The sequence below is a fragment of the Sphingomonas colocasiae genome (assembly GCF_019880585.1).
Classification (GTDB): domain Bacteria; phylum Pseudomonadota; class Alphaproteobacteria; order Sphingomonadales; family Sphingomonadaceae; genus Sphingobium_A; species Sphingobium_A colocasiae.
The window spans coordinates 395376-452091 of sequence record NZ_JAINVV010000011.1 but is presented as its reverse complement, the minus strand read 5'-3'; the positions used below and the strand labels follow the sequence as shown (position 1 = coordinate 452091).

Sequence of the window (56716 nt, the reverse complement as noted above, 5' to 3'; positions counted from 1 at the left end):
GGTGCGCGCCAGGCGGCGAAGCGCATCCGCGCACCGGCCATGCAGGCGCCGCGCAGATTGGCGAAGGCGCGGACCGGATCGTCGAAGAACATCACCCCGAAACGCGAGATGATCCGCGCATGGCTGCCGGGTTCGAAGCGATGCGTTTCGGCGTCGGCCCGGATGAAATCGGCGGCGATCCCCTGTTCGCGCGCACGTTCCCGCGCCCGCGCCAGCATCGGTTCCGAAATGTCGATGCCGGTGCAGCGGCGCGTGCCGCGCGCCGCCGCCAGCGTCAGCGCGCCGGTGCCGCAGCCGATATCGAGCAGCGGGCCGTCGGGGTCGCCGGGCAGGATCCCGGTCAACAGATCCTCGAACGGCGCGAACATCGCGTCGAGCACCGCCTGCGCCTCGGTCCAGCCCTTTCCGGCGACGCCGTTCCAGAGCTGTTGCTGGTCGGCCGGCACGCTCACCTGATCACCCATTTGTCCGCATCCTTTCGATTGCCATTGCGAGTCGTGCGATGCAGTCTGCCACTTCAAGTCAACTTGAGGTCAAGCATGGAAGCGATCGATATCGCCGAGGTTGCCAGGCGTTCGGGCGTGCCGGCCTCCACCTTGCGCTATTATGAGGAACAGGGGCTGATCGCATCAATCGGACGACGGGGCCTGCGGCGGTTGTTCGATGCTGCCGTGCTGCAGCGCCTGGTGCTGATCGCGCTCGGCCGTTCGGGCGGGTTTTCGCTCGCGGAGATCGGGCAATTGTTCGGGCCGGACGGCAATCCGCAAATCGATCGCGGCCTGCTCTCCGCCAAGGCGGGCGAACTGAACCGCACGATCCGCCGCCTTTCCGCGATGCGCGACGGCCTGCGCCACATCGCGGCGTGCCGGGCGCCGAGCCATATGGAATGCCCGAATTTCAGACGGTTGCTGGATGGGGCTCTGGCGAAGCGGGGGCGGGAGAAAGACAACCGTTCGGGCTGAGCCTGTCGAAGCCCTTGTTCTTCTTCAACCGCGATGCAGCAAGGAAAGGACAAGGTCTTCGACAGGCTCAGCCCAAACGGTTGAGGGAGCGCTCAGCCCGAACGGGTCTATAAGACGATTTGCCCTTACCGATCCTGATCCGGATCGGGATAGGCGAAGGGATCGGTCACGTTGGGCTGGGTGGGCACGGGGCCGCGCGGCAGCGGGGTGTCCGCATTGGCGGCGTTGAGCAGGAAGGATGCGAGGATGATCGCGCCCTGGCGCATATCCTCCGCTTTCAGGTGATCGAAGGTGTCGATCTGGCTGTGATGGACGCGGCTGCCGTAATCGAGCGGATCCTGGATGAACTGGAAGGCGGGGATGCCCACCGATTGCATGAACTGGTGATCGGTGCCCTCGGTTTTCTGGATGACGACCTTCGATGCGCCCATCGGGCCGAAGGGTTCCAGCCATTGGCGGAAGATCGGCACCACCGCCTGGTTGTTCTCCGCATAGATGCCGCGGATCTTGCCCGATCCATTGTCGAGATTGAAATAGGCCGCCAGATTCTTGTGCCCGGGCAAGGTCGTGATCGGGTAGCGCGTCGCCCAGCTGTAATAGAGTTCGCCGGCATCCAGCTTGCGATCGGGCGCGGGGCGATTCGCCAGATGCTGTTCGACATAGGCGATGCTGCCGTAAAGGCTCTGTTCCTCGCCGGACCACAGCGCGAAGCGGATCGTGCGCTTCGGCTTCACGCCCATGGCGGAGAGGATGCGCGCGGCCTCCATGATCATGGCCGATCCCGCCGCATTGTCGGCGGCGCCGTCGCCCGCGGCCCAGCTGTCCAGATGCGCGCCCGCCATCACATAGGCGCCGCTGGCATCGCTGCCCGGAATATCCGCGATGATGTTGTAGCCCTGGGGGTCGCTGTCGTCGAAATGGACCTGGCTGTCGATCTCCAGCGTCGGCGCGTCGCCGACCAGCGCGAGCCGGGCGAGGCGGCGATAATCCTCCGCCGCGATCTCGACGCCGGGGAGCGCGGGCGTCTCGCCGGTGCGATGCAGATAGCCCTCGCCATGCAGCAGCTTGCCGTCGCGCCGCGAACGCGTGGCGTAGGCGACCGCGCCTTCGCGCGCGAGGAAATCGGCGAGTTCACGCTCGAAACGCGCCTGCTTCATCCATTCGGCCAGCTTGTCGGGATTCCAATCGGGCTGTTCATAGCTGTCGAGCTTGCCGAGTTCCTCGTCGCTCAGCCGCTGGAAGGCCGGCTTGCCCGGCTCCGATCCCTCGCCGGGCATCGAGACGAGCACGATCTTGCCCGCCAGCTTGCCGCGCCATTTCTCGAAATGCTGCGGCTTGCTCATCGGCGCGACGATGATCGGGGCGCTGAGCGCGCCCTTCGTCGCGGGCGTCCAGGCGATGGGGATGGCGGTCAGCTGGATCGGGCGCGGCGTGACCATGCGCACGCTCGACTTCTCGATCCACCAGCCCCGGCCGAAGGCGAAGCCTTCCTTGTGGATATTGGCCAGCTTCCATTCGCGGAATTTCTCCTGCGTCCAGGCCTCCGCCTTCCGCATGCCCGGCGAATTGGTCATGCGCGGGCCGATCACGTCGGTCAGGTGCTGCGCGGTCTGCATCACCTGCGACCGGTTGGTGCCTTCATCGATGATGCGCAGCACCTGGGCATTGTCGTCGGGCTTGTCCGCCGGCTTGGCCGAAAGCGGCGTGGTGCTGAGCAGAAGGGCGGCGAGGGTGATCGGCAGGGTGCGCATGACGTTCCATCGTTGGGCGTGAAGGATGGCGATTGCTATGGCGGCGGCGGGGGAGTGGCAAGCGCATAACGCGGATGCGCTTCATTCCGGATATTGTTCGGCCCGAACGATGCGATCGCGGCCGATCGGCCGACCCCGGTGACCCTGCCGCAAGAGGCCGGATTGACATCCCCCCGGCTCAAGATAGGTGATGTTATAATATTACATTGATTCGTGTCAGTGTTTCATCGGGGGTTTTCTTGAGCAAACTGGTTTTCCGGGCGCTGTCGGCGCTTTCGCTTGTCGGCGCCTGCGCCGTTCCCGCCGCCGCGCAGCAGGCGGCCGGGGATCCCGCCGGCGAAAACGGCGCGGGGCGGCGCGCGGGCGAGGAAGCGGATGCGCGTGGGGCGGATAGCGGGGATATCGTCGTCACCGGATCTCTGATCCGCGGCCTGCCGCGGGAATATGTCGCGAGCCCGGTCTATACGCATGACCGGATGGATATGGTGCGATCGGGATCGGGCGCGGTTTCCGAATATATGCTGACCATCCCGCAGAATTTCACGGGCGACCTCAGCGAATTCGCGACGACGGGCGCGGGCATCGGCAGCCCGCTGGGCGATGCGACCAGCTTCAACCAGTTCGACGGTTTCGCCGGCTTCGCGCTGCGCGGCCTCGCTTCGGATGCGACGCTGACCTTGCTCAACGGCCGGCGCATGCCGTCTGTGGGCCTGACCGAGGCACCGACCGTCTCCGTCATCCCGGCGATGCTGATCGAGCGGATCGACATCATTCCCGACGGCGCATCCGCCACCTATGGCGCCGATGCGGTGGCGGGCGTCGTCAACATCGTGACGCGCCGGCCGAGCGAGGGCGTGGAGATGCAGGTGCGCGGCGCGATCGCGACGCAGACGGGCAAGGCGGACCTTCAGGCCAGCCTGCTCGCCGGCCATTCCTGGGGCAGCGGCAGCGTCTATGGCATGGCGATGTACCAGAAACGATCGCCCTTTGTCGGCGATCCCGTGGATGTGGCGGGTGAGGGGCTGCAGATCACCCAGCTTCCCGACGAGCGGCTGACCGGCCTGTATGGCGGGGTGCGGCAGGAGGCGGGCGACTTCACCTTCTCCGTCGATGCCTCACGCTTCCAGCGCGACCGCAGTTCGCGCCAGCTCTACCTCGACGAGCCCGCCTATAACCGGCTGTTCAGGACGCGGACGACGGGCGTGTCGATCTATGGCGGCGCGCATTGGCAGGGGCAGGGCGCGACCGCGCTGGACCTGACGGTGGATTATCACCGCACCCATACCGACAGCAGCTCCAGCCGGGTGGGGCGCCCGCCCAGCACGCGCGAGTCCACGAACCGGCTGTTCGTCGCCGAACTGCGCGGCCAGACCGAGCTGATGCCCCTGCCGGGCGGGCCGGTGCTGGCGGCGGGCGGGCTCCAGTATCGGGAGGAGACGTTGCGCACCGATGCGACGATCTTCTTCAACCGCAGCGGCGGCACGCGCAAGGTGAAGTCGATCTTCGGCGAGCTGAACGTGCCGGTCGTCGGGCCCGAACAGGCCGTGCCGCTGATGCGATCGCTGACATTGTCGGCAGCGGCCCGTTATGAGGATCTGCGCTTCGACACCGCGCTTTCGCCCAAGCTGGGGCTGCGCTGGCAGATCGATCGCGCGATCGCGTTGCGCGGCACCTTTGCCCGATCCTTCCTGGTGCCGCGTTTCCGCAGCACGATCGGCATCGCCGAACAGGTCTCTTTCGGGCTGTATGACTATCGATTCCTCGATCCGAAATATCAGGATCCGGCGCTGGCGCCCGGGCAGGCGCTGGTGATGTTCCGCGCGGGCGCGAACCCCGATCTCAAGACGCAGAATGCCGATACCTTCACGCTGGGCATGGACCTGACCCCCGCATTCGCGCCCGGCCTGACGATCAAGGCCGGCTATTACCGGATCAGGATATCCGGGCGGGTCGGAACGCCGTCACCCGACGACAGCCTGTCCGTTCAGGATCTGCAGATCTTCAACATCGCCCAGCCCGGCCTGAACGCGGTGCGCGAGGTGCTGGACAATCCCGATGTCTTCCGCCGTTTCGCGGAGGTGCCATGGGTGAATGGCGGCGAACTGACCATGTTCGATTCCGCCGGCCAGGTGCCCGCCGACCTGCTTTCGCGCGTGCAACTGATCGCGGACATCCGCGCGCAGAATTTCGCGGTGGAGGCGACCGACGGCATCGATCTCGATCTCGCCTGGCGTGGGCCGCTGCTGGGCGGCAGCGCGATGGTGAAGCTGAGCGGGCAGTATATCCTGAACCTGTCGCTGAAGGCCGGCGGATCGACCGCGATTTCGCGGCTGGACGGCTATGCCAAGCCGGCCGACCTGCGGCTGAACGGCACCATCGCCTGGGCGCGCGGCGGCGTCTCGATCGGATCGGTGATCAACTACATCGACGGCTTCACCGACGACCGGCCGGGCCGGCCGGTGCGCAGCATCGGATCCTTCACCACGGCATCGTTGTTTCTGGGCCTCGATCTCGGCCGCCTGACATCGGCGCGCTGGCTGAAGGACAGCGAGGCGCAGATCGTCGTCGCCAACCTGTTCGATCGCCAGCCGCCGCGCATCGTGGACGGCGTGCTGGGCTATGATCCCTATAACAACCCGCCCAATCCGCGCACGATCGGGCTGGTGCTGACGCGGCGGTTCTAGGGGCGGCGGAGTGGGAGACTGTCCTGCACTAGCGGAACAAAATCAACTCCTCGCCGTCGAACCAAATTCGACGTGGAGGGCCAATCGGGGCAAAATTGACTGCTGTGCGATGATCGCTTTTTGCGCTGGGCGATAGAATGAGGGAGGTTTTCTCAACGGCGACATGAGTGCCGTAGGGTTTATATTGCCCAATATAACGACCGGAGCTCATGATGATAATTCTCTGCCCTCCGTGGATCGCACATTCCGGGCAGGCTGGGGCGAGGCGATATCGATAGTCGTAAATCTGGAAGACATGGCGATCGGCGATGATTTCGCCCACTTTGCTGATCTTCAGATCGTCCCGGCGGCAGTCCAAAGATCCGGAGAAATTGCCGGCCGCCAGAGCGGGTAAAATGCCGCTGCGACAATCGGCATCGTTGGCGGATCGTGCCTGCCCATGACTGGACAGGCAGGCAAGCGCAACGGCAAGCACGGTGAGCGCGACAGGCTTCATTGTGCCGGCATATCATGATCGTGTTTTCGAAACGCCGGCTTTTTGGACTGCCTTTCCAGGAAGCGGGCGACCGGAACTGGGGCGCTTGCTGACTGGCAGGATTCGGAGGTCGTCCACTGCACGCCGAGGGCCGACATTGGGTGGGAAGCGGACGGCCGGCTCGCGGACAAGATCGATCCATAGCGGACCTCGGGCCTATAGCGCGGGGCAGCGCGGCGCCGGAGTGAGGGTGATGTTTTTGTAAGTCAGAGGACGTTGCACGTCGCCGTCGTCGGTATTGATAGTTGCGATTCCTTTGAAGGTGGCCGGGATTCCATTGTCAGGTGAGCCGATGTCTTCCTTTTGCACCGGTCCGTACAGCGTAACGAGTACGAATGCCTGAAGCTCTTTCGGGCTGCTTTGATTGAACCAAGTCGCTCCCTGGCTCCCTCCGCCGGACAATTCACCGCCGGGAGTTGCGCTGCTGCCGGCTTTGATTCTCCATCCGCTGGGTATTCGACATATCGACTGGAAATGGACCCCCCAGGTTTCGAAGTGGAACGCCTCGATACTCTCGGTTTCCTTCAAGGGTATGGAGCCGATAGACAAAAGGTAAGTGCGTGGCTGATCTTCGTGAGAAGGTGCGGTAGCCAGGAGAATCAGCGGAGCAAGCGATTTCATGACCTTATCATTCAACGGCAAGGGCCCGACCGCAACCGAGTTCAGCAGGGCCTAACTTGAACGGCTAAGATTGGCGCACTTCCTGCCCGACCGCTTCCTGGGACGCTTTTCCGATCACGAACGGCGAAGAATGGATGGTTAACAGTCATTGGACAAGGGGCCCATGAACACCTTTCGTTCGGGCTCTCCTTCGCTTCTGAGAAGCATCCACAGCGCTGTTTCAGGGAGCAAGCCCAGCTCTGAGACACGAAGCGGAACAATTGCATCGTCAGCGTGCACCCGATCGGGCCAGTTCCCCCAAACAACCTTTGCCGAGAACTTACGCCCCCTGCATTCGACTTCTACGATGTCGCCAACAATGGGGGCTGGACCATCGAACCGATTTTGATCTTCGCGAAGTTCTCTTTCCGTCACGACCTCGCCCGACTTCAAGGCGATACGTTTAATCCAGTAAACCATGTGCACACGCTAGCATCAGCGACGCAATCGTTCAATGTCCGCAATTTGGGGCGCTTCCTGCCCGACCGCTTCCTGGGACACTTTCCCGATCACGAACGGCGAGGATTGGGTGGTTAGCTGCTGCTTAGCCTCATAGCCTCAAGCTGCTGCACTGCGGCGTCTAATGCTTTGATCTCGCTCGCCGCTTCACGAACCATTTTGTAGAATTTTCTGTACATTACTTTAGGGCAATCATAATATTCAAGTAAAAGTATGTCACCGGCCACATATCTGGACATCAACGTATTGTATCGATCTACAATTTTATTAATCGAATGAGAAATATTATCTAAAATTATCTTGCGAGATGCATTTTCACAAACGCCAGAGGATATATAATATATTTTTTCGTCGAGCAATTTCAGTCTCTCTTCGATATGAACTTGTTCGGACGTAATTTTATATTTTTGCCTCTGAAAATCTACGTCGATATCATTATAATTTTCTGCGGCGAAATAAGGGGTTAGGAGCGCTATCCAGAACAAAAACAGCCGCACGTCAGCCCCCTTTTTGAATCAGACTACGTCATGAGCCAAACGTCCGCAACTGGGCGCTTCCTGCCCGACCGCTTCCAGCAGCGCTTTCCGATCACGAACGGCGAAGAATGGGGTGGGAACCGATCGTTCGCTAATGAGCGAGAACAAAGACCATCAATGCGGTAAAGAACAGCCCCATTATCATGTTCATAAAATAAGCACCGAAGCCTAGCCAAAATCTGATGGGCTGTTCCGCTCTGTCTGCAGACCAGGCGATGCCAATCAGTTTGCCAAACCGCAATGCGTGCTGAACCAGCCACCCGAAGCCAAAGGTGAACATCAGGCAGAAGGTGGCGGTGAAGTAGATCATGCTCCAATCCTAGTAGCATGGTCGCTTCTCGCCAAACCGCTTCCGGTGGTGCATTTCTGATCACGAACGGCGAAGATTGCGGGATTACGGTGACAGGTACAAAAATCCATAATTCTCTCTGGTGATCAACCAGCTAGCAAATATTTAGGGGTTTTTGCACGGGTCACCGTAATCACGCTGCCGGTATCCCTGTCGCATCCGGCTGATGGCGCTGTGGCGATCAGCTCTCGGCTTCGCCGGCCCGCAGGAAGGATGCGATTTCGCGTCCTTCGTCTTCGGTCGTTCCGGCAGAGGCGGGGCGCCCCGCTCTGCGGTACCAATAATCGGCGTTCCCGAGATCGCCTTCGATCCGATGGAGCCAGGCATGAACCCATGCTCCGGGGGCCGTCATGTCGTCCTGAGCGATCGCGTGCGCTTCGTTCCATTCTCCCCGAAGCGCATGTTGAACCGCCCGAAGAAGCGGCGGCTCCTTGCGTGGCGCGTTGTCGTCCGTCATCGCGGCAAGGGGGCGGGCCTATCGCCCGAGAAGCAGGAAATAATCATAGGCCGCGCGGGAGATTTCGGCGATGACGCGTTCCTGGGTCTGGGGTCCCTTGGTGTCGCCCTTCACGAATACCGCGATCGCGAACTGATTGCCGTCCGGCAGCGTCACGAAACCCACATCATTGGCAACGTCCCGCAGGGTGCCCGTCTTGTGCGCGACCATCGTGCCCGGCGGCAACAGCCCCTTCAGGCGCGCCTCGCCGGTGTGGCAGCGCTCCATGATCTCGATCAGCGCCTTTGTGCTCGTCGCGCTCACCGCCTTGCCCGCCCGGATGGCGAGCAGCAGGTTCAGCATCGCTTCGGGCGTGCTGTTGTTGCTCGTGACAAGGTCGAACGGGGTTCCATCGGGGCGGATGCGCCGCGTATCGCGATCGACCTGCATGCCGGTGATCCCGATCGAGCGCAGCCATGCGGTCACTGCCGCCGGGCCGCCGACGGTTTCGGAGAGCACGTTGGTCGCGGTGTTGTCGCTGCGCGTCAGCATCAGTTCGAGCAGATTGTGGACAGACAGCGATACGCCCCGATGCGGCAACTGATCGGCGATCCCGTCGGACGGGACGACCAGCGCGGGATCGACCGTGATCATATGGTCGAGCGTCAGCTTGCCGCTGTCGATCAGCGAGAAGATCGCGCCCGCCACGGAGATCTTGAAGGTGCTCGCCATCGGAAAGCGCGTGCCCGCGTTCAGCGTGATCACGTCGCCCCCGCCGATCCGCTGGATGGCAACGCCGGTGGTGCCGTCGGTCTGCTGCGCAAGGCGCGCGAAACTCTCGACCAGCCGCTGCTTCGCCTGCGCCACATCGATGCTCTTGGAAGCGGCCGGCGCCGCCGCAGCGGCCGGAGATGCGATGGCCAGCATCGCAGCCATGGCGACAAGTGCCGAATTATACCTCATCGAAGCCCCCAGAGTATCGTGACGGACGCCGTGGATCGGTGGCTCGAGTCATCGAGCCGCGACCAACGGCATGGGTACAGTGCCAAAGACGGCGGCGGCTGTCATCCATTCGCGATGCGGCGGGATCGGTGGCGACCGTGCGGAGGGAAGTGAAGGTTATAGCCCGTCGCGGCAGCCGATCTGCTGCCGATGTTGCGGCGACAGGTGCAACCCTAATTTTATCTGGCGATCAACCGGTTGGCGGATTGTATTTAGGGGTTTCTGCGCCTGATACCGTAATCTTCTTCAATTTATCAATTTCGTCGAAAATATATTCGACGATTCCAATAAATCATTCGTTTTTGATTTTTCCATGAGATCGAAAATTTCGCTGCAATCGATAATTCTTGACCATCCAAGAATCAAACTATCATCAACAACCGAAGACTTGACATATTTCGCCATCTGAATTGCAGTAAATACCATTAAAAACTTTGATTCGCTCGTTCTCACAAAAACAGACACGTCTGCCCAACATCCACCGTCGTAGTCATCTTCATATCCTTCAACTACTGGAACATGGATAAACATAACTCTCGCGGCACAATCATTATTTACATGTATATCAAAATAATCTCCGTGCCTTACAACATTGTCACAATCGCACGAATCATGAAATTCAAAAGTCGGTACCCCAAAATACTCGCTGAACCCAGACCAACATTCTACCATTCTATCTGCAAAAGACCCTATGCTGAATTCAGCACAAGGCATTTTCACACCCAGCTCTATTGTCATAAGCCATAGGTCCATCTCTATTCGGCCATCCATCAACGTAACACATATGCTTCGGATCACCGCTGGAATTGTAACCTCTGATAGTGCCCCATTTTCCGCAGGGTCAAGGATAACGCCGCAGGCAATTCACCCCTCATCAGCCTGCCGCCACATGTGCGCGGCCTTGCAGTTACGGTGACAGGTGCAAAAAATCCCTAATTTTTCCGGTGATAGACCGGCTAGTGGATTGAATATTCAAGGGTTTTTGTACATACTGCCGTAATTCTGAACACAAGTGGAAAAGCGGCAAGCTGGTGCGGGATCTCGTAACGCCGTCGCAGCAGCGGGCATTGCTCCAGGCGGCGGAACCGTTCCCCTGGCCTTGACGAGTTCGGCTGCCCATCGTTCGGCATGAGGATTGGGCAGGAGCAGAGGGGGCGGTGTCAGCGTGCGGCCCAACGGGCATTCCTGTTGATCAGCACCGGGCGTTATTCAGCGGATGCGGCGTCCGTCGGAAGGAGATATTCAAGCTCCGTCGCTTCGCGGACGCTTTCGACGCGATTGCCCTCGAACACGACCAGCCAGGTGCATGGCAGATCCACGAAGAGCGGGGCGGGGGCTGCATGTTTCAGCCAGAGGGTGCGGGTGCCTGAAACGAGATAGGCCGGGTGGGCATTGAGCCGGCGGTCGCCCAGTGCATGAATGGCCGTTATCCGGACCGGTTGCCTGTCCTTGCGGCCGTCATTCTCCGTAAAGGACGTGCCGTCTGTGCAATTGCCGCTCTCATAACGGAATGTTGCGTCGTCCCTCCATGCATCCGTAAGCGTTTTCCGGATGACGTCCGGACCCTGTTCGAAATCGTGGAATTCGACGACGGCTTGCGGGGTTTCGCCGTGCGCGGCGGTGGAGATCGCGATCGATGCCGGAATCGCCAGTCGTCCGATCAGCTTCATCGTCGCTGTCCATTTTGCCGCCTGGTGCCGGATCAGATTGCGCAACCTCACCGAAGTTCACCCCCCTCCGCCCGCCATGTCGCGACGAACACGTCGCGGCAGGCCGGCATGGTCGCGTCGATCGGGCGGATCGGCGTCACGCCGTGCATCACCCGGTGATCGTCGAGTAGCACGGCGTCGCCCGGCGCCGCCAGGGTGAAGCGGTCGATCTCCGGCCGGCCGTCGATCTGGATCTCGGTCACGCCCTCAGCGGCGTTCTGCCGATCGATCAGCATCACCAGCACCCAATCGACGCCGTCGCGGTGCATGCCCTCCGGCGTGGGGCGGCCCGGTTCCCGCGCCGTGGCCTCGATCCGGAACTGGTGCAGCTCGACATGCCAATGCACAGCCCCGGCCCTGGCTTCGGCGGCTTCGAAGACGGCTGTCGCGCCGCGCAGCAGCCGCCGCATCATCGGGCTTTCGACGATGGCGTCGTCCATCGGTTCGAACCAGCGCTGAATGTCTCCATTGAGCCGGTTATAGTCGCGGCTCTGGAAATGGGGCTGGTGCGGCTTGCGCATGATCGCGTCGGGCGCGATCGCCAGGGCGGCGTGCCGACGCCGGCGATAGCGGCCGCCATCGGCCATGTAGCGATCGAGGCCGAGCCGATCCCATGAGCCCGCAAAGTCCGTCCAGTCCGGATCCGGGCCGGGCGCGGGCAGCCAATCGATCGTGCCGGGCGCCGGACGGACGAAGCCCCGCGCGGCAAGCTCCGGGGCGAGGGAAGGGGTGGCGACCCCAATGTTCATCGATGGCCGAGACACGGCATGATCCTCAAATCGACAGCGGCTCCGATATCGAAGCGGCGCGCCATCATACAGGAACGCGCGCGGCCGGATCATGGCCGGTCGTCGCAACTTGGACTTGAGGGGCGGGGCGGCGCCTGGTTGGCCGATCATCTTGCCTGATGGCTGAAGCGGCGGCTGACCGCGAGACATTGTGCCGGTATCGGATCGCCGTGCCCCGGCAATGACGCTTCGATTTTGCCGGCGACGGCGTTAAGGGGGGCTCTCCAGGCTTGGAGGGTTGATCAGATCAACCCTCCAGCTTCTTGTTTTATCGTGATTTCCGAGTCGTCAGATGATGTCATCTGACTGGAAATCTCTCCAATCGCCGAAAGTTCCGCATGACCTCTCCCGCCGATCTCGCCGTCCGCATGCGCCGCGCCGCGTTCAATCGCGCGCTGGCGGATGGCGATCTGGCGGCGATCGGGCCGATCCTGGCGCCGGATGCGGTGCTCGTCACCGGCACAGACAGCGCCGTCCTGTCCGGCCGCAAGGGGCAGTTGCAGGCGTGGAAGCGCGAATTCGCTGCTTCCGCGCGGGCGATCTACACGCGCACGCCCGAGAGCATCCTGGTCTCCCCGGTCGAGCCCATCGCGATGGAACATGGCCAATGGCAGGGCGTGTCCGCCGCCGACGGCCGGATGCTGGCATCCGGCGCCTATAGCGCCAAATGGCGCGAGAGCCGGGGGGAATGGGTGCTGGAGGCCGAAATCTTCCTCACGCTCGCCTGAATCCGGTCCGGTCGCGTATCGTGCGATGGGCCGGGCATCGTCGCAAGGATCGTCACCGTCATGAAACTCCGCCCCGTCCTGTCCATCCTGCCGCTGGCCCTGTTCGCGGCGGCGCCCGTATCCGCCGCGCAGGACGAGGAGGAGGCCGTCGATCCCGCCAGCCACACGCTGGCGGAGATCATCGCCTGCGAATTGCCCGATGTGCCGACATGGAACGGCTTCGCGCTCTGGTTCTATGACAATGCGGAGGCGCGGCGGCATTACGGCATGACGCCGGTGAAGGGCGACAATCCCTTCCTCTCCGAATATCGGCTCGCCACGCCGATCGCGATATTCGGCCGCACGACCGATCGGGTGGCGTTCAGCAGTTCGGGGCTGATGGCGGTGCTGTCCGGCGTGACGCCGCAGGCGCTGGCGAAGGAACTGGATGTGCCCCCGGTGATCGACGCGCCCGGCAAGTTCATGGGCGAACGCATGGTGACGGAAGCGGCGTTCGACGGCGGATCGGAGGCGTTCCAGGGCACCACGCGCATCTCGCTCAACGTCTCCACCGTCACCACGCATCCGGGCAAGGTGCTGGCGGGATGCAGCTACAGGATCGACATGAAGGAATAAGAGTCGGTTTGGGAAATGTGCGGAAGAGCACATTTCCATGACCGCACCGCCCTACACACGCATTCCAACGATGCTTCGCATCGCCGGAACCTTGGCCTGTTGCGCCCGCTCCCCCACCCGGCCTCCCCGAAGATACTGCCGTTGGGAGGCCGGGTGGGGGCGGGGGCCCCCCCCCCCCCCCCCCCCCCCCCCCCGCCCCCGGGGGGGGGGGGGGGGGGGGGGGGGCGCGGCCGCAACAGGCCTCAGGGCCCGCATCGCCGGCACGAGCAGGAGAAATAATGAGGGTGAGACTCCCCCGGTCTCGCCCTTGTGCAGCTTATTTTCGCCGAAGCCGCGCGGGTGATTGCAACAGTGTAACATCGCGTCTTATGGAGGGCGCCATGAAAAAGGCATGGCTCCTCGCACCGCTTGCGCTGCTGCTTCTCGGCAATGGCGCACCCTCCACCGATTACAGCGCGCGCGTCGCGGCGATCCTGAAGAAGACGCCGCTGATCGACGGCCATAACGACTGGCCGGAAACGATGCGCGAGCGCGAGGGCGATGCCCGCTGGACGCTCGACCTGCGCGAGGGCTGGGACAAGAAGCCGGTTCCCTACAACACCGATATCTCGCTGCTGCGCAAGGGCATGGTGGGCGGCCAGTTCTGGTCGGTCTATGTTTCCGCGAACCTGCCCGGGCTGGAACAGGTGATGGAAACGCTCCAGCAGATCGATCTCGTCAAGAACATCGTCGCGCGTTACCCCAATGATTTCGCGCTGGCGCGCACCGCCGCCGACGTTCGCCGCATCCACGCATCGGGGCGCATCGCATCGATGATCGGCGTCGAGGGCGGCGGCCAGATCAACGGCGATCTCTCGATCCTGCGCACCTATGCGGAACTGGGCGCGGGCTATCTGACGCTCAGCCATTCGCGCACCATCGAATGGGCGGATTCCGCCACCGACAATCCCAAGCATGGCGGGCTCACCCCGTTCGGCGAAGCCGTGGTGCACGAACTCAATCGCCTGGGCATGCTGGTCGACCTGAGCCATGTCAGCGAAGAGACGATGCAGGACGCGCTGCGTATCTCGAAGGCGCCGGTCATCTATTCGCATTCGGGCGCGCGCGCGCTTTCGGATCATCCGCGCAACGTGTCCGACGAGACGTTGCGCCTGGTCGCGAAGAATGGCGGCGTGGTGATGGTGAACTATGCGCCATTCTATGTCACCGAGGCGTTCCGCCGCTGGGATGCCGAGCGTGGTGCCGAGCGGGCGCGGCTGAACATGCCGCCGTTCGGCGGGCTGTTCATCGGCCAGCCCGAAAAGGCCAAGGCCGCGATGGACGAATGGATGCGGAAGAATCCGCCGCCCAAGGTGACGCTGAACGACGTCGCCGACCATATCGATCATATCGCCAAGGTGGCGGGCGTCGATCATGTCGGGCTTGGGTCCGATTTCGACGGCACCGGCAACGAACTGCCCGAAGGGCTGGGGGACGCCAGCACCTATCCCGCGCTGATGGCCGAACTGCTCCGCCGCGGCTGGAAGGATGCGGATGTCGCCAAGGTCGCGGGCGGCAATGTGCTGCGCGCGATGGAAGGCGCCGAAAAGGCGGCGGCGGCGATGAAGAACGAACTGCCGGTAACCACCCAGCTCAAATAGGGCGCGGGGCTTTGCCGGGGTGCGATGAGCGGCGCTCGTCGCACGCCGGCATGATCCGGGCTATGATCCGGCGGGTGGTTCCGCCCCGGCCCGGGCGGCGGCGTGATGCTTCGCCGCCGCGTCCAGCCCGGCCATCGCGAACCGGTGGAGGTGATCCGCCAGCAATTCGGGCGCCAGCGGCGGCATGCCTTCGGGAATGAGCGCGCCGCGCGTCATGATCAGCATCGCGCAGGGGGCGGCGGTGCTGAGGAAGCAATGGAACAGCGCCGGCTCGCCCATCGGAATGCCGGTGATCTCGCTGATCAGCGACAGGACGATGCCGAGCTTGGGCAGCACCTCGTTCTGGCGCAGCACCACGAAATGCGATGATGGCGACGCCAGTTCGCGCAGCAGCACCCGGCTGCTCCAATGTTCGGTGCGCACGACGACGGAAACGAGCATGTCGAGCAGCATGCGCAGCTTGCGCGGCGCGGGCAGGTCCAGCGCGGCGATCTCCTCCAGCGCGTCGCGGCTGACGATCCGGCGGTGCGCCTCGATCAGGACGGCGCGGTACAGAGCGTCGCGGCCGCCGAAATGATAGTTGATCGATGCGAGATCGGCGGCGGCGTGCGCGGCGATCGCCTTTCCCGTGGTTTCCCCATATCCGTTGGCGGCGAACAATTCGCCCGCGCTCTCCAGCAGGCGCGCGCGCGTTTCCTCTCCATCGGAGCGGAGTGCGCGCCTTGGCCTGGCCATGATCCTCCCTCCCTCGAACGTGCCCGGGCCACCCGTCGGGCACCGGCGCCTGCCCGTTTCAAAAACCGCTCTGGACGTTAAATCATATTTAGACTAAATGCAATTTGAACTTGCCGCGGCGGCATGCCGGGCGCGGGCTGCGGAGTGCCGGAATGAGCAGGTTTCAAGCATCGCGCGGAAAAGTGGGAACCGGTTTTCCGCAAGAGCGATGCGACGACGGATCAGCATCGCGCGGAAAAGTGGAATCCGGTTTTCCGCAAAAGCGATGCGATGAGTTCAGAGCATCGCGCGGAAAAGTGGGAACCGGTTTTCCGCAAAAGCGATGCGACGACGGATCCATATCGCGCGGAAAAGTGCGAACCGGCTTTCGCGCCGCCCGCCGCAATGTCTTCGGCATCGCGCTGCTGTCGCTGCTCGTCGTCGGGTGCGGCGGCCGGAACGGCGACGACGATCGCCTGGAACTGACCGGGAATGTCGATGTCCGCCAGGTGTCGCTCGCCTTCGAGCAGACCGGGCGGATCGCGGAGCTGGGCGCGCAGGAAGGCGATATGGTGAAGGCGGGGGCGGTTCTCGGCCTGCTCGATACCGTGACGCTGAAGCTGCAGGCGGAAGAAGCGAAGGCGCGGGTGGAGGTGCAGGAACAGAGCCTGCGCCGCCTGCGCAACGGATCGCGCCCGCAGGAGATCGCGCAGGCCGCGGCGCGGCTCGCCTCGGCCGAGGCGGAGGCGCGGCGGGCCGCCGACGAACTCGCGCGGCTGCAGGGCATCGCCGGGGATACGCAGGGCCGGGGTGTTGCCGGCCGGGATATGGATGCCGCCCGGAAACAGGCGGCTGCCGCCAATGCCGCCGTTCGCGAGCAGGCCGCGGCGCTCAGCCTTGCCAGGCAGGGGCCGCGCAGCGAGGATGTCGCGGGCGGCGCCGCGCAACTGGGGGCGGCGCGCGCGCAGCTTGCGCTGCTCCAGCACCAGATCGGCCAGGGCGTGCTGCGCGCGCCGGTTGACGGCGTGATCCGCGCGCGACTGCTGGAGCCGGGCGACATCGCCTCTCCGCAGAAACCGGTGTTCGAAATCGCGCGGGTCCGCCCCAAATGGGTGCGCGCCTATGTCGAGCAGCCCGATCTCGGCCGCATCCGCCCCGGCATGGCCGCCGGCATCGTCAGCGACAGCCAGCCCGACCGGCCGATCGCGGGCCGCATCGGCTATATCTCGTCGGTGGCCGAATTCACGCCCAAGACGGTGCAGACCCAGGAATTGCGCGCCAGCCTGGTCTATGAAATCCGGGTGACGGTGGACGATCCGGACAACCGGCTGCGGCTGGGCCAGCCCGTCACCGTCCGGATCGACCTGGCCGGCCCGAAAAAGTGAGCGCACCCGACCCGACGGTCGCGATCCAGGGCTTGATCAAGCGTTTCGACGCGCCCGACGGCACGCCCTTCGATGCGGTCGACGCGGTTTCGCTGACCGTGCGGGCCGGCGAGCTGACCGCGCTGGTGGGGCCGGACGGCGCGGGAAAGACCAGCCTGATGCGCATGATGGCCGGGCTGCTCAGCCCCGATGCCGGCACGCTTTCGGTGCTGGGCATCGATGTGCGCGCCGATCCGCAATCGGTGCAGGATCGGATCAGCTACATGCCGCAGCGCTTCGGCCTGTACGAGGATCTGAGCGTCCAGGAAAATCTCGACCTCTATGCCGATCTCCACGGCGTTCCGCAGGCGGTGCGCCGCGAACGCTTCGGCCGGATGCTGGAGATGACGGACATGGCGCGCTTCACGGCGCGGCCGGCGGGCAAGCTTTCGGGCGGCATGAAGCAGAAGCTGGGGCTGGCCTGCACGCTGGTGCGATCGCCCGATCTGCTGCTGCTCGACGAACCCAGCGTGGGCGTCGATCCGCTGTCGCGCCGCGACCTGTGGAAGATCATCGAACAGTTGATCGCCGACGAACGATTGAGCGTGATCGTGAGCACCGCCTATATGGACGAGGCGGAACGCTGCGCGCAGGTGTTCGTGCTCAATCGCGGCAGGCTGCTGGCCGAAGGATCGCCGGAGGCGCTGCGCCGCCGTGCGGAGGGGCTGACCTATGTCGCCGAACCGGTGGCGGGCCTGCCGCCGCGCGACGTGCAGGCGCGGCTGATCGACGATCCCGGCAGTATCGTCGATGCCGTGCCGAAGGGCGGGCGCATCTGGTTCATCCGCCGGCCCGAAACGGACGAGGCCGCGCTCCGCGCGCTGCTGCCCGATACGCGCTTCGCACCGCGCGCGCCCGAACTGGAAGATGCCTTCATGCTGCTGCTGCACGCGCATGAGGATGGAGACGGAACCGGCGGCACGGGCACGCCGGCGCACGAAGCGGCCGGGCGGGACGGCGGCGGAGACATACAGGCGGACGACGATGCGCCGGTGATCGTCGTGCGCGATCTCGTGCGCAGGTTCGGCGATTTCACGGCGGTGGCCAGCACATCCTTCGACGTGCATCGCGGCGAGATCTTCGGCCTGCTCGGCCCCAACGGCGCGGGCAAGACCACCACCTTCCGCATGTTGTGCGGGCTGCTGCCGGCGACGAGCGGCCATCTGGAGGTGGCGGGGCGGGATCTGCGCACGGCGCGCGCGCAGGCGCGGGCGCGCATCGGCTATGTCTCCCAGAAATTCGCGCTCTACGCCAATCTCTCCGTCCGCGAGAATCTCGATTTCTTCGCGGGCGCCTATGGATTGAGCGGCGCGCGCGCGCAGGATCGCATCGGCGCGGTGATCGATCAGTTCCAGCTCGATCCCAGGGCGCCGAGCGGCATCCTGCCCACCGGCTACAAGCAGCGGCTGGCGATGGCGGCGGGGCTGCTGCACGAACCCGAGATCCTGTTCCTGGACGAACCGACCAGCGGCATCGATCCGCTGGCCCGGCGCGCCTTCTGGCGGACGATCACCGCGCTCGCCCGATCGGGCGTCACCATCGTCGTCACCACGCATTTCATGGAAGAGGCCGAATATTGCGATCGCATCGCGATCCAGGATGCCGGCCGGATGCTGGCGCTGGGCACGCCCGCCGAAGTGCGCGCGCAGGCGGGCGGCGATGCGGCGGACATGAACGCCGCCTTCATCGCGATCGTCGAGCAGGGGCGCGTCGACGATCGGCAGGACAGGCACGCGGCATGAGCGGGCGATCGGGCTTCCACACGCGCCTGATCGCGCTCACCCGCAAGGAGACGCGGCAATTGCTGCGCGATCGCAGCAACCTGCTCGTCGGCCTGTTGCTGCCCTTCGCGCTGATCCTGCTGTTCGGTTACGGCCTGTCCTTCGATGTCGAGAATGCGCCGGTCGCGGTGGTGCTGGAGGATCGATCGCCCGGCGCGCGCGATATCGTCGCGGGGCTGGACGGTTCGCCCTATCTGGCGCCGGTGATGGTGGCGAGCATGGCGGATGCGGAGGCGCTGATGCGCGCCAGGAAGGTGGACGGGATCGTCCGCCTGCCTGTCGATTTCTCCGCCGCCCGCGCGGCCGGCGACGGGCGCGTGCAACTGATCGTCAATGGCGCGGACTCGACGACGGCGACCGCGATCGAGGGCTATGTGAACGGCGCGCTCCAGACGGCGTCGCTGCACGCGGCGGATCGCGCGGGCGTAGGCGCGCGGGGCGGCGTGACGCTGGTGCAGCGCACCTGGTTCAACGAAGCCGGCAACAGCCGCTGGTATCTGGTGCCGGGGCTGCTGGTGCTGGTGATGACGCTGATCGGCGCCTTTCTCACTTCCTTGCTGATCGCGCGCGAATGGGAACGCGGCACGCTGGAATCGCTGTTCGTCACGCCGGTGCGACCGACGGAGATCGTGCTGTCCAAACTGGCGCCCTATGCCGTGATCGGCGCGATCGACGTGGTGATCTGCCTGATCTGCGCGCGCTTCATGTTCGACGTGCCGATCCGCGGATCGCTGCTGCTGATCATCTTCGCATCCTTGCTCTATCTGATCGTTTCGCTGCTGCTGGGGCTGTTCATATCGGGTGCGACGCGCAACCAGTTCGCGGCGAGCCAGATGGCGCTGCTCGCCAGTTTCATGCCCGCGATGATGCTGTCCGGCTTCGTCTTCGACCTGCGCAACGTGCCGCTCGCCATCCAGATCATCGCGCAGGCGCTGCCGGCCACGCATTTCATGCAGCTGGTGAAGACGCTGTTCCTGGCGGGCACGATCTGGCCGATCGTGATCAAGAGCTGCGCGATATTGGCGGCCTATGCCGTGCTGCTGGCCGTGCTGACCCGGCGCACGCTCGCCAAGCGGCTTGATTGACCGGCGATGGCCGCGTTCCTCCCCATGCTCGTTCCGATCCTGGCGCTGATCCGCAAGGAGATACTGGCGCTCGTCAAGGATCCGGCGAACCGCACCATCCTGTTCGCGCCGGCGCTGATCCAGGCGCTGCTGTTCGGCTATGGCGCGACCTATGATCTCACCCGCGTGCCCTATGCCGTGGTCGACCAGAGCCGCAGCGCGGCATCGGGCGAGTTCCTGGCGCGGCTCGACGGCACCGGGGTGTTCAGGCGCAAGGCGACGCTGGCGTCGAACGACCAGATCGCGGACCTGGTCGACAATGGCGACGTGCTGCTGGCACTGAGCATTCCCGCCGATTTCGAACGGCGGCTGTCGGCGGGCGAGACCGCGCCGATCCAGGTGATACTCGATGGCCGCAACAGCTCCACCGCGGGCGCGGCGGCGGGGCAGATCGGCACGATCGCCGCCGATTACGCGGCGTCGCGCGGGGGCGCCCCGCCGATCGTGGTGGAGCGGCGCGCCTGGTACAATCCCAATCTGGAATCGCGCTGGACGCTGATGCCCGCGCTGATCGCGGCGCTCAGCCTGATGCAGACGCTGCTGATCGCGGCGCTTTCGGTCGCGCGCGAACGCGAACAGGGGACGTTCGATCAATTGCTGGTGACGCCGCTGACCCCGATCCAGATCCTGATCGGCAAGGCGCTGCCCTCGATCATGGTCGGGCTGATCCAGTCCACCATCATCCTGCTGATCATCCGTTTCTGGTTCCAGATCCCGATGAACGGATCCTATGGACTGCTTTATCTGGGCCTGGTCAGCTTCACCGGCGCCGGTGTCGGGCTGGGCCTGTCGATCTCGGCGGTGTCGCTGACGATGCAGCAGGCCATGCTCTACACCTTCCTGATCATCATGCCGCTGATGCTGCTTTCCGGGCTGCTCACCCCGGTGCACAACATGCCCGAGCTGCTGCAGATCCTGACCTATATCAATCCGCTGCGCTGGGGCATCGACCTGGTTCGCCGCGTCTATCTGGAAGGGGCCGGATTCACCGATATCTGGTTCGATTTCGTGCCGTTGCTGGTGATGATGGCGGTCACGCTGCCGCTCGCCGCCTGGCTCTTCCGCCACCGCCTGTCGTGAGAGGCAAGATCATGCCCGTCCCGCCATATGCCCTTCGCTCCGCGCCGCTGATCGCGATGGCGCTTGCCGGCTGCACCGTCGGCCCGAACCACATCCCCCCCGAAACGGCGGCGCCGGCGGACTGGTCGAGCTGGCGCAGCGGCGATGCGAGCCTGCGCCTGCCCGTCGCCAGCGATGCGACCCTGCCGCCGGACTGGTGGCGCGCCTTCAACGATCCGGTTCTGGACGATCTCCAGCAGCGCGCGGTGGCGGCAAGCCCCGATCTGAGAACGGCGGCGCTTCATGTCGCCCAGGCGCGCGTCCAGCGCGGCGCGACGGCGGCGGCGGGATTGCCGGCGATCAATGCGGGCGCGGGCGTCACCCGCCAGCGGCAGAGCGAGAATGGCGCGGGCACGCGCCTGCTCGACGTCGTCTCCGGCAATTCGGGCGGCGACCGCGATACCCTGGCCAAGCTGCTCGCCGAACCCTTCACCCTGTATCAGGGCGGTCTGGACGCGGCGTGGGAGATCGATCTGTGGGGCAAGGTGCGCCGCTCGCTCGAGGCGGCCGATGCTGATCTGGCCGAACGCGCGGCGCTGCTCGCCCAGGCCCGGCTGACGCTGGCGAGCGACGTGACGCGCACCTATCTGGAATTGCGCGCGACGCAGCGCAAGATCGCGATGACGCGGCAGGATATCGCGGCGCTGGAGTCGCGCGCGGGCATCGTCGCGGCGCAGGTGCGGCGCGGGCAGGGCACGCATCTCGACATCGACCGCCAGCAATCCGAACTTCAGGGGCTGCGGGCATCGCTGCCGGATCTGCTCGCGCAGGAGGGGGCACAGGCCAGCCAGCTCGGCCTGCTGCTTGGCGAGCGGCCGGGGGCGCTGGCGGACCTTTTGAAGCCCGCCGATGCGACGGCGGCGGCCGCCTTGCCCGACATCGCGCTCGGCCTGCCGTCCGAACTGGCGCTGCGCCGTCCCGACATCCGCGCCGCCGAGGCGCGCCTGCACGGGGCGACCGCGCGGATCGGCGTCGCCACCGCCGATCTTTATCCCAGCATCCGGCTGGGCGGCGGGTTCAACCTGGAATCCTACAAGGCGAACAGCCTGTTCGACTGGGCCAGCCGCAGCTGGTCGATCGGCCCGAGCATCGACTTGCCGATCTTCGACGGCGGCAGGCGCCGGCGCGTCGTGCAACTGCGCGAACTGGAACAGCGCGAGGCGGCGGTCGCCTATCAGAAGACGGTGCTACGGGCCTGGCAGGAGATCGGCGACGCGCTGAACGGCTATGCCGCCGAACGGCAGCGCAACGCGGCGCTGCGCGAGAAAGTGACCACCAGCCGCGACGCGCTCGACCTGGCATCGGCGCGCTATCGCGGCGGTATCACCACCTATCTGGAGGTGATCGACGCGCAGCGCGGCTGGATCCAGTCGACGCGCGACCTGGCCGACAGCGATGCGCGCATCGGCACGCGCTATGCCGCGATCAACAAGGCGATCGGCAACGCGCCCGCGCTTGCGGACGGCGACATGGGGCAGGGCGACGGGCTGGAGCAGGGCGGCCGGTGAGCCGGCGCCGGCCGATGTCGCGATCCGGGATGCGCCTGGCATCGCTGCTGCTGTTCGTCGCGGCGGGCGGGTGCGCGAAATGGCCGGAACGGCCGCAGGTGACCGCCGCCGCGCAGGCCGCCGCGCAGGTGCCGGGGTTCGGATCGATCCGGCATTGGGCGGATGCGCCGCTGTCCGACTGGAGCGAGTGGCGCGCCGCCTGGCTTGCGGACCGCGCGGCCGCGGGCATCCGTACGCGGCCCGCATTGCTTGCCATATCGAGCGGATCGGACAAGGGGGCGTTCGGCGCCGGCTATCTGGCGGGCTGGACGGCGCGCGGCGACCGCCCCGAATTCGCGGTGGTGACCGGCGTCAGCACGGGCGCGCTGATCGCGCCCTTCGCGTTTCTCGGGCCGCGCCATGACGCGACGCTCCGCGAACTCTACACGTCGATCAGCGCCAGGGACATTTATCGCGCGCGCCTGGTGTCTGGCCTGGCCGGCGGGCCATCCTTTGCCGATTCCCGGCCGCTCGAACGTCTCATCGCCCGGCATGTCACCACGCAACTGCTCGATCGCATCGCGGCGGAGCATCGACGGGGGGCGACGGCTGCTGATCGCCACCACCAATCTGGACGCGGGCCGCGCCGTGATATGGGATCTGGGCGCGATCGCGGCCAGCCCGTCCACCGCCCGGCTGGCGCTTGCCCGCCGGATCCTGCTGGCGTCGGCAAGCATTCCCGCGCTGTTCCCGCCGGTGTTGATCGACGTCGCCGATGGCGCGCGGCATTTTGCCGAGATGCATGTCGACGGCGGGACCGTCGGCAGCGTGTTCGGCGTGCCGCCGGCGATCGTCTGGGACGATGCGGACGGCGTGGCGGCGCCCGCCGGCGCCTCGCTCACCATCCTTTATAACGGCAAGCTCGCCCGGACGTACAAGGTCGTCCGGCCCAGGGCCTTCGCCATCGCGGGGCGTGCGCTCGACACGCTGATCAACGAAGCCGATCGCGAGCGGATCCGATCCTATCGCCGCTTCGCGGAGGATCATGCGATCGCGTTCGACATGGTGACGGTGGACGAGGATTATCCGCTGTCGGATGGCAGGCTGTTCGATCCGGCGCAGATGCGGGCGCTGTTCGAACAGGGGCTGCGCCAGGCGGAGCGGCGCCCCGCCGATGGGCCGTCGCCGGGGCGCCGCGATCAATAGATCTCGTGCCATTTCTCCACTTCGGAGGAACTGTTGGCCAGGCCGAAGCAGATGAGCCCCGGCCGGGTGGCGGAGGCGTCGCCCCTGACCAGGCGATATTCGAGGCGCCGGCAGCGGAAACCGTCCACGCTCTCCTCGGCGAGCACTGTCAGCGTGCCCTTCGACGCCCGGCCTTGCCAGTTGTGCGTGTGGCCCACCGGCCAGCTTCCGGCGCGCGCGGCGCGCTCGTTATATTTGCCGCTATACTGGTCATAGGCGAATTTCGGCCGGCCATCGAGATCGATGCCGCCTTCGCAATCATTGCAGCTGACTTCGCCGAACCTGTTGTACGCGGTCTTCTGCGCCTCGACATCGGGGGGTGTGCGCAGACTGTCGATATAGCGCGCAGCGGCGGGCGCCGCCCTGGCAGGGCCGGCGGGGCCGACCGGTTCGGATGCGGCGGGCGCGGCGGCCGGCGCCGCTTCGCGCCTGTCCTTGGCCTTGCGCCCGCGCGGCGATCCCCTGGCGGCGGACTCGCCGATCGTCTCGGCGGTCCGTTCCGCCTTGTCCAGCGCGCGGTCGGCAAGGCGTTTCAGAAAGCCCTGGGCCTGCGCGCCCTGGCTCGTCGCCAGAAGCGCGGCGGCGACGGCCGCCATCGGGATCGCATGTCGCATGAACGGGGTCCTGTCGTTGATGATGGGGAGGGGCGGCGCGCGCATCACGTCACCGCCTTCATGCGGCGGCGGACATCGTCCCAGTCGACCATGAACATCGCCGCCGCGAGGCGCGCGGCCGGTCGTTCGGGATCCAGGGTGTCGCCGCGCAGCGCGTCATTCTCGTGCGCGTGGCTCGACATATGGGCGACGAGCGGATGCACGCCCGGCGCGCCCGGCTGGTACCAGCTGCGATCGCCCTGCAACTGCATCGCGAGCGGCCGGGGCGCCCAGGCATATTCGGACCTGGGATCATAGTCGGGCAGCCGGTCGGCGAGATAGAGGCCATAGGCCGATCCGGTGCGGATCTGCAGGCCGCCGGCCTCGACGCCTTCCGCCTGAACCCGGCGGCGCGCCATCATGTCATAGGGATTGAGGAGGATGCTGAGCACCGCCCCTTCCTCGGACGGGGTGACGTAGCGCCCGTCGCGCATCACCGTATCGGCCTTGCCGGCGATCACGCTCTTGGCCCGGATGCTCAGCGTCGCGCCGACCAGCCGCACGCCGTCGATCGTCGGCACCACCGAGATGTTGATGTCGGCGTGCAGGCTGGCGCCGCGCACGTCGCTGAGCGAGGGCTGCCGCATCACCGCCTGGAACGCCACCATCGCACGGCGGCGAAGCAGATCGACTTCGGCCAGGGGAATGGCCGACAGGTTGCGCGGCTGATGGACATGCACGTCGGGGGCCTTCGAATACCAGCCGGGCAGGCCCGCGCCGGGGGCGGGCGCCGGCTGCGCCCAGCGCTGCATCAGCCTGGCGGGGGCGCGGCTGTCGGCCGGGACGGCGGGCACCGGGGCGATGGGCGTGGCGACCAGCGCGGCGAGCAGCACGCGGCGGAGCAAAGGATAGGTCATCGGGATTGCCTTGCTGGCGAGGACGGGAGGGAGCGGATTCAGGGCAGGGGAACGCCGAGCGCGGAACCAAGGCCGCGCAGCAGCCCGCGCTTCCTCTTCTGCCTGGCTTCGGCCGGAGAGGCGGGCCGGTCGCGGGCGTTCGCGCCATCTTCGTCGTCATCGTCGCCGCCGGACATCATCGCCGCCAGGTCCATGCCGAGCATGCCCATATGCCGCGCCCTGGTGAGCAGCTTCACCGCCCATCCCTCTTTCGCGTCGCGCGGGGAGCCGTAACTGGCCTCCGGCCCATAGGCCGTCATCATCAGCATCGCCGATGACGCCGCCTTGGCGACCGCCGTCGGAACGACGCATTCGGTGGCCTCGGGCGCGAGCAGGATGCGCTGCTGGACAAGCCGGGCGATATCCCCCTGATCGAGATAGTCGGGCAGCGCCATGCCCGGCATGCGCACCGCGCTGGACGTCCACATGACGATGGTGCCGTCCTCGCGCGCGCCGGTGACCGTCAGGATATAGCCGCGCGCATTGGCGAGCACGGGCCAGGCGACCTTGACCGCGCCCGATGCGAGCGGGGCATTGCGCGGCGCGAGCGGGGCGAGGAAATCGTTCGCGGGCGCCACGGTGAAGCGCATGTCCGGCGAATAATTGCCCTGTACCAGATGCTCGCCGGCAAGCGAGGCGTCGCGCGGCACGCGCGTGTCCTTTCGTTCATTGGGCCATTCGCCATAGGTGGCGTGGCGGAGCGCCGAGGGCGGCGTCAGCGCGCGGACATTGGGAACCGCGCCGAAGGGCGACGGCGCGCCGGGCTTCATCGTCGCGAGATCGATGACCACCGGCTGGCCCGACGGCGCGGTTTCGCCGCAGCCCCAATAGAGTTCGATCCGTCCCTTTGGCTGTTGCTGCGGGCCGGGGCGGTAATCGGGCCGGCCATCGGCCTTGGGCGCACCCGCCGGGGTGACGAGCGGCAACCGGTCGCCGGCGCGCAGTGCGCTGGGCGGCAGGTGATCGGCGCTTGGCGCCGGATTGCGGCGCACCGAGCCCAGCTGGAGCAGCAGGTTCTTCTCGACGCCGTTCGGCTGGCCGGCGGCCATTCCCGACACGGTTTCGGCGGACAGCCAATAGACCGCGTCGATCTTCGGTTTCGCCGCCTGTTGCGCGAAGGCGCCGGTGGCGGCGAGGGCGAGCGCGGACAGCGACGCCCCGGCGATCAGGATCGGTTTCATGTTCGAATCCTTGCAGATCAGGGTTGCGCTGGGGCGGCGGCCGGCGCGGAGGCCAGTGCGGTCGCGGTCAGCGTGGGCGGCGAGATGTGGAGGCGCTTGCCGGGATAATCGATCACGAAGCGCCGATCGGCGAACATGTCGATGCCCAGGATCACGGCGGGCTGGTCGAGCGAATATCCCAGCACCTTGAACACCGACAGGTCGGCGATGCGGATATTGCGGCCGTCCACCCTGGCATCGCCGATCGTCAGCGCGTCGATGCGCGCCTCCACGCTCGGCACCGCATGGCTGGTCGCGCCACGGATGTCCGACGCCCTCACCAGCCCGGGGCTGTCGGGCGATAGGCCGATCGCCCTGGCGGCGGCCCAGTTGACCACGGTGCCGCGCGCGCCGGTATCGAGGATCGCGGGCATCTCCACCCCGTTGATCCGGATCGTCAGGCGCGGCGCGCGCTGATCATCCAGCGTGAAGGGAACCGATGCGGGAAGCCCGTCGAGCATCGCCGTCTCCACCCTGGGCGTCATGCGCCAGCGCCGGCCGGGCATGTCCATCTCCACCGCGAAATCGGCGATGATGTCGGCGCCCAATATGCCGTCGGCGCCCAGCCGGTCGCTCGGCCCCGGCGGCAGCAGCATAAGTTCGGGCGAGCGCAGCATATGCCCGCCGGTCTGCAACTGGCCGACGGTCGCGGTCTCCACCTCGGTCGATCCGGCGGCACCGTCGAGCGGCTCGGCCGACGGCCTGGCGACCAGGCCCGGCATTTCCGCGCGCAGTCTGGGCAGGATCGTCGTGCTGCTCGCCGCCGTGTCGATCACGAAGCGGCGGGGCGCGGCGCCGTCGATGCTCACCTGCACGACGGGGTGGCCGGAGCGGAGGATCTCCAGCGGCTGGGTCTGCCCCGCCGGGGCGGCAGTGCTTGCCGGCGCGTCCGCGGCGCCGGTCTGCGCGCTCGCGCTCTTCTGCGCCTCCACGGCGACGAGCGCGCCGAGCAGGCCGAACATGATGAGGTGATGTCGATAACGGATATGGGTCATGGCCGATCTCCTGGCGGCGATGTGCCGCGAACGGGGCTCGACTATGGCGGACGCAGCACGCGCTCCACGCGTCTGCGACAAAGGCCGATATCGCTTCGCCGGAGCGGGAGGCGGCGCGACGAAGGCGGACGCTGGCGCGACGAGCACGGGCGTCAGCCGCCTGCATTTCCTTTATGCTCGACGCACATTACACGATGGAACCGGCATGACGCTGAAGCCCGAACATTATCAGACCCTGATCCTGATCGCCGCGACCTGGATCCTGTCCGGCATACTCTACATCATCCCCTATCATGTGTTCAGCGGCGCGGGCGTCTACGTCACCCTTTCGGTGATCAACATCTGCGTGATGGGCGCGCTGCTTTCGGGGGGTGTCTATTGGGCGGTCCGCAGAACGCGCCGGCACAGCGCGCTGGTCCGGCTGGCCGCGATGGGCGCGGCGGTGTGCCTGGCGTCGGGCATGCTGGCGCTGATCGACGCGACCACAGGCGAGTGGATCGGACGGCTGGTCGTTTCGCCGCAGCAGTCCGCGCCCTTCGCATTGCGCGCGACCAACAATTTCATCGCGCTGATCTGGCAGTTCGCGCTGCTCGGCGCGGCGTTCACGGTGATCGAGGCGAATCTGGTGACGCGCGAGCGCGAACTGGAACTGGCGGTGGCGCGCGAGGCGGCGAGCCGGGCGGAGGCCGCCGCGAGCGCGGCGAGCCTTGCGGCGCTGCGCTACCAGCTCAACCCCCATTTCCTGTTCAACACGCTCAACGCCATCTCGTCGCTGATCGTCATCAAGGATTATGGCGCGGCGGATGCGATGCTCGCCAAGCTTTCGGAATTCCTGCGCGCGACCCTGTCGGCGGAGCCCGACGCGCTGCTGCTGCTGGAAGACGAGCTGGCGACGCTCCAGCATTATCTGGAGATCGAAAGCGTCCGCTTCGGCGACCGGCTGGCGGTGGAGTTCGTCTGCCCGCCCGAACTGAACAACGCGCTCGTGCCCAATTTCCTGCTTCAGCCGCTGGTGGAAAACGCGATCAAATATGCGCTGGCGCCATCGGCGACACCGGTGACGATCCGGGTGGAGGCATCGACGCAAGGGGAGATGCTGGTGGTTTCGGTGGAGGATGACGGCACGGCCGACGAGAAACATGCGCGGCCGGGCACCGGCGTGGGCATCGCCAATATCCGGCAGCGGCTGGAGACGCTCTATGGCGCGGCGGGCGGGCTGGAGACGCTGAAGCGCGAGCGCGGCTTCGTGGCGACGGCGCGCCTGCCGCTCCGGCGCAGCATCGCGGGGGCAGTGGCATGAGCGCGCTCAGGATCCTGCTTGTCGACGACGAGCCGCTGGCGCTCCGCCGGCTCGACACGCTGTTCGGCGATATCGACGATGTCGTGGTGGTGGGCACCGCGGCGACCGGCGGGGAAGCGGAACGCCAGATCGCGGCGCTGCAGCCCGATCTGGTGATGCTCGATATCTCGATGCCCCAGAAAAGCGGGATCCGCGTCGCCGCCGATCTCGCCGCCGATCCGCGCCCGGAAATCATCTTCGTCACCGCGTTCGAGCAATATGCGCCCGACGCCTTCGAGGTCGACGCCGCCGACTATCTGCTGAAACCCGTGCGGTTCGACCGGCTGCGCCAGGCGGTGGAGCGCGCGCGCCGCCGCCGGACGATGCGCGACGCGGAAAACCGGCTGGCGGGCATGGCGCCGGCGGAGGTTCGCGACGCGGCAATCTGGGTGCAGGTGCCCAGCGGCAATCTGCGCCTGCCGGTCGCGCAGATCGAGTGGGTGGAAGCGGCGCGCGACTATGTGCTGTTCCACACCAGTACGCGCAGCTACATCCATCGCATCTCGATGACCGCGCTGGAAGACGTGCTCGATCCCGAGCAGCTGATGCGCGTCCACCGCTCGTCCTTCATCCGCCCCGCGCTCGTCAAGGCCGTGCAAAGGCTGGGCAAGGGGCTGATCGCGCTCGAAATGGAGGACGGCGCGGTGGTGCAGGTGGGGCCGAGCTATGTGCGGGCGGTGCTCGACCGGCTGGGGCTCGCCTGACGGTATAGGGCGGATCAAAATTCCCGCGAAAGCGCGCTGCCGTTCTGGATCATGTCCGGCGGTCGATATCGGGATGCAGGGATGCTGACGCATCCGCACCCTGAAACGCTCGCGCGATTTTCTCCTCCCTGCGCTTCAGCGCGGGGAGGGGGACCGCGACGCAAAGCGTCGTGGTGGAGGGGTGTTACGATGCGGTATTTCTCCCGACATCCAACAGAAATCGCTCGATAAACGCTATTTGAAGCGTTGCGCGGCGCCGACATCGCATTTCCCCTCCACCACCAGCCTCTGGCTGGCGGTCCCCCTCCCCATCGCTGCGCGACAGGGAGGAGAAGCCTGTGGCGCGTCCCCCTCCGAACGAATTTCCGGGCAGCGATGGAGCGGCGGGCGGGCTGCTTCGTCGCGCCTGGGGCCGGGCTCGTCGCCGGGGGGATGTTCCGGTCGCGCCGCGATCCGGATTGACAGCAACGGGCAGGCGCCGCCGCGCGCCGCGACCTAGAGCGATTTCCAGTCGGATGGAATCATCTGACGACTCGGAAATCGCGGTTTAACAAAGACTTAGAGCGGTTGATCTGATTCAATCAGATCGCAAACCGCTCTAACCGCCCGTCCGACGAACAAGAGGATATCGATGATGGTTTCGCGCAGCCTGCCCGCGTTCGCGGCGATATTGATGCTGTCGAGCGCGGCGGTTCCGGCCATGGCCAGGACCGCCGCCCCCAAATGCTCGGGCGGCTGGGCCGGATCGGTCACCTATTCGCGCAACCAGGCGCAAAGCAATTCGAAGACCGAGAAACGCGTTTCGGGCACGGGCACCGAGACCACCAACTGGTCGATGACCTATGACTATGTCGCGCAGGTGGCGGTTCGCGCGACGCAGAATTCCGATATCAGCGACGCGCTGGCGAATGTCAGCCTCAGCTCGATCTCGACCGAGACCAAGGCGGCGGAGGATCGGCACATCTGCCCGCATGAGCGCACGCCGCGCAGCATGTCCGGCAGTTTCGTGACGAAAAGCGAGACCCGCGCCAGCGGCAGCGGGATGGAGGCCGACGTCCATGTCGGCATGAACAGCGACGGCAGCTACAGCGTCGGCGTCCGCCTGCCCGAGATGAAGGGCACCGTCTCGGGATCATCGACGGCGAGCTATAGCGGCCAGTGCACGCCCAAAAAGGGGGTGAACAACAGCATCGCCGACATGCCGACGACGATCGACGCGGTCGTCTTTTCCAGCGGCGGCGGCGATCGGGTTTCGCCCGCCGATCCCGATCGCATCTCGGGCAGCTATTCGGTCAGCGCGCTCGGCGTCACCGAAAGTCTGGGCTGGAGCCTGCGCCGCTGCGGCGGCGCGCTGCGGCTGGTGGACATGAAGTTCGAGGATATGCGTTTCCCGACCTGGGAAGCCTGGCAGGAGATCACCGAACAGACAGGCACGATCGACGGCAATATCGTCCGGATCACCGCGATCGTCGCCAATGACGGGCCGGACGAGAAATCGACGACGGTGAAGTTCCGCGACACCTACAAGGGCGACAGATGGGACGGCGCCCGCCCCGACGGGATGCTGGGCGAGGTCACCGTCACCGTGCCGTCGGGCGAGCAGCGCGAAGCGGTCTTCGAATGGGACAGTTCGGGCTATTCCTGGTTCGACGACGGCCGCCCGCGCCTGGTGCAGCGCATCAAGGCCGAGATCGAGGATGCGGGCAAGAAGGCCGACGACATGACGCGCAACCTGAAGGTCGCGCCCAAACCCGTCCTGCTCGTCCACGGGCTATGGTCCAACTGGCGGACATGGGAGGTCTGGCAGAATATCCTGACCACCAGCCACAGCTATGACTGGAAGGCGTTCCCGGTGGGCGAGAGGCCCGAACATGGCCGGATGCGCACCGGCGAGGAACTGGGCAATCTGCAGCCGACCAACACGATCGCCCAGAATGCCGAGGAATTGCGGCGCTATATCGATTATGCGCAGAAGGACCGCAACGCCTGGCATGTCGACATCGTCGCGCACTCGATGGGCGGGCTGATCAGCCGGCGCTATATCCATGCCGCCATGCCCAGCTATGCCGACGGCAAGCCGCAGGTGTCGCATCTGGTGATGCTCGGCACCCCCAATATGGGCAGCCGCTGCGCGGACCTGATCAGTGCGCCGCTGGAGTTCGACGGGCGCTCGATGGAGGCGCTGCGCGAATTGCGGCCGAGTGTGGTGGAGAAATTCAACGCCATCCATACCGAGCGCAAGGGCGTGGAGTTCTCGGTTCTCGCCGGAAATCCGCTCCCCGCCATCTGCTATATGCTGAACGCCAATGACGGCGTGGTCACCGTGCCCTCCGCGACCTGGACGATAACGGACGTGGAGCAGCAGCGCGTGCTGCACATCAACATGACCGGTGCGGAGGGGTTCTCGTCCTTCGTGAAGCCGCGCGTCGCGATCGGGCCGGCGAAAGCGAACGCGTCATCGCGCGCCGCCGCGCCGGCGCGCGGCCGGCTGATGCTGATGGGCGTGGAAGGCGATCCCGCCGCCGCCCCCGATTTCTCGAAGATCGTGACGCTCGCGCCGGGCGAGACGATCGACGTAACCGTGCCCGTCAGGGATGCCAGGAATCTCGGCCTGACCTTCGTCGCCGCGAGCACGGTCTCCGCGACGCTCACCGACGACAAGGGCGCGGTGGCGGGCGAGAACAGGAGCGGCACGCCCGAGGCGCGCCAGATCTTCCGTTCGATCTTCGTCGACCGTGCGGTCACCGGGGGAATCTGGAGGCTGACATTGCGCAACGAGGATCAGGCCGTGGCGCGCGACGTCGTCCTGTCGACATGGTCGGGTGCCGGTTGACGCGGCGGCGCCCTCAACGATCTCCGGCGCGAGAACCTGATTCGGGACTCCCGTCGCCCGAGGGTGGATGCGCCCTGCGCCGCCAGAAGCGGAAGCGGTTCACCGCGCTGATGCCGCCGATGACCACGGCGACCCAGAACAGCGCCTCGGTCATGAGCACGGCGACCGTCCAGCTGACCGCGAAACGCGTCTTGTCGAACGGAAGCAGGAAGATGACGATGGCGACGCTCGCCCAGGTCATGGCGACGATCGACAGCGCGGCAATGCCCAGGATGCGGCGGAGGCGGGGGCTGGCGCGCTTCATTTTTCGCTCCCACCCCGGCCCGCCGGCGCCCGGCGCAGGGCGGCCGGATCGAAAAGCCTGCCATCGGCTAGGACCGCGCGGACGTCGGTGATGTCGCGCATGTCCTGCCGGGGATCGCTGTTCAGGAACAGGATATCGGCCTCCATCTTCGGCGCGATCCGGCCGGTGCGGCGGCCGAGGCCGAGCGCGTCGGCGGCATCGCTGGTCGCCATGCGCAGCACCGCCCAGGCGGGAATGCCGGCTTCGCGGTGAAGCGTCATTTCCTGCGACATGCTGAAGCCGGGCACGAGAAAGGCCATGCCCCCCAGATCGGTGCCGATCGTCATCCGCACGCCCTCCTCGTACATCCGCCGCGTCAGATCCAGCACCCTGGGCCAGACGGCGCGCGCCCGCGCACGATCCTGCGGTGTCCATCCCGCGTCGTGGCGGAAGATCTCGAAACTGGCACGCATAGCGGGATGCGCCTGATCCAGCCGCTGCGTGATCAGCGCGCGATCGTCGCCGTGGAACATCTGGCGGAAACCGATCAACGTGCCGTCGAGATGGATCTTGCGGCGCGCCATCGTCTTGATCATCAGCGCGATCTCCGTGGAATCGGGATCGGCGGCTTCATACCATTCGAAAAAGGCGTACGCGCCGGGCCGGCGCTGGGCGAGATAGTCCGCGCGGGCCGATCGCGGCAGCAGATCCGGGCTGATCGGCATCATATGGACGATGCCGTCGACGCCGATTTCGGCCGCGCGTGTCCAGCTGACGTCGCCGAGATGCGCGATGGCCTTGCGCTTGCGGGCATGGGCGGCCTTGACGCCCTGTTCGAGGTCCGCCGCGTTCAGCCCCTCGTACAGCTTTATATAGGCGGCGCCGGCATCCGCCTGTCGCGCGACGATCGTCGTCATGTCGCCATCCGGGCCGAGCCGTAGCGCCAGTCCCTTGAACGCGGCCGGAGAGCGGGTGATCACCTCTCCGGCATGGAGGGCTTCAGGCCCCGGATAGCGGCCTTGCGCGATATCGGCATCGTAGCCGCGCGCGATCGCCGGATCGCCGGCGGGATCGCGCACGGTGGTGACGCCGTAGGACAGCAGCATCGCGGCATTGTGGCGGGTGATCGCCGGATCATATCCGATCGCCAGATGGGGCGGGGCGGGCGTCTTCTCGATGGTGATCGGCCCAAGCGTCAGATGCGCATGGGTATCGATCAGGCCGGGCATGGCGAAGGCGCCGCGCATGTCGTGCGCGGTCGCGCCGCGGATATTGGGCCGGCCCCGGCCGATCCGCGCGATCCGCTTGCCCTCGACCAGGATATAGCTGTCCGGCACCGCCCGCTCGCGCACCGGATCGAGGATGGTGAGCCCATGATAGACATGCCGTTCGGCGGGTTCCGCGAGCGCGGGCGGCGCGACCATGGCGGCGGCCAGGGCCAGTGCGGTCTTGAGGTTTCGCAACACATCAGGCTCCATCAGGATTGTGCGAACACAGTCCGTCCGGGCCGGCGCGTCATTACGGATTTCGGGCGAAATATTCTTTGTAAGAAACGCGGCGCGCGGAAAGACTGAACGGGGATGCGCAGCCTGGAGGAGATCATCGACAGCTATGGCGCGGGGATCGCCCGGCTTGCCGCCTCCTATGAGGCGGATCCGATGCTGCAGGAGGATCTGACGCAGGACATATTGCTGGCGATCCACCGGGCGCTGCCGTCGCTGCGCGCGATCGACCGGCTGGGGCCGTTCGTGTTCCGCATCGCGCATAATCGCGGCGTGGAACATGTGATGAAGGAAATGCGGATCAAGCGGCAAAGGGCGGTCGAGATCGATCCGGAGCCCGACACCGGCGGCCCCGAGCGGCATGTGATGGCCGGGGATTCGTCGCAGCGGGTGCACCGCGCGATCCGGCGGCTGCCGCTGCCCTATCGCCAGGTGATCACGCTGCTGCTGGAGGATCTGAGCTATGCCGAGATCGGCGAGACATTGGGGATCAGCGCCTCGAACGTGGGGGTGCGCGTGAATCGCGCCAAGGCGCAGTTGAAGGCGATGCTCGATGGATGATGTGTTTCTCGACGGCTTGAAGCGGGATTGGCGGTCCGACACGGCCGATATCGCGCATCTCCGCAAATGGGTCGCGCGCCGCAAGGCACGGCTTCGGGCCGCGCCCTGGGGCAATCTGGCGAGCGTGCTGCTGATGGGCGGCCTGTTCCTGGGCTTCGCCCTCGCCGCGTTCGACCGGCGCGATCCGGTGACGGCGCTGGGCGCGTTCGCCTATCTCGTCGCGCTGGTCGCCGTCTCGGTCGGGTTCGTCAAATCGCTGAGGAACCGGTTCGTCGACAGCCAGGAAACGCCGCTCGACTTCCTGCGCCTCCACCGGCGGCTGATCGCCGCGGCGCGCCGGTCCTTATGGGGTGCGCGCTGCGCCGCGATCATCCTGATCGCCCTGTGCGCGGCGGTCTGGCTGATGGCCGCCGCCGGATATGCGCGGCCGGGCCTGGCGGCGTTCCAGTCCGCGACATGGGGGGCGGCCGCCATCCTGACCTGGGCCTGGCAGATCTGGCGCCGGCGCGGGCTGGACGATGAAGCGGACGCCTGCGATCGGATGATCGCGGCCTGTGAAGAGGCCGATCGGGAGAAGGCGTAGAGCTTCGCTCCCGCGGATATCGGCGACGAAAACCGACCGTCGCGCGACCGGTCCTCTCGCGCGGCATCGTGCGGCACGCTAGGCTCGCGCGCGATGGGGACCAGCCGACAGATCCTTGCCCGCCAGGCGGCGCTGCTGACGATCGGGCTGTGGCTCGCCACCGCCGCGCTCTTCCTGTTGCCGTCGATGCTGCTGGGCGTGCCGATGTCGGCATCGATGCTTGCGGGCGTCGGCAGCACGGTGGCGCTGGGCATTCCGGTTTCGGCGCTGATCTATCGGGTCGCCATGCGCTTTCGCGATGCCGCGCCCTCGTGGCGCTATGGGGTGACGGGCGCGGTCGCGCTGGCGGTGGCGATCGGGGTGACGCTGATCGATGCCTATAAGAGCGCGTGGCTGATGCATCTGCTCAATCCCGAAATGGGGCCGGAGCGCGTGATGTTCCGCGCGCTCGGCAGCCTGGCCGGCTGGGTGCCGCTGTTCGCGCTGATCGCCGCGCTTTATCTGATCCTGATCCACAACGAGCAATTGGCGGCCCGCGCGCGCGAGGTCGCCGCCGCGCGCGAGGCCGCGAGCCGCGCCGCGCTCGCGGCGGCGGAGGCCGAGCGCGCGACCACCGCCGCGCGGCTCGAAATGCTGCGCTATCAGCTCAACCCGCATTTCCTGTTCAACACGCTCAACGCGATCTCCTCTTCGGTGGTCACCGGCCGCGCCGATGCGGCGGAGTCGATGCTGGGCAAGCTTTCCGATTTTCTGCGCACGACGCTGACCGCGCCGGCGAGCGGCATGGTCGCGATCGAGGACGAATTGCAGACCCTTGCCGATTATCTCGCGATCGAGGGCGCCCGGCTGGGCGAACGGCTGAATGTCGAGATGAATTGCCCGCCCGAATTGCGCGACGTGCCGATCCCCGCCCTGCTGTTGCAGCCGCTTGTCGAAAACGCGATCAAGCATGGCGTCGGGTCGACCAGCCGGCCGGTGGTGCTGTTGGTGGATGTCTCGCGGGATGCCGGGCATGTCCGCATCTGCGTGGCCGACGATGCCGGCGGGAATGGCCGCGCATCCGGCGTTCCGGGCACCGGGCTCGGCCATGCCAATGTCCGCGAACGCCTGGCCGCGATCTATGGTGCGGCGGCGGCGCTCGACGCGGCGCCGACGGAGGCGGGCTATCGCGCCTGTGTCCGCTGGCCCGTGGGCGGATGAGCGGGGCGATGCGTGTCCTGCTGGTCGACGACGAACCGCCCGCGATCGAGCGGCTGGCTGCATTCTTCGCGAATATTCCGGGAACCGAGATCGTCGGAACCGCCGTCAACGGGATCGCGGCGCAGGCGGCGATCGAGCGGCTGCAACCCGATCTGGTGATGCTGGACATCCAGATGCCGGAAATGGGCGGCCTCGCGCTCGCCGGCACATTGCCGCTCGACGAACGGCCTGAAATCGTCTTCGTCACGGCCTTCGAACAATTCGCGCCCGACGCGTTCGAGGTGGAAGCGGCGGATTATCTGCTGAAGCCGGTGCGGCTGGATCGGCTGCGGCAGGCGGTGGAGCGCGCGAAGCGCCGCCAGGCCGGCCGCCGCGCGGCATTGCAGGCGGCGATGGCCCCGCCGGCGGCGGCATCCGCGTTCGACGATGCGATCTGGGTGCAGATACGCGACGGGCAGACGCGCGTGCCGGTGGCGGCGATCGACTGGATCGAGGCGGCGGGCGATTATGCGATGCTGCACACGCCGCTGCGCAGCCATTTGCTGCGCACCACCATGTCCGCGCTCGAAAGGCGGATCGACCCCGCCGAACTGATGCGCGTCCATCGATCCGCCTTTGTCCGGCTTTCGCGTGTCGTGGAGATCCGCCGGATCGACAAATGGCTGCTGACCCTGGTGCTGTCCGACGGCGCCGAGGTGGCGGTGGGGCCGAACTATGCCAAGGCCGTCGCCGCCGCGCTTTCGGGCTGATCCTTTTTACGAACGCCGGGGCTTTCGGCTTCATCCGGGCCTGTGTATCGCGGCCATGACCGAGGATGAAGGAACGATCAGTTGGACGAGAAGAATTCCGGGGAATTGTCGAGCATCACAATTCGCCTGGAGGGCAAGGAGGATGCCGCGCCGATCTGCAACATGCTGCGTGGCCTGTTGCTGGCGAGCGGGGTCGAGCTGAAGGGCATCACCAATGGCCGATTGCTGCGCGGCCACACCGTCGCGTTCGATACGGCCGCCGTCGCGGAGAAGTTCGTGAGCGATCTCGGAGCGCTGTTCAGCCAGGCGGTGCTGGACCGGCTCGAGATCGGCTTGCACGGCCAGGATTGACCTGCCGATTCCTATCCGCGCGTGAAGGCCCAGCGGCTGGGGCCGCTGCTCAGCACGAACCGGCCGCCCGCCAGTTGCATGTCGTAGCGCTCCGTCGCCTTCGCGAGCGCGGACGTGCCCTTGCGGCCACAACTCGACGCGAAGCTTTCGGTGCCGCCTTCCACTGTGAAGACCGCCTTGCCGTTGCCCTGCGCGACCTGCCCCCGCTTCACCTGGGTTGTCGTGAGCGTGCAATCCGGTTTCTCGGCATGGCGCCGCACGATCGTCCATTCGAACCGCCCATTGGCCTGGATCGCGAGCGTCATCGATCGGGCGACGTCCATCGGCACGGCTTCGGTGACGATCGTCGTGCGCGTCATCGATCCATAGCCGACGGTGCCGCCCAGATTGGTGCCGTGCGACACGCCGACATTGGGCTGGAGCTTGATGCGCGGCGCCAGCACCAGTTCCTTGCCGCTGCTCGACTGGACCCAGCGGCCGGCGGCGCCGGCGGGCGCCGGTTGGGCGCGGATCGCCGTGGATGCTACGGCACCGGCAGCCGCGATCAGCAGAATGCAACGCGTCTTCATCGCCATGGTCCTTGTGCCCGATCGATTCAGAAAACGCCGACCCAGCTGTCGCTGCCGGCATATTCATTGGCCTTGCCCCAGCAGATCAGGCCGGGCCGCGCGGCGCTCTGACCGTCCTTTTCGATACGATAGGTCATCTTGCGGCAGCGAAAGCCATTCACCTGTTCCTCGCCGTCGATGGTCAGCGTTCCGGCGAAGCCGTTGGAATTCCAGCGCTGGACATGGCCGATCGGCAGCCGCGACAGGCGCGTTTCGGCGCCATTATATTTGCCCGAATATTCGTCGCGCGGCCAATCGATCCAGCCTGCCTGGGTATAGCCGCCCTCGCAGCCGGTGCACCGTACCTTGCCGAACGCGTCATAGGCCGCCTTCGCGGTCTTCCATTCCTCGGCGATCGTCATGCGGCTGGGATATCTGGCGTCGTTCTCCGCCATTCTGCGCCGGGCGCGTTCGGTCGCGGTCGCGGTCTCGGCCGCCGCCGCCGGTTTCGCGGATGGATCGGATGGGCCGGTCTCGGCCGGGCGTTCGGCGCATCCGCCCGACGCCAACGCATCACCCGTCGCCTCCACCGCCGCGCCCAGGATCGAATCCGCCACTCCGCTCGACCGCGCGGCCGAAAGCAGCCCGCCAAGCCCGCGCTTCTTCTGGGGCTGCGCCCGTTCGGCGCAGTCTTCCCGCGCCTGCGCGGCGGATGGGGCGACGGCAAGCGCGGTTCCCGCCGCCAGCAGCGCGAGAGTGATGGGATAGTGCATCGCGTCCTCCTCGAATCGATCGGTCGGGACATGCCGAAGTGCGGCGCGCGCATCGCCATCGTCGCGACCGAAGCCGCCGCCGGGGCGACGGGGAGGGCGGCCGGCGACGAACACGCCACGGCATGAGACGAAAACCTCATCCTGGTCGAGCCGGCGTGGCGCTTGAGCGGTCCAGGGTGTGGATGCGTGAGCATCCCCGCACCTTTATATCAGGCGTGCGGCAGGGCAGGCCCGGCCCGCCTCAAGATCCCGAAATTCCGGGTGCCGGTGCGCTTTACCCCCAGGCCCCTTGGCGGGCGCGTTCGCGCATCGCCTCGATAAAGGCGCGTACTGCCGGCATCGCCGCGCGGCCGGAATCGTAGAGCAGGCTGACGGGCATCGGCGGCGGAGCATGATCGGTGAGCACCGCTATCAATCGCCCGGCGACGATCGCCTCGCGCGATTGATAGCTCAGCACATTCGCCAGTCCCAGTCCCGCTTCCGCCGCCGCGATCGTCGCGTCGATCGTGTTGACGCTCAGGCGCGGCGAGACCTCCACCACCGTCTCTCCCTTCGCGCCGAAGGGCCAGGCGGCGCCCACGCGCACGCCGCTGCCGGTGATGCAGCGATGGCGCGCCAGATCGGCGGGGGCGGCGGGGGCGCCATGTTCGGCGAGATAGGCGGGGCTGGCGACGATTGTCTGCCGCACCGATCCGATCGCGATCACGCGCAACGCGCTGTCGGCCAGCGCGCCGATCCGCACCGCGACGTCGATGCCTTCCTCGACGATGCGGACATTGCGATCGAGCAGCATCATCCGCGCGCTCAACCCGTCATGCCGGGCAAGCAGCGCGTCGATCACCGGCAGCACGTGCAGCCGCCCGAACATCACCGGCGCGGTCACGTAAAGCTGGCCGCGTGGCACCGAACGCCCGCCCGTCACCACCTGTTCGGTCTCGCGCAGATCGGCCAGGATCCGGCGCGCGCGATCGAGCAGCGCTGCGCCCTCGTCGGTTAGCGACACGGCGCGCGTCGACCGGTGGAACAGGGGGACGTCCAGATGACGTTCGAGCGCGGCGATCGCGCGGGTGATCGCCGGCGGTGAGATGCCGAGCGTCCGCGCCGCCGCCGCGAAGCCGCGCTGATCGGCCACCGCGACAAAGGCGGTGAGGGCTTCGAACCGGTCCATTATTTCTCCTGGTGAAATAGTGAATGCGAATATTCGGTGATTATCGCGTATGTGGCAACGCGATATCGTCCGCGGCATGGCACAGACCTATCTCCACACCATGTTCGGCGACGGCGCCCGCGCGCTGCAACAGGCGGCTGGATCGCGCGCATCCTATGCGCGGATGGAGGCGGGGGCGGGCGAGATGGACATACTCTCCGATCGCGAGCTCGACTTCATCGCGGCGCGCGACAGCTTCTACATGGCGAGCGTCAGCGAGGATGGCTGGCCCTATGTCCAGCATCGCGGCGGCCCGGCCGGCTTCCTGCGGCATATCGCGGGCAATCGCATCGGTTTTGCCGATTATCGCGGCAATCGCCAATATCTCTCGGCCGCCAATCTCGCCGCCGACGATCGCGTGTCGCTGTTCCTGATGGATTATCCCAATCGCCGCCGGCTGAAGCTGATCGGCCACGCTCATGGCAGCGCCGATCCCGCCGATATCGCGGCGCTGATGGCGCCTGATTATGCCGCCGAACCGGAACGCGCCTTCGTGATCGACGTGATCGGGTTCGACTGGAATTGCCCGCAGCACATCACGCCGCGCTTCACCGAGGCGGAGGTCCGCCACGCCACTCAGCCGCTGCTCGCCGAACTGGCGCGGCTGCGTACGCATATCGCAAAACTGGAAGGAGATCGGCCATGACCGAAAAACTCACGCGCGGCGTTCATCATATCGGCCTCACCGTTCCCGATCTTGATCAGGCGCGCGCCTTTTTCTGCGGTCTGCTCGGCTTCGACGAGGTCGGCGGGGTGCCCGATTACCCCTCGATCTTCGTTTCCGACGGCAGGATCCTGCTCACCCTGTGGCGCGCGGCCGATCCGCTGACCGCCCGCGCATTCGACCGGCGCGCCAATATCGGGCTTCATCATCTGTCGCTGGCGGTGGCCGATGATGACGCGCTTCAGGCGGTGTGGGAAAAGATACGCGCGCATCCGGGCGTGGTGGTGGATGCAGCCCCCGGCCCGATCCGGCCGGGATCGGCGACGCGGCATTTCCTGATCTTCATTCCCGGCGGGATCCGGATCGAGTTCGCGACGCCATTCGGATAGGCGGCGCGCTCGAATATCGGCTGTCTGCCATCAGGAACTGGCGCGAGAGCAAAAATGCGTCGACGAGGCGAAGGCCAGGCTTTCGACGGCGGCGGCGCCGGATCGTCTCCGGCGGGGATTATCCGCTTGCGCGAACCGATCATGGTGGGGAACAAGCGCCGATACCGCCAAGCGACGGCTTGCCCCGGGGGAGCCTGATGAGCCGATTTCGAACTGAGGTGCTGGATTGGCTGGGTGCCGGGCGCGCCGTGGCCGGGCGTGAGCGGGAGGTGCTGCGCATTGCAGATGTGACGCCATCGCCCGCGGACTGGCGCACCTTCCTGGGGCATCTCACCCTGTGGCTCGGGACCGTCGCGCTGGCCGCCGCCGTCATCTTCTTCTTTGCGTTCAATTGGGCCGATCTCGGCCGTTTCGCCAAGTTCGGGCTGGTCGAGGCGGCGATCCTCGCCGGGCTGCTGGCCTGCTGGCGGCTCGATCTGGACGGGATGCCCGGCAAGGCGATGCTGGTGATGCTGAGCCTGCTGACCGGTGCGCTGCTCGCCCTGTCGGGTCAGATCTACCAGACCGGCGCCGATACCTATGAGTTGTTCGCCTGGTGGGCCGTGCTGATCCTGCCCTGGGTAACGGTGAGCCGCTTCAGCCCCTTATGGCTGATCTGGCTGGCCCTCATCAATCTTGCCCTGTTCTTCTATTTTTCGCTCTCCCGGTCCGCCGATCCCCTGCTCTGGAGCATGTTCGCGCTCAACACCGCCGCGCTGATCCTTTGGGAAGCGGCGCATCGCGCGGGCCTTTCGTGGCTGCGGGACAATTGGCCGCCACGGCTGGTGTCGATCGCCGCGGGGTGCGGCGCGACGGCGCTGGCCGTCTGGGCGATCTTCGAAAGCGACGAGATCGCCGGCATGCGCGCGCTGGCCGCGCTGGCCTATCTCGCCTGGCTGGCGGCGCTGTACGGCTGGTACAGGCACTGCCGCCCCGATCTGTTCATGCTGGCGGGCGGCGTGCTGAGCCTGATCGTCACGGTCGCGGCTTTCCTGACGCATCATATGGTCGAATCCGGATCCGGCGCCTTTCTGCTGATCGGGCTGGTGGTGATCGGCATGTCGGCGGGCGGTGCGATCTGGCTCAAATCGGTCTCACGGGCACAGGCGGCATGAGCGCGGCCGAGCTATGGGCCCGGCTCGGTGCCGAGGGCCTGGTCGAAGGCGAGATGCCGGCGCCGGACCGTTCGACGTCGCCCTGGTATGTCCGCGTGATGCTCGGCATCGCCGGATGGATCGGCGCCCTGTTCCTGCTGGTCTTCGCCGGCGCCGCCTTCTCGTTCCTGATGAGCGATCCCGCATCGGCGCTGCTGGCCGGTGCGGCCTGTTGCGGCGGCGCCTTCGCCCTGCTCCGGGGCTTGGACGGCAACGACTTTGCCGAACAGTTCGGCCTGGCCGTCAGTCTTGCCGGCCAGGGGCTCATGATCATGGGGCTTGCCGACCTGCTCGACGCCTGGATGCCGCTGCTCTATATCGCCATCGCCGCGATGCAGGCGGTGCTGGCGCTTCTCGTCCCGAATTTCCTCCATCGCCTGCTCGCGACCTGCGGCGCCGCGATCGCGGGCGCGCTGGCGGTGAACGCGGCGGCGCTGCACGGATTGTCCGCCCCCATATTGTGCCTGGGCCTGGCGCTGGTCTGGCTGGAGCCGAAGCTCTGGGCCGTCAGGGGCGGGATCTGGCGTCCGGTCGGCTATGGGCTGGTGCTGGCGCTGCTGCTGGTCGAGACCTTCCGCCTGTTCGGCGATGGGGGCCTGTTCGCGTCCGCACAGGCGCCGCGCTGGATCGCGATCCACGGCCCCCTGATCGGACGGGTGCTGACGGCGGCGATCCTGCTCTTCGTCGCCGCCGTTCTGATCGCGCGCGAGGGGGCGGGGCCGCGAAGTCCGGTCGCGCGCGGGGCGGGCGCCATCGCCCTGGTGCTGGCGCTGGTCTCGCTGGCGGCGCCAGGCCTGGCCTCGGCATTGCTGATCCTGCTGCTGGGCTTTGCGGTCGGCGACAGGCTGTTCGCCGGCCTGGGAATCTTGAGCCTGCTCGGCTTCGTTTCCCATTTCTATTACAGCCTGCACGCGACGCTGCTGGAAAAGTCCGCCATATTGGCGGCCACCGGCCTGTGCCTGCTTCTCGTGCGGTTCGCGCTGCGGCGTGGTTTTGCCGTGTCGGGCACGATGGAGTCCGGGCATGCGTAAGCTGGTGGCTTTGATTGCCGGGGTCGCCGTCCTGGCCGTCGTCAATTTCGGAATCCATCAGCGCGAGCAATTGCTGACGCACGGCCGGATCGTGTTGCTCGAACTGGCGCCGGTCGATCCGCGATCGCTGATGCAGGGCGATTATATGCGGCTCGATTTCGCGCTCGCCAACCAGGCCTTTCCCTTCGATCGCCGGCAGCCGCAGGCCGATGGCCGGATCGTGGCGGCACTGGATAAGCATGGCGTCGGCCGGTTCCGCCGCTTCTTCGATGGCCGGCCGCTGGCGCCGGACGAAATCGCGCTGCGTTATCGTGTCCGAAACGGGCAGCCCAACTTCGCGACCAACGCCTATTTCTTCGAAGAGGGGCAGGCGAAGACCTATGAACCCGCCGCCTATGGCGAGTTCCGGGTCGGCGCCGATGGCGAGATGATCCTGACCGGGCTGCGTGACGCCCGCTTCGGCGCGTTGGGGGCAAGCCGCTGAACCGGAGTGCCGGTTCGTCCGGCAGACTCGGCTGAAATCCCGCTTCTCGGCATATTCTGCGCTGTGCTGAAGCGTATGCGAGCAGGAAACGATGTCCGCCGCGCGATAAGGATGCGCGCCAAGCCCCGTAGAATCGGGGTTAATTTATTTCCAATTTGGAAAATTCTCTCCATGACGGAAAATTTACTTGCGAATTATTGCGAAATGGAGAAATAGGCGCAATTGAGGCGCAAGGGACCGCCCAATGCCGAAATAAGAGGGGATTTCAATGGGAAACGTGACGAATTCGCTGCGCCATCGGGAAATGATGCGCGCGCTTCTTGGCACGGCCGCGCTCTCGCTGGCTTTCGTCGCGGCGCCGGCGCTGGCCCAGGAAGCCGGCGCGACACGGGCTGCCGCCAGCGACTCGGCGGATGCCGCGGCTGAAGACATCATCGTCACGGGTTCGCAGATCGCGCGCACCGGCTTCGATACGCCGACGCCGGTGACCGTCGTCAGCGTCGCCGATTTCGAACGCGTCGCGGCCCCCAACATTGCCGACGCGCTCAACCAGATGCCCGCGCTGAAGCCGAGCATCACGCCGGCGGCGACCACCAATCTGTCGAAGCTGGCGGGCGCGAACTATCTCGATCTGCGCGGCCTCGGCTATCTGCGCACGCTGACCCTGATCGACGGGAAGCGCTATGTGCCGTCGAGCCCCGAAGGCGTCGTCAACGTCAACATCATCCCGCAGGCGGTGATCGGCTCCGTCGAAGTCGTGACCGGCGGTGCATCCGCGGCCTATGGTTCGGACGCCGTCGCCGGCGTCGTCAACTTCCGGCTCGACCACAAGCTCGATGGCGTTCGCGGCAGCGCGCAATATGGTCTGAGCGACTTTGGAGATCACAAGAACTATCTTGGTTCGATCGCATACGGCACGAAGTTCGGCGATGGCCGCGGCCACCTGCTGCTCGGCGCTGAAATCGCCGAGAACAAGGGCATCAAGCGTGTTTCGCGTCGCCCCTGGTCCAACCACAGCGTCATCAACAACCCGGCCTATACGCTCACCAACAACGAGCCCGCCTATATCCTGGTCGATGACGCACGCCTTTCCGAGTCGGCCTATGGCGGCGTGATCAACAGCGTGGCGGGTGGCAATCCCGCTGGTCTGATCGGTACGGAATTCCTGGCCGGCGGCCAGACGCGCCGCTTCGACTATGGCACGCTTCAGGCCGGCGGCACCCAGAATGGCGGCACCGGCGTTGCGGCCACGGGCGATCTCGTGCTCGAACAGCCCTATAAGCGCTGGGCGGCGTTCGGCGCGACCGAGTTCGAATTCTCCCCGCACGCCACCGCCTATGGCAGCTTCAGCTATGGCCAGTCCAAGCTGCGCGGCGACAGCATCATCGGCAACGATCAGATCACGATCCAGGCCGACAACGTCTTCATCCCGGCCTCGGTCCGTTCGATCCTGAACGCCAATCCGGGCGTCACCAGCTTCACCATGGGCCGCACGCTCAACGACTATGGTCGCGGCTATTTCGACCAGAAGGCCTGGAGCTGGCAGGCGATCGCCGGACTGCGCGGCGACATCGCCGGCTCGTGGAGCTACGATCTGTCCTATGCCTATGGAAAGAGCCGCAACAAGACGGTCTTCGCCGGCACGCGGATCACGCAGGCCTGGCGCGATGCGGTGGACGCGATCGACAATCCGAACACCCCCGGTGTCGTCGACCCGATCTGCCGTTCGACGCTGACCAATCCGAACAATGGCTGTATTCCGCTGAACCTGTTCGGCCCGATCGCGCCCGGCGAACAGGCGGCGGCGATCGCCAAGATCCTCGCCCCGTCGCTGCGTGACTGGCATCAGGTCCAGCAGAGCGCCGACCTGATCGTCCGCGGCGAACTTCTCCAGCTTCCCGCCGGGCCGCTCGCCGTCGCGGGTGGCGTCCACTGGCGCAAGTTCACGACCGACGTCCGCTCGGATCCGCTGTCGGCATCGCGTACGCCCACCGGCGGCACCTATCTGCGCGTCGGCAACACGCTGCCGTTCAAGGGTGAGGAAACGGTGAAGGAAGCGTTCGGCGAAGTGCTCGCGCCGATCTTCGTCGACTCGCGTTTCGGCAAGCGGCTCGAACTCGACCTTGCCGGCCGTATCACCGACTACAAGACCTCCGGCCAGGTCGAGACCTGGAAGGTCGGCGTGAATTACGAGGTGAACGACGTCGTCCGGCTGCGTGCCACGCGGTCGCGCGACATCCGCGCGCCCAACCTGCAGGAGTTGTTCGCGAAGGGCCAGACGCTGGTCTTCACGGTCAGCGATCGCGCCCGCCAGGTCCCCAACCTCAACGGCGTGGTCGGTCCGGACAATTACACCGCGACAACCACCTCGGGCGGCAATCCCGGCCTGAAGCCGGAAAAGGCCGACACGTTCACTGCCGGCCTCGTTCTGTCGCCGGCACCGCGGATGCGGATCTCGCTCGATTATTATAACATCAAGATCAACGGCGCGATCTCGACGCTGGGCACCGGCGCGATCCTCGACCAGTGCTTCAACGGCAACAATGCGCTCTGTTCGCTGATCTCGCGCGAATCCAGCACCAACGGACTGTCGCCGGGCCGGATCACCAACATCCTGCTCGCGCCCGCCAATATCCAGGGTATCAAGACGCAGGGTGTCGACTTCGAGGCGGCCTATAGCTTCCCGTTCGCCAACGGAACGCTCGGCATCCGCCAGCTGGCGACCTATGTCGACCAGCTCGATCTGATCGGGTCGCAGGGCGAGATCACCGAACTGGCCGGCACCACGGCGCAGGTGGCGATCGACGGTCCCAGCGGCACCTCGCGGATCCGCACCTCGACGATCCTGGACTTCAGCAACGACGCGTTCCGGGTGAGCGCCACCGGCCGCTATGTCAGCGGCGGCCGCGTGACCCGCGACATCGATTCGGACAAGCCGCTGGTGCCGATCAGCGATCCGATCCGCGTGAAGGGCCGCTTCTATCTCGACCTTGGCGCGGAAGTGACGCTGTTCCGTCCGGGCGAGGATGGCCGGGTGGCGTTGTTCGGTTCGGTCCTGAACGCGTTCAACAAGATGCCGCCGATCACCGGCTACGACGAATATGCCGCGCCCCGGCAACTGTTCGACGTGATCGGTCGCCAGTTCACGGCCGGCGTGCGCTTCAACTTCTAAAAGCTGCGGACCGCCGCCGGGACATGGTCCCGGCGGCGGTTGTCACAATCGGAATCCTGTGCCGGCGGTTGAACTACCGGCCATTTCCTCAAGCGCCGGCCCGCGCCTTCCAGGCCGCGAGCACCGCCGCTTCCTTTTCGGGCGTGATGGCGAAGCTCGCCTTTGTCCGCCGCTCGGCGGAGACGGCGTCCGAATTCCACCAGGCCAGCGTATCGCGCACCGTTTGGGCGAGCGGGCGATGGGTGAGGCCGTGCGCCAGCGCCTTGTCGAAATTGACGGTGGAGAAGCCCAGCGCATTGCCGCGCGGCAGCGCCCAGGGCACCGCGCTTGTCACCTCGTGCTTTTCCAGGAAGTCGTAATCGTCGACCCAGGTGAATTGCAGCGGATTGTCCGTGCTCACCGCCGCGCGCACGCCGCCGAGCAACTCGCCCATCGACAGCGACGATCGCGGGCCGGCGACATTGAAGATGCCCGTCGTCCGGTCCTCCATCATCCGCACCATCCATTCGGAAAGGTCGCGGACGTCGACCAGTTCGACGCGGTCCGACTGCCGGCCCGGCGCCAGCACCTCGCCCCCGCGCGCCACGCGCTGCGGCCAATAGGGGAAGCGATCGGTGGTGTCGCCAGGCCCCACGATATAATGCGGCCGCACGATCATCGCCTTGCCGGGAAAGGCCTTCTGGGCCTCGATCTCCGAAAGCGCCTTGCTGACCCCGAAGGTGCTGCCCGGATCCTCCGGGATCGCTTCCAGGCGCGGCTTGACGTTCTCGTCGATATTCGTCGTCAGGAACGGATAATAGACGCTGGCGGACGAGACATATTGGTAGATGCCGGCGCGGCCCCGCAACAGCCCGGCGGACATGCGCACCCAATCCGGGTTGGTGGCCGAATTGTCGATCACGCAATCCCAGCTTCCGGTTTTCAGCGCGTCGAGCTGCCCGTTGCGATCGCCCTGCAGATGCGTCACGCCCGCGGGCAGATCGGCCTGTCGCTTGCCGCGATTGAAGACGGTGACATTGTGGCCGCGCTCGACGGCGTAGCGCACCTGATAGGGCCCGATGAAACCGGTGCCGCCCAGAATGAGGATGCGCAGCGGCGCGCGCGCCTTGCCGGCGGGCGCTGCCGCGCGCGCGGCGCCGGACGCCAGCGCCAGGCCGATGCCGGCGCCTCCCGACATTTTCACGAAATCCCGTCTTGTCGTCATCTCCGGCCCCTCCCTGCGATAGCATTGGTCTATGCGAGCAGGCGCGCCGACCTCAAGCCGCTTATCTGCGAAAGGCGGACTGGGTTCGGCATATGTCGGCTGGGGGCGGGGATCCGCACCGATGGAACGACCCGATGATCTCCGCGGTTCTGGAGCGCATGGACAGGATGAAGATCCGCATCGCGCTTGCGTGCCCGTTGCTGCTGCTGGCGTGCGAGCAGGGCCGAAGCCCGGAGAAGCCGGTCGCGCCGCCCGTGACCGAAACCAATGCCGGCCATGAAATGGCGGTGTCGGGCGAGGGCGCGCCTGTCGCCGGGCCGGCCTCCACGCCACCGGGGCTGACGCCCGAGGCCGAAGCCGGCGTCAAGGGCGCACGCAACATCCTGCTTGCCTTCGCGCAGGCGATCGAACGGAAAAACTATGAACAGGCACGCGCGCTGCTCGCTCCCGCGGATCGGCAGAAATGGAGCCGGCCCGCATTCGCCGCCATTTTCGCGGATATGGGCGAAATCACCGTTGCCATTCCCGATGGCAGGATAGAGGGCGCGGCGGGCTCAAGCTATTACACCGCGCCCGTCACCATCACCGGCGACGACAGGGATGGCCGCCCCGTCCGGATCGAAGGGGAGGCGGTGTTGCGGCGCGTCAACGATGTCCAGGGCGCGACCCCGGCGCAACTGCGCTGGCACTTCGAGGCGCTGACGCTCGACTGGGCGCATTGAGGAGCGGCCGGTGACCGGGCCGATATCGACCGGAAGCTATTCCGGCTGTCCGCGTGCGCCGAAACAGGCGGCCAGGGCCCAGCCCAGCAGCGCGCAACCGCCCAGCCACATCAGGAAGGCCGGCGCATCGCCGAGCCACGCGCAGGCGAAACCGGGCAGACAGGCGGCGGCGACGAGCCATCGCCTTTTGCCCATGGGCATGCCGCCGCTCTTGTCGCCGGCAGTGCGCCTGCGCTTCGGATCGCCGATGCAGAGCAGGAGGATCGGGATGGCGGAGACGACGAGGGCGGCCAGCGCCAGGGCGATCATCGTCATGCGTCGACCGCCCTGGCGACGATCGGGGCGGAGCGATCAGGCGTGCGCAGCGCCGTCCGGCAGCCATGCAGCATCCAGATGCCGGCGGCGACGAAGGCGATGTCGAGCGCGGCGATGACCGGCTGGCCGGCGGCGACCGCTTCGCCCCAGCCGGGGCCGCCCGCGACGGTCAGGCGCAGCAGCGGCAGCATGAGCGCGACCGCCCCGGTCGCGCCTTTCAGCAACCGGGTGAGCGTCTCGTTCGAACGGACGAGAGCGCCAGCGAGTATCGCTGCACCGGACGCGATCAGGAAGGCGGCTGTGGTCCAGTATACCGCCGATCCGATCGGCATGGCGACCAGGAACGCGGCGGCCGATGCGACGAGCCCGAACGGCAGGCCATAGCCGACCACCGTCACCGTGCGTTCGAGCCATGCAAGCGAGCGGGCCTCCGCCTTGCGCCGCACCACCCAGAGCCGCATGCCGGTGAAGGTGACGTAGCACATGGCGAAACCCAGCCCGAACCAGATCGCCTTTGAAAGCATGCCCGCGAAATTGCCGAAATGGAGCGGACCCATGATCCCGGCCAGCGTTCCGCCCGCCGACGGGCGTGTGCCCACCGTCGGCTTGGCGCGCTCGAAGCGCGCCGTCGCGCCATCATAGAGCAGCGAGACGGGTTCGATGTCGCTCGCCCTGGGGTTGTGGAAGGTGGTGATGCTCGCATCGGCGCGGCCGAAATTCTCGATCGCGATGAAGGTCGGCGCCTCGCCGGTGCGGCGGATGGCGTCGGCGGTGACGCGATCGAGATTGCCGATGGCGATCGGGCGCGGATCGGGCGTGCCGGGATTGCCGAACACCGCCTCGCTCAACGCCTCCACATCGCCGCCGAACGCCGCCATCGCGACGACGGGCACGCCGATGCTGCCGAAAAAGGAGAAGAAGCTGCCGGTGAAGGCCAGGATGAAGGCGAAGGGCAGGCTCCATGTGCCCGCCACGCTGTGCCGGTCGCGATCGACCAGCACCGGATTGGCGCGGCGGCGCAGCGTGAAGATGTCCTTGAACAGATGCCGATGGATCAGCAGGCCGGAAATCGCCGCGACGAGCATGGCCAGCCCCAATATGCCGGTCAGCAACAGGCCCCAGGGATTGGGCACGTGCAGGCGGACATGGGTGTCGACCAGGAAGCTGCTGAGCGCATCGTCGTTGCGCGGGCCGAAGATATCCTCGCTGAAGCCCTGGACGGTGCGGCGGAGGCGGCCCGCATTGTCGAGCTGATAATAGATGCCGCGTTCGGTGGGCATGCCCTTCGCGTCCAGTTGGTCGCGGTGGAAGAACACGCCCAGGCCATGATCGCCGATCTCGAACAGGCTGGCCGCCTCTCGATATTCGGGCGGCGTGATCGCGGCGAGGCGGCGGATCCTGGCGTCGATCGGCGTTTGGAAGGCCGAACGGCTGGCGACATGGCCCGCCGACCATGCGCCGATCTCGTGCGCGAAGACGGCGGCGGTGCCCGTCAGCACGACGGCATAGAGCAGCAGGCCGAGCAGGATGCCGGACCAGCCGTGCACCGCGACCATCGCCTTGGTCTCATCCTTTTTGAGATGGATCATCCGGCTTTCTCCGTAACCGGCGCCTGGCCTATGAAGCGCGATGCGATCAGCCCGCCATGCACCAGGAAGAGTGCTGCGGCGACCAGCGCCACGCGCGCGATGCTGCGATCGAGGCAGGCATGGAAGAAAAGCGCCGCCCAGATCAGCGGGGCGAGAACGAGCGGGAAGGCCAGATTGTCGATGCCGGCCGCGCCGCCGGGCAGCCACAGGGGCATGCCGGCCAGCAGCGTCAGCGCCACGATGACCGCGCCCGGCCCGGCGAGGAGGATCCGCGCCCATCGGCGCCGGGAGCGGGGCCGCACTGCTTCCATCTGATCGCGCATGATGGCCGGGGTAAATCGGTTGCGATTCATTAGCAAGAAAAATGCTATTGATAATTCTTCGCAATAATATAGGGCGAGCCGGATTCCGGACTCAGTGAATAAAAAAGGGCGCGACATGGCGAGAATGATCCTTATGGCGGGGCTGGCGGGCGCGCTGGTCAGCCAGGCCGCTTGGGCGGACGACACCACGCCCGCCGGGGAAGACCAGGACGATATCGTCGTCACCGGCGCCATTGCCGGCACGAAGACCGAAACCCCGCTGGTCGAGCTGCCCCAGCCCATCACCATCGTCACCTCGGAACAGTTCATCTCGCAGGGTGCGATCAGCATCAGCGATACGGTGAAATATGCCGCCGGCGTGCTCGCCAATCCCTATGGCCGCGACACGCGCGTCGACGGCTTCAACGTCCGCGGGCTCGATGCGCTCCAGTTCCGCGACGGCATGCGCGACATCTTCTCCTATTATGCCAGCATCACCTCCGATCCCTATAATTTCTCGCGCGTGGAGATCGTGCGCGGCCCGGCTTCGGTGCTGTTCGGCCAGGGCTCGATCGGCGGGCTCGTCAATCTTGTTTCCAAGACCCCGGAATTCCGCACCGGCGGCGAACTGAACCTCGTCTATGGCAGCTATGACCGCAAGGAAGCGCTGGGCGACATCAACATCGCGCTGTCGGACACGCTGGCGATCCGCGCGGTCGGCCGCGTCCGCGACGCCGACACCTATGTCGATCATGTGCCCGACGATCGCGTGATGTTCGCGCCCTCGATCCGCTGGCAGCCGACGCCCGCCACCGATATCGTGCTGACCGGCCTGTATCAGGAGGACGACACCGGATCGACCTCGCAGTTCCTGCCGATTGTCGGCACCTTCCGCCCGAACCCCGGCAATCCCGGCGGCCGGCTCGATCGCTACACCTTTGTCGGCAAGGCGGGCTGGGATCGCTATAATGGCCGTTCGCTGCAGGGCGGCGGATCCATCACCCACCGATTCTCGGACGCGGTGCGCCTCAGCCTCAAGGCCCGCTATATCGACAGCGACCTCCAATATTTCACGCATTATGCCGATAGCTACAGCTATCCCACCAATCCCTATTCGGTTTACGGCACCGACGGCCGGACCATCGGCATGACCGCCGACGCGAGCGACGCGCGGATGAACGTGTTCTCCACCGACAATAATCTGGAGATCAAGTTCAACACCGGCGCCAATATCGAGCACAAGCTGCTGATCGGCGTCGATTACAGCTGGAACAAGGTGGGCAAGCGCTACGCCGTGACGACGCCGGAAACCGTCGACCTCTATGACATCGATTACGACGCGCTGCTGACCTATGAGCCCAGCGGGCCGTTCTTCCACGAATCGCAGAAGCAGCTCGGCATCTATGTGCAGGACCAGATCCGCTTCTACGATCGCGTCTCGGTCGTCCTGGGGGCACGGCGCGACCATGTGACGGGTTCGTCGGGCAACACCGACAATGCCACCACCTTCCGCGCGGGCATCATCGGCGAGATCGGGGCCGGCCTGTCGCCCTTTTTCAGCTATACCGAAAGCTTCCTGCCGATCGCCGGATCGCTCACCAATCCGGATGGCAGCATCGGCGACCCCTTCGTGCCGCAGACCGGCACCCAGTTCGAAGGCGGCGTGAAGTGGCAGCCGGGGCGCAACACGCTGGTGACGGTGACGGCGTTCCATATCAAGGAGCGCAACCGCGTCCTCTATCTCGCCAACGGCGCCACCACCCAGTCCGGCGAACTGAAGACCAAGGGCATCGAGATCGAGGCGAGCCACAGCCTGCCCGGCGATTTCGAACTGCTGGTCAATTACGGCTACAGCAAGCTGCGCTCGGAAACGAACACCAGCCTGGACTATATGCCGCGCCACACCGCATCGATCTGGTCGACGAAGAGCTTCGGCGTCGCCGATGGCGCGCGGCTGCGGCTGGGCGCGGGCGTCGTCTATAGCGGCAAGAGCAAGTCGACCGGCCCGCTCGACCCCTATGGCCTGAATCCCCTGATTCCCGCCGGCACGCTCTACACCGTCGTCACCCCGTCGCGCACCACCGTCGATGCCCTGGCGGAGATCACATGGGACAAATGGCGCTTCGCCATCAACGCGACCAACCTGCTCGACAAGCGCTATTTCGCGTCGTGCCTGGCGCGCGGCGACTGTTTCATGGCGGCGCCGCGCAACGTGATGGCGACGATGGGGTTCCGGTTCTGAAGGCGCGGGCGATCGGCCCCGCCTGATCGACGCTGTCTGATCGATCGGGCGTCATCGCCATTGCGGCGGCACGTGCTTCCTGCCACCGCTGAGCGATGACGACGCGCCACACGGACGACCTTCCCGACCCGGGACACCGCATCGCCGCAAGCTTCGCCAAACAAGGGCTGATGGCCACATTGGGGGCGGAACTCGGCGATGTGTCGCCGGGCGCGGTCGAGATCGTGCTGCGGCCGCGGGCGGCGGTTTCGCAGCAGCACGGCTTCGTCCATGCCGGCGCGCTGAGTGCGATCGCCGATACCGCGGCGGGCTATGCGGCGCTCAGCGTGATGCCGGCGGACAGCGGCGTGCTCACGACCGAATTCAAGATCAATCTGCTCGCGCCGGCGACGGGTGAACTGATCCGCGCCAGAGGGCGGGTGGTGAAGGCGGGCAGGACGCTGATCTTCGCGCAGACCGATATCCTTGCCGAAAGCGAGGGCAGGGAGCGGCTGGTCGCCTATCTCACCGCCACGCTGATGGTGATCGCCGGGCGCGACGGCATCAGCGACTGAGCTTTCGCGAATGCGCGCGAGCGCGTGACAGCGCGCGCAACCATGATATCACCTCCGCGGAACGGCCTGGCGAGGCGCGCGCGGCCGCAAGCGGAGGGGCAGCAATGGGCGAATTGATCCACAGCCGGCGCGATTTCATCGCGAGGGCGGGTTTCGGCATGGGGATGCTGGGGCTGTCGGGCAGCGGCTGGGCGCGGGGATCGGCGGCGCCGGATCTGATCGTCTTCAACGCCAATGTCTGGACGGTCGATCCCGATCAGCCGGGCGCGCAGGCCTTCGCGGTGAAGAACGGCCGCTTCGTCGCGGTGGGCGGCAATGACGAGATCAAGGGCTATGCCGGCCCGGGAACGCAGCGGATCGATGCGGGCGGCGCGACGGTGGTGCCCGGTTTCATCGATGCGCATATCCATGCCAGCGGCGATGCCGCGCTGTACGACGTCGTTGTCGGCAATCCCTTCGAGGTCGAGTTCATGACGATCGCGACGATCCTCGACCGGCTGCGCCAGCGCGCGAAGGAGACGCCGCCGGGCGTGTGGATCGACGGCGCCTTTTACGACGATACCAAGGTGAAGGACGGGCGCCCGCTCACCCGCCAGGATCTCGACTCGGTCTCGACCGAGCATCCGATCCGCGTGCGCCATCGCGGCGGCCATACCTGCTGGTACAACAGCAAGGCGTTCGAGCTGGCCGGGATCACGCGCGACACGCCCAATCCGCCGGGCGGCGAATATTTCCGCGACGCCAGGGGGGAATTGACCGGCCGTGCCGCCGAACGAGCCAACCGGATCTTCTACACGGTGGGCAAGGAGCCTGAATTCACCCCCGCGCAGAAGGAGGAGCGCGCCCGCGCCGCTGCCGCGCATTTCTCGAAACAGCTTGTCCGCTACGGCGTCACCAGCGTGCAATCGAGCACTGCGCAATATGACGATCTCGTCGCGCTCCAGGCCGTGCGCGCCGCAGGAGAGCTGCGCCACCGCGTCAGCTTCGAAGTGTCGGGCGACCTGCTGGAGGGGATGATCAAGAACGGCATCAAGAGCGGGTTCGGCGACGACTGGATCCGGCTGGGCGCGACCGCCGAACATGCGGTGGACGGATCCTTCTCCGAACGGACGATGGCGATGTCCAAGCCCTATGTCGGATCGAACCCGCCCAATTACGGAATCCTGGTGGAAACCCAGGATGCGCTGAACGCTTGGGTGGAGCGCGTCCACCGCGCGGGCATCAGGCTCAACTGCCATGCCAATGGTGATCGCGCGATCGCCGCGACGCTCACTGCCTATGAACGCGCGCTCGGCGCGATGCCGGTGGCGGACAGCCGGCCCAAGATCACGCATTGCACGATGGTCAACGACGATCTGATCCGTCGCATCAAGGCGCTCGGCGCGATCCCGGCGCCCTTCACCAGCTATGCCTATTACAACACCGACAAGTTCGGATTCTACGGCGCGGAGATCATGGATCACTGCATGGCGTTCCGATCCTTCCTGGATGCCGGCATCCCGGCGGCGGCGGGCTCCGATTATTTCCCCGGCCCGTTCGCGCCCTTGATGGGCATCCAGGGCATGGTGACGCGCAAGGGCTGGAACGGCGAGACCTGGGGCGCGAAGCAGCGCGTGAGCGTGGCGGAGGCGATCCGGATCAGCACCTGGAACGGCGCGTTCGCCAATCATGAGGAAGCGATCAAGGGATCGATCACGCCGGGCAAGCTCGCCGATTTCGTGATGCTGGCGGAGGATCCTCAGAAGGTTGATCCGGAGAAGATCATCGGCATCAAGGTGCTGCGGACGGTGACGGGGGGGCGGACGGTTTACGAGGGGTGACGGGGATTTCTCCAACCTGTCATCCCCGCGTGCGCGCATTGGTGTCCGGGATTTGTTTGCCGAAGTTCCGCGAGCGCTCCGTAAACTGGACGAAAGTGCCTGGAATTGCGTTGTCGAGACATGATCTTGCCGTCGCAGCCGAACCTCTCCTCCCTATCGAAGATGGGGAGGGAGTGGCGGGTTGGATTGCCCCCGGCAATCCAAGATCGTGCCGGGGGCACGATCGACCCGATACTCACCGACCGCAGGTCGGTGATGGAGGGGAAGATGCGATGGATCATTCCCTGTCGTAGCCGACGGAAATCCTGAAAGAATCCGCTTCGAACATCGTGCGGGGCGGAGGCATCCCATTTCCCCTCCACCACGCCGCTTCGCGCCGCGGTCCCCCTCCCCACGCTGCGCGCAGGGAGGAGAATTCTTGCCGTCTCGCACTCCGAATGAAATCCCGGACAGCAATGCGCGTGCGCGGGGATGACAAGAGGGCGCGCGCAACCGGTTTGACAGCGGCGCGGTGGCCCCATAGCCCTTGGTTCGGCCGATTGTCCTGGGGGAATTCCGATGAAATATCCGTTCGCCGCCGCCGTCAGCGCGCTCGCGCTTCTCTCCTCCGGCGGGGCATCGGCGCAGTCGCCCGAGCTTCGGCCCGATCAGGTCGCGTTTCGCGAACTCTACAAGGAGCTGATCGAGACCGACACGTCGGTCGCGACGGGAAGCTGCACATTGGCGGCCGAGAAGATGGCGGCGCATCTGAAGGCGGCGGGCTATACCGACGATCAGCTGACCGTGTTCAAGCTCGACCAGTTCCCGCTCGACGGCGGGCTGGTCGCGATATTGCCGGGTTCGTCGAAAACGGCGAAGCCGATGCTGCTGCTCGGCCATCTCGACGTCGT

Annotated in this window: 54 protein-coding genes and 1 pseudogene (2 of these 55 only partly in view); 31 read left to right on the top strand and 24 right to left on the bottom strand. The window is 66.2% G+C overall.

Going from position 1 to position 56716, the window contains the following annotated elements; all coding sequences use genetic code 11:
• Positions 1-464 carry the 5' portion of a class I SAM-dependent methyltransferase gene (locus K7G82_RS23710; RefSeq protein ID WP_222992423.1) on the bottom strand. The gene continues 370 nt to the left of window position 1, outside the view, so only the first 464 of its 834 coding nucleotides appear in the window; the start codon lies at positions 462-464; its stop codon lies off the left edge, out of view.
• A gap of 75 nt (positions 465-539) precedes the next feature.
• Between K7G82_RS23710 and K7G82_RS23705 the strand changes: the two genes are divergently transcribed.
• On the top strand, positions 540-962 hold the full coding sequence (locus K7G82_RS23705) for a helix-turn-helix domain-containing protein (RefSeq protein ID WP_222992422.1): 423 nt from the start codon (positions 540-542) through the stop codon (positions 960-962).
• A 125-nt stretch (positions 963-1087) separates the two neighbouring features.
• Here the strand turns inward: K7G82_RS23705 and K7G82_RS23700 are convergent, their stop codons facing one another.
• Complete coding sequence (locus K7G82_RS23700) at positions 1088-2713, bottom strand: M20/M25/M40 family metallo-hydrolase (protein WP_222992421.1); 1626 nt, start codon at positions 2711-2713, stop codon at positions 1088-1090.
• 239 nt (positions 2714-2952) lie between these two features.
• On the opposite strand from K7G82_RS23700, the gene K7G82_RS23695 reads away from it, so the two are divergent.
• The gene (locus tag K7G82_RS23695) at positions 2953-5397 is read left to right on the top strand and encodes a TonB-dependent receptor plug domain-containing protein (RefSeq protein ID WP_222992420.1); all 2445 of its coding nucleotides are present in this window, start codon (positions 2953-2955) and stop codon (positions 5395-5397) included.
• A gap of 28 nt (positions 5398-5425) precedes the next feature.
• Here K7G82_RS23695 and K7G82_RS23690 read toward each other — a convergent pair whose 3' ends face one another.
• From K7G82_RS23690 to K7G82_RS23655, 8 genes are all read right to left on the bottom strand, one after another.
• On the bottom strand, positions 5426-5893 hold the full coding sequence (locus K7G82_RS23690) for a hypothetical protein (RefSeq protein ID WP_222992419.1): 468 nt from the start codon (positions 5891-5893) through the stop codon (positions 5426-5428).
• 195 nt (positions 5894-6088) lie between these two features.
• Positions 6089-6553, bottom strand: coding sequence for a hypothetical protein (locus K7G82_RS23685; RefSeq protein WP_222992418.1), 465 nt, complete (start codon positions 6551-6553; stop codon positions 6089-6091).
• A 572-nt stretch (positions 6554-7125) separates the two neighbouring features.
• On the bottom strand, positions 7126-7548 hold the full coding sequence (locus K7G82_RS23680; protein WP_222992417.1) for a hypothetical protein: 423 nt from the start codon (positions 7546-7548) through the stop codon (positions 7126-7128).
• Positions 7549-7678: 130 nt separating this feature from the next.
• On the bottom strand, positions 7679-7897 hold the full coding sequence (locus tag K7G82_RS23675) for a hypothetical protein (RefSeq protein ID WP_222992416.1): 219 nt from the start codon (positions 7895-7897) through the stop codon (positions 7679-7681).
• Positions 7898-8411: 514 nt separating this feature from the next.
• On the bottom strand, positions 8412-9335 hold the full coding sequence (gene bla, locus K7G82_RS23670; RefSeq protein ID WP_222992415.1) for a class A beta-lactamase: 924 nt from the start codon (positions 9333-9335) through the stop codon (positions 8412-8414).
• Positions 9336-9620: 285 nt separating this feature from the next.
• The gene (locus K7G82_RS23665) at positions 9621-10112 is read right to left on the bottom strand and encodes a hypothetical protein (RefSeq protein ID WP_222992414.1); all 492 of its coding nucleotides are present in this window, start codon (positions 10110-10112) and stop codon (positions 9621-9623) included.
• 467 nt (positions 10113-10579) lie between these two features.
• Positions 10580-11044 carry a hypothetical protein gene (locus K7G82_RS23660; protein WP_222992413.1) on the bottom strand — a complete coding sequence of 155 codons (465 nt, stop codon included), beginning with the start codon at positions 11042-11044 and terminating at the stop codon, positions 10580-10582.
• A gap of 47 nt (positions 11045-11091) precedes the next feature.
• Positions 11092-11847, bottom strand: a complete 756-nt coding sequence (locus K7G82_RS23655; RefSeq protein WP_343228631.1) for a 2OG-Fe dioxygenase family protein — start codon at positions 11845-11847, stop codon at positions 11092-11094.
• Between the two features lie 362 nt (positions 11848-12209).
• On the opposite strand from K7G82_RS23655, the gene K7G82_RS23650 reads away from it, so the two are divergent.
• The 3 genes from K7G82_RS23650 (at position 12210) to K7G82_RS23640 (ending at position 14854) form a co-directional block, all read left to right on the top strand.
• Positions 12210-12599, top strand: coding sequence for a nuclear transport factor 2 family protein (locus K7G82_RS23650; RefSeq protein WP_222992412.1), 390 nt, complete (start codon positions 12210-12212; stop codon positions 12597-12599).
• A gap of 60 nt (positions 12600-12659) precedes the next feature.
• Positions 12660-13214: a hypothetical protein gene (locus K7G82_RS23645; RefSeq protein WP_222992411.1), complete on the top strand. Its 555-nt coding sequence runs from the start codon at positions 12660-12662 to the stop codon at positions 13212-13214.
• Between the two features lie 380 nt (positions 13215-13594).
• The gene (locus K7G82_RS23640; protein WP_222992410.1) at positions 13595-14854 is read left to right on the top strand and encodes a dipeptidase; all 1260 of its coding nucleotides are present in this window, start codon (positions 13595-13597) and stop codon (positions 14852-14854) included.
• Between the two features lie 60 nt (positions 14855-14914).
• Here the strand turns inward: K7G82_RS23640 and K7G82_RS23635 are convergent, their stop codons facing one another.
• Positions 14915-15589, bottom strand: coding sequence for a TetR/AcrR family transcriptional regulator (locus K7G82_RS23635; protein ID WP_246623804.1), 675 nt, complete (start codon positions 15587-15589; stop codon positions 14915-14917).
• A 353-nt stretch (positions 15590-15942) separates the two neighbouring features.
• Between K7G82_RS23635 and K7G82_RS23630 the strand changes: the two genes are divergently transcribed.
• The 7 genes and pseudogenes from K7G82_RS23630 (at position 15943) to K7G82_RS29935 (ending at position 23709) form a co-directional block, all read left to right on the top strand.
• The gene (locus tag K7G82_RS23630) at positions 15943-16953 is read left to right on the top strand and encodes an HlyD family secretion protein (protein ID WP_343228630.1); all 1011 of its coding nucleotides are present in this window, start codon (positions 15943-15945) and stop codon (positions 16951-16953) included.
• On the top strand, positions 16950-18734 hold the full coding sequence (locus tag K7G82_RS23625; RefSeq protein WP_222992408.1) for an ATP-binding cassette domain-containing protein: 1785 nt from the start codon (positions 16950-16952) through the stop codon (positions 18732-18734). Before K7G82_RS23630 ends, K7G82_RS23625 begins: the two co-directional genes overlap by 4 nt.
• Positions 18731-19858: an ABC transporter permease gene (locus K7G82_RS23620; RefSeq protein WP_222992407.1), complete on the top strand. Its 1128-nt coding sequence runs from the start codon at positions 18731-18733 to the stop codon at positions 19856-19858. The genes K7G82_RS23625 and K7G82_RS23620 overlap by 4 nt, the downstream gene beginning before the upstream one ends.
• Before the next feature lie 6 nt (positions 19859-19864).
• Positions 19865-20977, top strand: a complete 1113-nt coding sequence (locus tag K7G82_RS23615) for an ABC transporter permease (protein ID WP_222992406.1) — start codon at positions 19865-19867, stop codon at positions 20975-20977.
• 11 nt (positions 20978-20988) lie between these two features.
• Positions 20989-22524, top strand: a complete 1536-nt coding sequence (locus K7G82_RS23610) for an efflux transporter outer membrane subunit (protein WP_222992405.1) — start codon at positions 20989-20991, stop codon at positions 22522-22524.
• Positions 22525-22538: 14 nt separating this feature from the next.
• Positions 22539-23045, top strand: a pseudogene (locus tag K7G82_RS30340) (patatin-like phospholipase family protein); the annotation flags it as partial.
• Between the two features lie 10 nt (positions 23046-23055).
• Positions 23056-23709, top strand: a complete 654-nt coding sequence (locus tag K7G82_RS29935) for a patatin-like phospholipase family protein (protein WP_246623803.1) — start codon at positions 23056-23058, stop codon at positions 23707-23709.
• Here K7G82_RS29935 and K7G82_RS23595 read toward each other — a convergent pair.
• Genes K7G82_RS23595 through K7G82_RS23580 form a run of 4 tightly spaced genes read right to left on the bottom strand, consistent with a single transcriptional unit; the run spans position 23703 to position 27512 of the window.
• Positions 23703-24362: a hypothetical protein gene (locus tag K7G82_RS23595; protein WP_222992402.1), complete on the bottom strand. Its 660-nt coding sequence runs from the start codon at positions 24360-24362 to the stop codon at positions 23703-23705. The genes K7G82_RS29935 and K7G82_RS23595 overlap by 7 nt on opposite strands.
• 44 nt (positions 24363-24406) lie before the next feature.
• Complete coding sequence (locus K7G82_RS23590; RefSeq protein WP_222992401.1) at positions 24407-25258, bottom strand: hypothetical protein; 852 nt, start codon at positions 25256-25258, stop codon at positions 24407-24409.
• 38 nt (positions 25259-25296) lie between these two features.
• Positions 25297-26478 carry a hypothetical protein gene (locus tag K7G82_RS23585; RefSeq protein ID WP_222992400.1) on the bottom strand — a complete coding sequence of 394 codons (1182 nt, stop codon included), beginning with the start codon at positions 26476-26478 and terminating at the stop codon, positions 25297-25299.
• A 17-nt stretch (positions 26479-26495) separates the two neighbouring features.
• The gene (locus tag K7G82_RS23580) at positions 26496-27512 is read right to left on the bottom strand and encodes a retropepsin-like aspartic protease (protein ID WP_222992399.1); all 1017 of its coding nucleotides are present in this window, start codon (positions 27510-27512) and stop codon (positions 26496-26498) included.
• Between the two features lie 205 nt (positions 27513-27717).
• Here K7G82_RS23580 and K7G82_RS23575 point away from each other — a divergent pair, with 205 nt between their 5' ends.
• From K7G82_RS23575 to K7G82_RS23565, 3 genes are all read left to right on the top strand, one after another.
• On the top strand, positions 27718-28812 hold the full coding sequence (locus tag K7G82_RS23575) for a sensor histidine kinase (protein ID WP_222992398.1): 1095 nt from the start codon (positions 27718-27720) through the stop codon (positions 28810-28812).
• The gene (locus tag K7G82_RS23570) at positions 28809-29555 is read left to right on the top strand and encodes a LytR/AlgR family response regulator transcription factor (RefSeq protein ID WP_222992397.1); all 747 of its coding nucleotides are present in this window, start codon (positions 28809-28811) and stop codon (positions 29553-29555) included. Before K7G82_RS23575 ends, K7G82_RS23570 begins: the two co-directional genes overlap by 4 nt.
• Before the next feature lie 631 nt (positions 29556-30186).
• Positions 30187-32388 carry an esterase/lipase family protein gene (locus K7G82_RS23565; protein WP_222992396.1) on the top strand — a complete coding sequence of 734 codons (2202 nt, stop codon included), beginning with the start codon at positions 30187-30189 and terminating at the stop codon, positions 32386-32388.
• Positions 32389-32401: 13 nt separating this feature from the next.
• Here K7G82_RS23565 and K7G82_RS23560 read toward each other — a convergent pair whose 3' ends face one another.
• Positions 32402-32692 carry a hypothetical protein gene (locus K7G82_RS23560; protein WP_222992395.1) on the bottom strand — a complete coding sequence of 97 codons (291 nt, stop codon included), beginning with the start codon at positions 32690-32692 and terminating at the stop codon, positions 32402-32404.
• Positions 32689-34137, bottom strand: a complete 1449-nt coding sequence (locus K7G82_RS23555; RefSeq protein WP_222992394.1) for an amidohydrolase family protein — start codon at positions 34135-34137, stop codon at positions 32689-32691. Before K7G82_RS23555 ends, K7G82_RS23560 begins: the two co-directional genes overlap by 4 nt.
• Before the next feature lie 114 nt (positions 34138-34251).
• On the opposite strand from K7G82_RS23555, the gene K7G82_RS23550 reads away from it, so the two are divergent.
• From K7G82_RS23550 to K7G82_RS23530, 5 genes are all read left to right on the top strand, one after another.
• Positions 34252-34734, top strand: a complete 483-nt coding sequence (locus K7G82_RS23550; RefSeq protein ID WP_222992393.1) for an RNA polymerase sigma factor — start codon at positions 34252-34254, stop codon at positions 34732-34734.
• Positions 34727-35317: a hypothetical protein gene (locus K7G82_RS23545; RefSeq protein WP_222992392.1), complete on the top strand. Its 591-nt coding sequence runs from the start codon at positions 34727-34729 to the stop codon at positions 35315-35317. The genes K7G82_RS23550 and K7G82_RS23545 overlap by 8 nt, the downstream gene beginning before the upstream one ends.
• 93 nt (positions 35318-35410) lie before the next feature.
• A complete protein-coding gene (locus K7G82_RS23540) occupies positions 35411-36517 on the top strand; it encodes a sensor histidine kinase (protein WP_222992391.1) in 1107 nt (368 codons plus the stop codon).
• Positions 36518-36525: 8 nt separating this feature from the next.
• Positions 36526-37266, top strand: a complete 741-nt coding sequence (locus K7G82_RS23535; RefSeq protein WP_222992390.1) for a LytR/AlgR family response regulator transcription factor — start codon at positions 36526-36528, stop codon at positions 37264-37266.
• Between the two features lie 81 nt (positions 37267-37347).
• Positions 37348-37617: a hypothetical protein gene (locus K7G82_RS23530; protein ID WP_222992389.1), complete on the top strand. Its 270-nt coding sequence runs from the start codon at positions 37348-37350 to the stop codon at positions 37615-37617.
• A gap of 11 nt (positions 37618-37628) precedes the next feature.
• Here the strand turns inward: K7G82_RS23530 and K7G82_RS23525 are convergent, their stop codons facing one another.
• From K7G82_RS23525 to K7G82_RS23515, 3 genes are all read right to left on the bottom strand, one after another.
• Positions 37629-38186: a hypothetical protein gene (locus K7G82_RS23525; protein WP_222992388.1), complete on the bottom strand. Its 558-nt coding sequence runs from the start codon at positions 38184-38186 to the stop codon at positions 37629-37631.
• A gap of 26 nt (positions 38187-38212) precedes the next feature.
• Entirely contained in the window at positions 38213-38938 is a 726-nt protein-coding gene (locus tag K7G82_RS23520; RefSeq protein WP_222992387.1) for a hypothetical protein, read from the bottom strand.
• Positions 38939-39212: 274 nt separating this feature from the next.
• Entirely contained in the window at positions 39213-40106 is an 894-nt protein-coding gene (locus tag K7G82_RS23515; protein ID WP_222992386.1) for a LysR family transcriptional regulator, read from the bottom strand.
• 76 nt (positions 40107-40182) lie between these two features.
• Between K7G82_RS23515 and K7G82_RS23510 the strand changes: the two genes are divergently transcribed.
• The 6 genes from K7G82_RS23510 (at position 40183) to K7G82_RS23485 (ending at position 47078) form a co-directional block, all read left to right on the top strand.
• Positions 40183-40791 (top strand): pyridoxamine 5'-phosphate oxidase family protein, encoded by a 609-nt coding sequence (locus K7G82_RS23510; RefSeq protein WP_222992465.1) that lies wholly within the window; start codon positions 40183-40185, stop codon positions 40789-40791.
• Positions 40788-41198, top strand: coding sequence for a VOC family protein (locus tag K7G82_RS23505; protein ID WP_222992385.1), 411 nt, complete (start codon positions 40788-40790; stop codon positions 41196-41198). The genes K7G82_RS23510 and K7G82_RS23505 overlap by 4 nt, the downstream gene beginning before the upstream one ends.
• A 197-nt stretch (positions 41199-41395) precedes the next feature.
• Positions 41396-42352, top strand: coding sequence for a DUF2157 domain-containing protein (locus K7G82_RS23500; protein WP_222992384.1), 957 nt, complete (start codon positions 41396-41398; stop codon positions 42350-42352).
• The gene (locus K7G82_RS23495) at positions 42349-43422 is read left to right on the top strand and encodes a DUF4401 domain-containing protein (protein WP_222992383.1); all 1074 of its coding nucleotides are present in this window, start codon (positions 42349-42351) and stop codon (positions 43420-43422) included. The genes K7G82_RS23500 and K7G82_RS23495 overlap by 4 nt, the downstream gene beginning before the upstream one ends.
• Complete coding sequence (locus K7G82_RS23490; protein ID WP_222992382.1) at positions 43415-43906, top strand: GDYXXLXY domain-containing protein; 492 nt, start codon at positions 43415-43417, stop codon at positions 43904-43906. The genes K7G82_RS23495 and K7G82_RS23490 overlap by 8 nt, the downstream gene beginning before the upstream one ends.
• Positions 43907-44213: 307 nt before the next feature.
• Positions 44214-47078: a TonB-dependent receptor domain-containing protein gene (locus K7G82_RS23485; protein ID WP_222992381.1), complete on the top strand. Its 2865-nt coding sequence runs from the start codon at positions 44214-44216 to the stop codon at positions 47076-47078.
• A gap of 88 nt (positions 47079-47166) precedes the next feature.
• On the opposite strand, the gene K7G82_RS23480 is transcribed toward K7G82_RS23485, so the two are convergent.
• Positions 47167-48282: an NAD-dependent epimerase/dehydratase family protein gene (locus K7G82_RS23480; protein ID WP_222992380.1), complete on the bottom strand. Its 1116-nt coding sequence runs from the start codon at positions 48280-48282 to the stop codon at positions 47167-47169.
• A gap of 134 nt (positions 48283-48416) precedes the next feature.
• Between K7G82_RS23480 and K7G82_RS23475 the strand changes: the two genes are divergently transcribed.
• Positions 48417-49004 (top strand): hypothetical protein, encoded by a 588-nt coding sequence (locus K7G82_RS23475; protein ID WP_246623802.1) that lies wholly within the window; start codon positions 48417-48419, stop codon positions 49002-49004.
• A 36-nt stretch (positions 49005-49040) separates the two neighbouring features.
• Here the strand turns inward: K7G82_RS23475 and K7G82_RS23470 are convergent, their stop codons facing one another.
• The 3 genes from K7G82_RS23470 to K7G82_RS23460 are packed head-to-tail and all read right to left on the bottom strand — an operon-like array spanning position 49041 to position 51210.
• The gene (locus tag K7G82_RS23470; RefSeq protein ID WP_246623801.1) at positions 49041-49319 is read right to left on the bottom strand and encodes a hypothetical protein; all 279 of its coding nucleotides are present in this window, start codon (positions 49317-49319) and stop codon (positions 49041-49043) included.
• A complete protein-coding gene (locus tag K7G82_RS23465) occupies positions 49316-50908 on the bottom strand; it encodes a PepSY-associated TM helix domain-containing protein (RefSeq protein ID WP_222992379.1) in 1593 nt (530 codons plus the stop codon). The genes K7G82_RS23470 and K7G82_RS23465 overlap by 4 nt, the downstream gene beginning before the upstream one ends.
• Positions 50905-51210, bottom strand: a complete 306-nt coding sequence (locus tag K7G82_RS23460; protein WP_343228629.1) for a hypothetical protein — start codon at positions 51208-51210, stop codon at positions 50905-50907. The genes K7G82_RS23465 and K7G82_RS23460 overlap by 4 nt, the downstream gene beginning before the upstream one ends.
• Positions 51211-51346: 136 nt before the next feature.
• Between K7G82_RS23460 and K7G82_RS23455 the strand changes: the two genes are divergently transcribed.
• From K7G82_RS23455 to K7G82_RS23440, 4 genes are all read left to right on the top strand, one after another.
• Complete coding sequence (locus K7G82_RS23455; protein ID WP_222992378.1) at positions 51347-53452, top strand: TonB-dependent siderophore receptor; 2106 nt, start codon at positions 51347-51349, stop codon at positions 53450-53452.
• Positions 53453-53547: 95 nt separating this feature from the next.
• The gene (locus tag K7G82_RS23450; RefSeq protein WP_222992377.1) at positions 53548-54006 is read left to right on the top strand and encodes a PaaI family thioesterase; all 459 of its coding nucleotides are present in this window, start codon (positions 53548-53550) and stop codon (positions 54004-54006) included.
• Positions 54007-54110: 104 nt separating this feature from the next.
• Positions 54111-55826, top strand: coding sequence for an amidohydrolase (locus tag K7G82_RS23445; protein ID WP_222992376.1), 1716 nt, complete (start codon positions 54111-54113; stop codon positions 55824-55826).
• A gap of 558 nt (positions 55827-56384) precedes the next feature.
• Positions 56385-56716, top strand: the beginning of a protein-coding gene (locus K7G82_RS23440) for a M20/M25/M40 family metallo-hydrolase (protein WP_222992375.1). 1087 nt of this gene lie beyond the right edge of the window; the window shows 332 of its 1419 coding nt (coding positions 1-332); the start codon lies at positions 56385-56387; its stop codon lies beyond the right edge, outside the window.

Coding starts and splice junctions, on each gene's coding strand:
- K7G82_RS23450 (WP_222992377.1), top strand. CDS start 53,548: ATGACGACGCGCCACACGGACGACCTTCCCGACCCGGGACACCGCATC.
- K7G82_RS23700 (WP_222992421.1), bottom strand. CDS start 2,713: ATGCGCACCCTGCCGATCACCCTCGCCGCCCTTCTGCTCAGCACCACG.
- K7G82_RS23595 (WP_222992402.1), bottom strand. CDS start 24,362: ATGCGACATGCGATCCCGATGGCGGCCGTCGCCGCCGCGCTTCTGGCG.
- K7G82_RS23690 (WP_222992419.1), bottom strand. CDS start 5,893: ATGAAGCCTGTCGCGCTCACCGTGCTTGCCGTTGCGCTTGCCTGCCTG.
- K7G82_RS23565 (WP_222992396.1), top strand. CDS start 30,187: ATGATGGTTTCGCGCAGCCTGCCCGCGTTCGCGGCGATATTGATGCTG.
- K7G82_RS23545 (WP_222992392.1), top strand. CDS start 34,727: ATGGATGATGTGTTTCTCGACGGCTTGAAGCGGGATTGGCGGTCCGAC.
- K7G82_RS23475 (WP_246623802.1), top strand. CDS start 48,417: ATGATCTCCGCGGTTCTGGAGCGCATGGACAGGATGAAGATCCGCATC.
- K7G82_RS23650 (WP_222992412.1), top strand. CDS start 12,210: ATGACCTCTCCCGCCGATCTCGCCGTCCGCATGCGCCGCGCCGCGTTC.
- K7G82_RS23445 (WP_222992376.1), top strand. CDS start 54,111: ATGGGCGAATTGATCCACAGCCGGCGCGATTTCATCGCGAGGGCGGGT.
- K7G82_RS23510 (WP_222992465.1), top strand. CDS start 40,183: ATGGCACAGACCTATCTCCACACCATGTTCGGCGACGGCGCCCGCGCG.
- K7G82_RS23615 (WP_222992406.1), top strand. CDS start 19,865: ATGGCCGCGTTCCTCCCCATGCTCGTTCCGATCCTGGCGCTGATCCGC.
- K7G82_RS23470 (WP_246623801.1), bottom strand. CDS start 49,319: ATGACGATGATCGCCCTGGCGCTGGCCGCCCTCGTCGTCTCCGCCATC.
- K7G82_RS23500 (WP_222992384.1), top strand. CDS start 41,396: ATGAGCCGATTTCGAACTGAGGTGCTGGATTGGCTGGGTGCCGGGCGC.
- K7G82_RS29935 (WP_246623803.1), top strand. CDS start 23,056: ATGTCACCACGCAACTGCTCGATCGCATCGCGGCGGAGCATCGACGGG.
- K7G82_RS23635 (WP_246623804.1), bottom strand. CDS start 15,589: ATGGCCAGGCCAAGGCGCGCACTCCGCTCCGATGGAGAGGAAACGCGC.
- K7G82_RS23610 (WP_222992405.1), top strand. CDS start 20,989: ATGCCCGTCCCGCCATATGCCCTTCGCTCCGCGCCGCTGATCGCGATG.
- K7G82_RS23535 (WP_222992390.1), top strand. CDS start 36,526: ATGCGTGTCCTGCTGGTCGACGACGAACCGCCCGCGATCGAGCGGCTG.
- K7G82_RS23640 (WP_222992410.1), top strand. CDS start 13,595: ATGAAAAAGGCATGGCTCCTCGCACCGCTTGCGCTGCTGCTTCTCGGC.
- K7G82_RS23540 (WP_222992391.1), top strand. CDS start 35,411: ATGGGGACCAGCCGACAGATCCTTGCCCGCCAGGCGGCGCTGCTGACG.
- K7G82_RS23705 (WP_222992422.1), top strand. CDS start 540: ATGGAAGCGATCGATATCGCCGAGGTTGCCAGGCGTTCGGGCGTGCCG.
- K7G82_RS23455 (WP_222992378.1), top strand. CDS start 51,347: ATGGCGAGAATGATCCTTATGGCGGGGCTGGCGGGCGCGCTGGTCAGC.
- K7G82_RS23645 (WP_222992411.1), top strand. CDS start 12,660: ATGAAACTCCGCCCCGTCCTGTCCATCCTGCCGCTGGCCCTGTTCGCG.
- K7G82_RS23685 (WP_222992418.1), bottom strand. CDS start 6,553: ATGAAATCGCTTGCTCCGCTGATTCTCCTGGCTACCGCACCTTCTCAC.
- K7G82_RS23570 (WP_222992397.1), top strand. CDS start 28,809: ATGAGCGCGCTCAGGATCCTGCTTGTCGACGACGAGCCGCTGGCGCTC.
- K7G82_RS23560 (WP_222992395.1), bottom strand. CDS start 32,692: ATGAAGCGCGCCAGCCCCCGCCTCCGCCGCATCCTGGGCATTGCCGCG.
- K7G82_RS23585 (WP_222992400.1), bottom strand. CDS start 26,478: ATGAAACCGATCCTGATCGCCGGGGCGTCGCTGTCCGCGCTCGCCCTC.
- K7G82_RS23675 (WP_222992416.1), bottom strand. CDS start 7,897: ATGATCTACTTCACCGCCACCTTCTGCCTGATGTTCACCTTTGGCTTC.
- K7G82_RS23480 (WP_222992380.1), bottom strand. CDS start 48,282: ATGACGACAAGACGGGATTTCGTGAAAATGTCGGGAGGCGCCGGCATC.
- K7G82_RS23620 (WP_222992407.1), top strand. CDS start 18,731: ATGAGCGGGCGATCGGGCTTCCACACGCGCCTGATCGCGCTCACCCGC.
- bla (WP_222992415.1), bottom strand. CDS start 9,335: ATGAGGTATAATTCGGCACTTGTCGCCATGGCTGCGATGCTGGCCATC.
- K7G82_RS23525 (WP_222992388.1), bottom strand. CDS start 38,186: ATGAAGACGCGTTGCATTCTGCTGATCGCGGCTGCCGGTGCCGTAGCA.
- K7G82_RS23575 (WP_222992398.1), top strand. CDS start 27,718: ATGACGCTGAAGCCCGAACATTATCAGACCCTGATCCTGATCGCCGCG.
- K7G82_RS23505 (WP_222992385.1), top strand. CDS start 40,788: ATGACCGAAAAACTCACGCGCGGCGTTCATCATATCGGCCTCACCGTT.
- K7G82_RS23495 (WP_222992383.1), top strand. CDS start 42,349: ATGAGCGCGGCCGAGCTATGGGCCCGGCTCGGTGCCGAGGGCCTGGTC.
- K7G82_RS23515 (WP_222992386.1), bottom strand. CDS start 40,106: ATGGACCGGTTCGAAGCCCTCACCGCCTTTGTCGCGGTGGCCGATCAG.
- K7G82_RS23550 (WP_222992393.1), top strand. CDS start 34,252: ATGCGCAGCCTGGAGGAGATCATCGACAGCTATGGCGCGGGGATCGCC.
- K7G82_RS23465 (WP_222992379.1), bottom strand. CDS start 50,908: ATGATCCATCTCAAAAAGGATGAGACCAAGGCGATGGTCGCGGTGCAC.
- K7G82_RS23580 (WP_222992399.1), bottom strand. CDS start 27,512: ATGACCCATATCCGTTATCGACATCACCTCATCATGTTCGGCCTGCTC.
- K7G82_RS23485 (WP_222992381.1), top strand. CDS start 44,214: ATGCGCGCGCTTCTTGGCACGGCCGCGCTCTCGCTGGCTTTCGTCGCG.
- K7G82_RS23490 (WP_222992382.1), top strand. CDS start 43,415: ATGCGTAAGCTGGTGGCTTTGATTGCCGGGGTCGCCGTCCTGGCCGTC.
- K7G82_RS23590 (WP_222992401.1), bottom strand. CDS start 25,258: ATGACCTATCCTTTGCTCCGCCGCGTGCTGCTCGCCGCGCTGGTCGCC.
- K7G82_RS23660 (WP_222992413.1), bottom strand. CDS start 11,044: ATGAAGCTGATCGGACGACTGGCGATTCCGGCATCGATCGCGATCTCC.
- K7G82_RS23520 (WP_222992387.1), bottom strand. CDS start 38,938: ATGCACTATCCCATCACTCTCGCGCTGCTGGCGGCGGGAACCGCGCTT.
- K7G82_RS23665 (WP_222992414.1), bottom strand. CDS start 10,112: ATGACAATAGAGCTGGGTGTGAAAATGCCTTGTGCTGAATTCAGCATA.